Origin of the sequence: Ruegeria profundi (assembly GCF_020171505.1) — a bacterium.
Classification (GTDB): domain Bacteria; phylum Pseudomonadota; class Alphaproteobacteria; order Rhodobacterales; family Rhodobacteraceae; genus Ruegeria; species Ruegeria profundi.
Map to the genome: position 1 here is coordinate 1 of NZ_JAIUZS010000009.1, position 56,439 is coordinate 56,439.

At 55.4% G+C, this 56,439-nt stretch carries 53 protein-coding genes and 5 pseudogenes (1 of these 58 only partly in view); 14 read left to right on the top strand and 44 right to left on the bottom strand.

Translation table 11 applies throughout. The features are described from left to right. Positions 1-261 precede the first annotated feature (261 nt). The 10 genes and pseudogenes from LCM21_RS17995 to LCM21_RS18040 all read right to left on the bottom strand — a co-directional run bounded on the left by LCM21_RS17995 (position 262) and on the right by LCM21_RS18040 (position 8,987). Positions 262-948 carry a c-type cytochrome gene (locus tag LCM21_RS17995; RefSeq protein WP_224891835.1) on the bottom strand — a complete coding sequence of 229 codons (687 nt, stop codon included), beginning with the start codon at positions 946-948 and terminating at the stop codon, positions 262-264. A 401-nt stretch (positions 949-1,349) separates the two neighbouring features. Then, positions 1,350-2,186, bottom strand: a complete 837-nt coding sequence (locus LCM21_RS18000; RefSeq protein WP_224891836.1) for a glutathione S-transferase family protein — start codon at positions 2,184-2,186, stop codon at positions 1,350-1,352. Positions 2,187-2,360: 174 nt separating this feature from the next. Next, a pseudogene (locus tag LCM21_RS18005) lies at positions 2,361-2,866 on the bottom strand (transposase); the annotation flags it as partial. Between the two features lie 162 nt (positions 2,867-3,028). Beyond that, positions 3,029-3,583 (bottom strand): TadE/TadG family type IV pilus assembly protein, encoded by a 555-nt coding sequence (locus LCM21_RS18010; protein ID WP_082677592.1) that lies wholly within the window; start codon positions 3,581-3,583, stop codon positions 3,029-3,031. A 4-nt stretch (positions 3,584-3,587) separates the two neighbouring features. After that, a complete protein-coding gene (locus LCM21_RS18015; RefSeq protein ID WP_224891837.1) occupies positions 3,588-4,121 on the bottom strand; it encodes a TadE/TadG family type IV pilus assembly protein in 534 nt (177 codons plus the stop codon). After that, positions 4,118-5,719, bottom strand: coding sequence for a TadE/TadG family type IV pilus assembly protein (locus tag LCM21_RS18020; RefSeq protein WP_224891838.1), 1,602 nt, complete (start codon positions 5,717-5,719; stop codon positions 4,118-4,120). The genes LCM21_RS18015 and LCM21_RS18020 overlap by 4 nt, the downstream gene beginning before the upstream one ends. Before the next feature lie 291 nt (positions 5,720-6,010). Beyond that, positions 6,011-6,325: pseudogene (locus LCM21_RS18025) on the bottom strand (DDE-type integrase/transposase/recombinase); the annotation flags it as partial. Positions 6,326-6,355: 30 nt separating this feature from the next. Then, entirely contained in the window at positions 6,356-7,684 is a 1,329-nt protein-coding gene (locus LCM21_RS18030) for a sensor histidine kinase (protein WP_224891839.1), read from the bottom strand. Further along, a complete protein-coding gene (locus LCM21_RS18035; RefSeq protein ID WP_224891840.1) occupies positions 7,684-8,343 on the bottom strand; it encodes a response regulator transcription factor in 660 nt (219 codons plus the stop codon). The genes LCM21_RS18030 and LCM21_RS18035 overlap by 1 nt, the downstream gene beginning before the upstream one ends. A 38-nt stretch (positions 8,344-8,381) precedes the next feature. Beyond that, positions 8,382-8,987, bottom strand: a complete 606-nt coding sequence (locus tag LCM21_RS18040) for a PepSY domain-containing protein (protein WP_224891841.1) — start codon at positions 8,985-8,987, stop codon at positions 8,382-8,384. Positions 8,988-9,187: 200 nt separating this feature from the next. On the opposite strand from LCM21_RS18040, the gene LCM21_RS18045 reads away from it, so the two are divergent. Further along, positions 9,188-10,204, top strand: coding sequence for a hypothetical protein (locus tag LCM21_RS18045; RefSeq protein WP_224891842.1), 1,017 nt, complete (start codon positions 9,188-9,190; stop codon positions 10,202-10,204). Between the two features lie 685 nt (positions 10,205-10,889). Here the strand turns inward: LCM21_RS18045 and LCM21_RS18050 are convergent. The 9 genes from LCM21_RS18050 to LCM21_RS18090 all read right to left on the bottom strand — a co-directional run bounded on the left by LCM21_RS18050 (position 10,890) and on the right by LCM21_RS18090 (position 19,490). Then, the gene (locus tag LCM21_RS18050; protein WP_224891843.1) at positions 10,890-11,876 is read right to left on the bottom strand and encodes a type II secretion system F family protein; all 987 of its coding nucleotides are present in this window, start codon (positions 11,874-11,876) and stop codon (positions 10,890-10,892) included. A gap of 14 nt (positions 11,877-11,890) precedes the next feature. After that, the gene (locus LCM21_RS18055) at positions 11,891-12,859 is read right to left on the bottom strand and encodes a type II secretion system F family protein (RefSeq protein ID WP_224891844.1); all 969 of its coding nucleotides are present in this window, start codon (positions 12,857-12,859) and stop codon (positions 11,891-11,893) included. Continuing rightward, positions 12,856-14,247, bottom strand: a complete 1,392-nt coding sequence (locus LCM21_RS18060) for a TadA family conjugal transfer-associated ATPase (protein ID WP_224891845.1) — start codon at positions 14,245-14,247, stop codon at positions 12,856-12,858. The genes LCM21_RS18055 and LCM21_RS18060 overlap by 4 nt, the downstream gene beginning before the upstream one ends. A gap of 13 nt (positions 14,248-14,260) precedes the next feature. Beyond that, positions 14,261-15,490 (bottom strand): CpaE/TadZ family protein, encoded by a 1,230-nt coding sequence (locus tag LCM21_RS18065; protein ID WP_224891846.1) that lies wholly within the window; start codon positions 15,488-15,490, stop codon positions 14,261-14,263. Beyond that, positions 15,487-16,131: a TadE/TadG family type IV pilus assembly protein gene (locus LCM21_RS18070; protein ID WP_082677585.1), complete on the bottom strand. Its 645-nt coding sequence runs from the start codon at positions 16,129-16,131 to the stop codon at positions 15,487-15,489. Before LCM21_RS18070 ends, LCM21_RS18065 begins: the two co-directional genes overlap by 4 nt. Continuing rightward, positions 16,128-16,625 (bottom strand): TadE/TadG family type IV pilus assembly protein, encoded by a 498-nt coding sequence (locus tag LCM21_RS18075; RefSeq protein WP_224891847.1) that lies wholly within the window; start codon positions 16,623-16,625, stop codon positions 16,128-16,130. Before LCM21_RS18075 ends, LCM21_RS18070 begins: the two co-directional genes overlap by 4 nt. 14 nt (positions 16,626-16,639) lie before the next feature. Continuing rightward, positions 16,640-18,181, bottom strand: a complete 1,542-nt coding sequence (locus LCM21_RS18080; RefSeq protein WP_224891848.1) for a pilus assembly protein TadG-related protein — start codon at positions 18,179-18,181, stop codon at positions 16,640-16,642. Between the two features lie 9 nt (positions 18,182-18,190). Then, positions 18,191-19,165, bottom strand: coding sequence for a Flp pilus assembly protein CpaB (gene cpaB, locus LCM21_RS18085; RefSeq protein ID WP_224891849.1), 975 nt, complete (start codon positions 19,163-19,165; stop codon positions 18,191-18,193). A 145-nt stretch (positions 19,166-19,310) separates the two neighbouring features. Then, positions 19,311-19,490: a Flp family type IVb pilin gene (locus LCM21_RS18090; RefSeq protein WP_157770050.1), complete on the bottom strand. Its 180-nt coding sequence runs from the start codon at positions 19,488-19,490 to the stop codon at positions 19,311-19,313. Between the two features lie 589 nt (positions 19,491-20,079). Here LCM21_RS18090 and LCM21_RS18095 point away from each other — a divergent pair. Then, positions 20,080-20,871: a helix-turn-helix domain-containing protein gene (locus LCM21_RS18095; RefSeq protein WP_224891850.1), complete on the top strand. Its 792-nt coding sequence runs from the start codon at positions 20,080-20,082 to the stop codon at positions 20,869-20,871. A 317-nt stretch (positions 20,872-21,188) separates the two neighbouring features. Here LCM21_RS18095 and LCM21_RS20930 read toward each other — a convergent pair. After that, positions 21,189-21,466: pseudogene (locus LCM21_RS20930) on the bottom strand (transposase); the annotation flags it as partial. On the opposite strand from LCM21_RS20930, the pseudogene LCM21_RS18105 reads away from it, so the two are divergent. Beyond that, a pseudogene (locus tag LCM21_RS18105) lies at positions 21,467-21,682 on the top strand (IS5/IS1182 family transposase); the annotation flags it as partial. A 157-nt stretch (positions 21,683-21,839) separates the two neighbouring features. On the opposite strand, the gene LCM21_RS18110 reads toward LCM21_RS18105, so the two are convergent. From LCM21_RS18110 to LCM21_RS18120, 3 genes and pseudogenes are all read right to left on the bottom strand, one after another. Continuing rightward, on the bottom strand, positions 21,840-22,124 hold the full coding sequence (locus LCM21_RS18110) for a hypothetical protein (protein ID WP_224891852.1): 285 nt from the start codon (positions 22,122-22,124) through the stop codon (positions 21,840-21,842). Beyond that, positions 22,117-22,314 (bottom strand): annotated as a pseudogene (locus tag LCM21_RS18115) (DUF5681 domain-containing protein); the annotation flags it as partial. The gene LCM21_RS18110 and the pseudogene LCM21_RS18115, both read right to left, overlap by 8 nt. Positions 22,315-22,700: 386 nt before the next feature. Next, a complete protein-coding gene (locus LCM21_RS18120) occupies positions 22,701-24,167 on the bottom strand; it encodes a uracil-xanthine permease family protein (protein WP_224891853.1) in 1,467 nt (488 codons plus the stop codon). Positions 24,168-24,894: 727 nt separating this feature from the next. Here LCM21_RS18120 and LCM21_RS18125 point away from each other — a divergent pair. Further along, positions 24,895-25,179, top strand: coding sequence for a hypothetical protein (locus tag LCM21_RS18125; protein ID WP_224891854.1), 285 nt, complete (start codon positions 24,895-24,897; stop codon positions 25,177-25,179). Between the two features lie 122 nt (positions 25,180-25,301). On the opposite strand, the gene LCM21_RS18130 is transcribed toward LCM21_RS18125, so the two are convergent. The 18 genes from LCM21_RS18130 to LCM21_RS18215 form a co-directional block, all read right to left on the bottom strand. Next, positions 25,302-25,697 (bottom strand): RidA family protein, encoded by a 396-nt coding sequence (locus LCM21_RS18130; protein ID WP_224891855.1) that lies wholly within the window; start codon positions 25,695-25,697, stop codon positions 25,302-25,304. Next, entirely contained in the window at positions 25,694-26,101 is a 408-nt protein-coding gene (locus LCM21_RS18135; RefSeq protein ID WP_224891856.1) for an acyl-CoA thioesterase, read from the bottom strand. The genes LCM21_RS18130 and LCM21_RS18135 overlap by 4 nt, the downstream gene beginning before the upstream one ends. Beyond that, positions 26,101-26,787, bottom strand: coding sequence for an ABC transporter ATP-binding protein (locus tag LCM21_RS18140; RefSeq protein WP_224891857.1), 687 nt, complete (start codon positions 26,785-26,787; stop codon positions 26,101-26,103). Before LCM21_RS18140 ends, LCM21_RS18135 begins: the two co-directional genes overlap by 1 nt. Next, a complete protein-coding gene (locus LCM21_RS18145; protein WP_224891858.1) occupies positions 26,784-27,533 on the bottom strand; it encodes an ABC transporter ATP-binding protein in 750 nt (249 codons plus the stop codon). The genes LCM21_RS18140 and LCM21_RS18145 overlap by 4 nt, the downstream gene beginning before the upstream one ends. Beyond that, positions 27,526-28,512, bottom strand: a complete 987-nt coding sequence (locus LCM21_RS18150) for a branched-chain amino acid ABC transporter permease (protein ID WP_224891859.1) — start codon at positions 28,510-28,512, stop codon at positions 27,526-27,528. Before LCM21_RS18150 ends, LCM21_RS18145 begins: the two co-directional genes overlap by 8 nt. Then, positions 28,509-29,429, bottom strand: coding sequence for a branched-chain amino acid ABC transporter permease (locus LCM21_RS18155; protein ID WP_068340590.1), 921 nt, complete (start codon positions 29,427-29,429; stop codon positions 28,509-28,511). The genes LCM21_RS18150 and LCM21_RS18155 overlap by 4 nt, the downstream gene beginning before the upstream one ends. A 52-nt stretch (positions 29,430-29,481) precedes the next feature. After that, the gene (locus LCM21_RS18160) at positions 29,482-30,612 is read right to left on the bottom strand and encodes an ABC transporter substrate-binding protein (protein WP_224891860.1); all 1,131 of its coding nucleotides are present in this window, start codon (positions 30,610-30,612) and stop codon (positions 29,482-29,484) included. A 109-nt stretch (positions 30,613-30,721) separates the two neighbouring features. Continuing rightward, complete coding sequence (locus LCM21_RS18165; RefSeq protein ID WP_224891861.1) at positions 30,722-32,353, bottom strand: AMP-binding protein; 1,632 nt, start codon at positions 32,351-32,353, stop codon at positions 30,722-30,724. Beyond that, positions 32,353-33,504, bottom strand: coding sequence for an acyl-CoA dehydrogenase family protein (locus tag LCM21_RS18170; protein ID WP_224891862.1), 1,152 nt, complete (start codon positions 33,502-33,504; stop codon positions 32,353-32,355). The genes LCM21_RS18165 and LCM21_RS18170 overlap by 1 nt, the downstream gene beginning before the upstream one ends. After that, positions 33,504-34,304, bottom strand: a complete 801-nt coding sequence (locus LCM21_RS18175) for an enoyl-CoA hydratase family protein (RefSeq protein ID WP_224891863.1) — start codon at positions 34,302-34,304, stop codon at positions 33,504-33,506. The genes LCM21_RS18170 and LCM21_RS18175 overlap by 1 nt, the downstream gene beginning before the upstream one ends. Further along, complete coding sequence (locus LCM21_RS18180; protein ID WP_224891864.1) at positions 34,294-34,761, bottom strand: MarR family winged helix-turn-helix transcriptional regulator; 468 nt, start codon at positions 34,759-34,761, stop codon at positions 34,294-34,296. Before LCM21_RS18180 ends, LCM21_RS18175 begins: the two co-directional genes overlap by 11 nt. Beyond that, a complete protein-coding gene (locus tag LCM21_RS18185) occupies positions 34,758-35,489 on the bottom strand; it encodes an SDR family NAD(P)-dependent oxidoreductase (RefSeq protein ID WP_224891865.1) in 732 nt (243 codons plus the stop codon). The genes LCM21_RS18180 and LCM21_RS18185 overlap by 4 nt, the downstream gene beginning before the upstream one ends. After that, a complete protein-coding gene (locus tag LCM21_RS18190; protein ID WP_224891866.1) occupies positions 35,486-37,780 on the bottom strand; it encodes a bifunctional salicylyl-CoA 5-hydroxylase/oxidoreductase in 2,295 nt (764 codons plus the stop codon). Before LCM21_RS18190 ends, LCM21_RS18185 begins: the two co-directional genes overlap by 4 nt. Positions 37,781-38,458: 678 nt before the next feature. Beyond that, entirely contained in the window at positions 38,459-39,013 is a 555-nt protein-coding gene (comE, locus tag LCM21_RS18195) for a sulfopyruvate decarboxylase subunit beta (protein ID WP_224891867.1), read from the bottom strand. Further along, entirely contained in the window at positions 39,010-39,516 is a 507-nt protein-coding gene (comD, locus tag LCM21_RS18200; protein WP_224891868.1) for a sulfopyruvate decarboxylase subunit alpha, read from the bottom strand. The genes comE and comD overlap by 4 nt, the downstream gene beginning before the upstream one ends. A 48-nt stretch (positions 39,517-39,564) precedes the next feature. After that, positions 39,565-39,975 carry a universal stress protein gene (locus LCM21_RS18205; protein WP_224891869.1) on the bottom strand — a complete coding sequence of 137 codons (411 nt, stop codon included), beginning with the start codon at positions 39,973-39,975 and terminating at the stop codon, positions 39,565-39,567. Between the two features lie 406 nt (positions 39,976-40,381). Continuing rightward, positions 40,382-41,119 (bottom strand): dimethylsulfonioproprionate lyase family protein, encoded by a 738-nt coding sequence (locus tag LCM21_RS18210; protein WP_224891870.1) that lies wholly within the window; start codon positions 41,117-41,119, stop codon positions 40,382-40,384. Positions 41,120-41,396: 277 nt separating this feature from the next. Further along, positions 41,397-42,368 (bottom strand): NAD(P)H-dependent flavin oxidoreductase, encoded by a 972-nt coding sequence (locus LCM21_RS18215; RefSeq protein WP_224891871.1) that lies wholly within the window; start codon positions 42,366-42,368, stop codon positions 41,397-41,399. A 99-nt stretch (positions 42,369-42,467) separates the two neighbouring features. Here LCM21_RS18215 and LCM21_RS18220 point away from each other — a divergent pair, with 99 nt between their 5' ends. Beyond that, the gene (locus LCM21_RS18220; protein ID WP_224891872.1) at positions 42,468-43,310 is read left to right on the top strand and encodes a LysR family transcriptional regulator; all 843 of its coding nucleotides are present in this window, start codon (positions 42,468-42,470) and stop codon (positions 43,308-43,310) included. A gap of 63 nt (positions 43,311-43,373) precedes the next feature. Here the strand turns inward: LCM21_RS18220 and LCM21_RS18225 are convergent, their stop codons facing one another. Beyond that, positions 43,374-43,880: a hypothetical protein gene (locus LCM21_RS18225; protein ID WP_224891873.1), complete on the bottom strand. Its 507-nt coding sequence runs from the start codon at positions 43,878-43,880 to the stop codon at positions 43,374-43,376. Between the two features lie 408 nt (positions 43,881-44,288). Further along, positions 44,289-45,239, bottom strand: coding sequence for a GlxA family transcriptional regulator (locus LCM21_RS18230; RefSeq protein ID WP_224891874.1), 951 nt, complete (start codon positions 45,237-45,239; stop codon positions 44,289-44,291). A gap of 132 nt (positions 45,240-45,371) precedes the next feature. On the opposite strand from LCM21_RS18230, the gene LCM21_RS18235 reads away from it, so the two are divergent. From LCM21_RS18235 to LCM21_RS18250, 4 genes are read left to right on the top strand one after another with little or no spacing between them, the layout of a single operon-like run. Continuing rightward, positions 45,372-46,082, top strand: coding sequence for a GntR family transcriptional regulator (locus LCM21_RS18235; RefSeq protein WP_224891875.1), 711 nt, complete (start codon positions 45,372-45,374; stop codon positions 46,080-46,082). Between the two features lie 7 nt (positions 46,083-46,089). Beyond that, the gene (locus LCM21_RS18240; protein WP_224891876.1) at positions 46,090-47,007 is read left to right on the top strand and encodes a dihydrodipicolinate synthase family protein; all 918 of its coding nucleotides are present in this window, start codon (positions 46,090-46,092) and stop codon (positions 47,005-47,007) included. Between the two features lie 3 nt (positions 47,008-47,010). Then, a complete protein-coding gene (locus tag LCM21_RS18245; RefSeq protein WP_224891877.1) occupies positions 47,011-48,507 on the top strand; it encodes an aldehyde dehydrogenase in 1,497 nt (498 codons plus the stop codon). Then, positions 48,504-49,844, top strand: a complete 1,341-nt coding sequence (locus LCM21_RS18250) for an NAD(P)/FAD-dependent oxidoreductase (RefSeq protein WP_224891878.1) — start codon at positions 48,504-48,506, stop codon at positions 49,842-49,844. Before LCM21_RS18245 ends, LCM21_RS18250 begins: the two co-directional genes overlap by 4 nt. Positions 49,845-49,930: 86 nt before the next feature. Here the strand turns inward: LCM21_RS18250 and LCM21_RS18255 are convergent, their stop codons facing one another. Further along, a complete protein-coding gene (locus LCM21_RS18255; protein WP_224891879.1) occupies positions 49,931-51,478 on the bottom strand; it encodes a trimethylamine methyltransferase family protein in 1,548 nt (515 codons plus the stop codon). Between the two features lie 213 nt (positions 51,479-51,691). Here LCM21_RS18255 and LCM21_RS18260 point away from each other — a divergent pair, with 213 nt between their 5' ends. The 5 genes from LCM21_RS18260 to LCM21_RS18280 form a co-directional block, all read left to right on the top strand. After that, on the top strand, positions 51,692-52,597 hold the full coding sequence (locus LCM21_RS18260) for a LysR substrate-binding domain-containing protein (protein WP_224891880.1): 906 nt from the start codon (positions 51,692-51,694) through the stop codon (positions 52,595-52,597). 99 nt (positions 52,598-52,696) lie between these two features. After that, on the top strand, positions 52,697-53,857 hold the full coding sequence (locus tag LCM21_RS18265; protein ID WP_224891881.1) for an aromatic ring-hydroxylating oxygenase subunit alpha: 1,161 nt from the start codon (positions 52,697-52,699) through the stop codon (positions 53,855-53,857). Between the two features lie 27 nt (positions 53,858-53,884). Then, complete coding sequence (locus LCM21_RS18270) at positions 53,885-54,124, top strand: hypothetical protein (protein ID WP_224891882.1); 240 nt, start codon at positions 53,885-53,887, stop codon at positions 54,122-54,124. Positions 54,125-54,363: 239 nt separating this feature from the next. After that, entirely contained in the window at positions 54,364-55,836 is a 1,473-nt protein-coding gene (locus LCM21_RS18275; protein WP_224891883.1) for a flavin-containing monooxygenase, read from the top strand. 1 nt (position 55,837) lies between these two features. Then, a protein-coding gene (locus LCM21_RS18280; protein WP_224891884.1) for an alpha/beta fold hydrolase crosses the window boundary here: on the top strand, positions 55,838-56,439 show its 5' portion. 373 nt of this gene lie beyond the right edge of the window; the window shows 602 of its 975 coding nt (coding positions 1-602); it begins with the start codon at positions 55,838-55,840; the stop codon falls past the right edge of the window.

A 56,439-nucleotide genomic window follows, 5' to 3' on the forward strand; every position in this document is an offset into this window, starting at 1 on the left:
GGAGAGCCCGGAAGCCCGGGCGGAGAAGGCGGCACGCGGCGACAGGTGCGTCGCTACACAGACAGTACCGCTCCGTTTGGGCCACAAGTCCAGTGGAATAATGGCCGCTTAACGCAGACAAGCCGTCATCTGATAAAAAGACTCGGATGACCGAGTCGAGCCCAAAGCGGACAGCAAGGTGTATTCCGTTCAGCGGCCTAGCAAGCCGAATGCAAAGCTGAGTTCGGGTGTGCTAGTCCTAGCGATTTTCCATAAGAAAAATTAAGGATTAGGTAGAGGAGGAATGGTGCGTAGATACATCACGATAGCCTCAAGGTCTTCGGGCGACATTGTTGCATAGTAGGCGTAACCCATCGGCGGTTGCATTTGTGTCCCGTCTGGGCGTTCACCCGAAACGATCATGGTTTTCAGCTCTTCATCCGTATATGCGACCAACCCATCTTCATGGCTCGTGATATTGGGAGCGACGGATACCCCCCACGGTCCATGGAACTCGAACCCTCCTGCACCAAGATGAGTTTCAAACATGGGACCTTTGGGTCCAAATGTTGTATGGCATTCCGTACAATGCGCGACTGGTCCGGCGAGGTATTCACCGTATTCGACAGTTGCGCCTGGCGGTGGTGCCGAAACGGTATCAATCGGTGGGCCGTAGTCAGGAGGAAGCGGAAAGCCATACGTTGAAACCGGCGTCTCATTTCCACTTTCAGGTATTGTTCTTAGAAACATAACCATAGACATGAGATCGTCATCACTCAGTCCGCGATACAAGCCGATTGGCATAGGCGGTCCGATGACTGTGCCATCCGGGCGGATACCTTCGCGTATCGCACGGGCGAGGTCCTCATCGCTCCAATCCACAATGCGACTACCCGGCGTTATATTGGCCGCCCAGGCTTCCATCATGTCGTTTTTTTCAACCATCATGCCGCCCAACTCGTTGGACATATCAGGTCCGTTTGGTCCTTGTGGTGTATGACAATTTCCACACGCCGCGGGTCCTCGGACGAGATATTCACCTCGTTCCAAACTTGGTTCGGCCATGACGGCAAACGGAAAAGAAATGGCAGAAATAGCTACAAGTAGTTTTTGCATGTTTTGTCCCCCCAAAAGTTGGGAGCGAACCGATCAACAAAGAAATAGTCCGTCTAGCGTCCCAACAATATCAAATCATACATTACTTTGAGCAAATCCAAAAACTCCGCCGTTCCACTGCGGTTTTGTTAGCGGCCCATCCCTTTGATCCGCAGGCAGAAAAGCGAACAGGAGAGCTTGCACTAAACTCCCAAAACGACTTGCGCAGGTCGGGTCTCCAACAATGACGAGTGTCAGTAGGGCTTTGGGCTTACTTAAATCTGGTTTATGTTGGATTGACCATGGCCCGCATTCGTAATCACCAAGCCAAGCTCCTCGTCTGAAGCCGATGCAGAATACTTGTCTCGCGGAGGCATGGGTCTGGTTTTCCAATGAGGTTCAAACGTGAAGCTAGAAACATTTCTACCCTCCGCTAGTGCGCCATTCCCAGCACCTAACGCGTAATCATAGTAAAGTTTTATAATCTCTTCTTCCGACACTTGATCGGTCGCCTCGTGGGCCATGCAAGCAGCCCTCCAATTATGGACCCGGGCGTACTCGTCGCTAATCGGAAGTTCGAAACCCTCATAGTAGTCAAGAAACCAGAACCGTTTGAAAACCGGCGTGAAAACCGCCTCGGCCAATCCAAAATCATCAAACAGGAATACACCATCCGGATTGTGTGTAAGCAAGAAGTCGTTGAGATCGCGGTATAGAGCAAGCAGCTTTTCTTTATGCGCGGCTATCTGCCCTTGGTCTTGGTTCATGACAAAGACATAGCCTGCCATTGTGAATGGGCCCTCCTTGGCGATCAACATCGACTCCACCGCGTGTTCGCCGGGGTCAGAGCGCCGTAGTTTCGGCCCCTGAAGCACTTCGTCAAGGTATCGTAGAATAACCAGGCTTTCCTTAATGATCTGACCTTCTGAAGTTTCAAGAACTGGGAGAGCGGTTGTTCCTCTTGTTTTTCTTAGGAGCTCCGGATCGCGGGGTTTCGTGATGTCAACAACGCGGAATTCGACAGCATCTTGCAGACCTCGCAGCGCCAACAGGATCTCAAGGCGCTGAGAGAAGGGACAAACAGGGATATGATAGACGATATGCTTTGTCATTTTGCTTAATCCAGTGGGTAGCCGATGAAGGTCATTTCGGGTTGCTGCCAGAATAGGCTAAGGATTGTTGGACACAAAGAAAAACACAGAAATGTCCGCTTTGCAGACATTCACCCGGACCAAACGTCCCGCAGTATTGCGAGTGGCAGCTAAGTCCGCATCTCGGACATCCGCCCCGGTTTTCCAGCTTTGACAGCCTTTGGTCTTGACGGTGTGGTGGCGGACGGCGGCAAAGGTGCTCTCGATTGGGATGATCGTTCTGATTTGCTTCGAGTGTTCGGCGGTAAAACCGTAGTAGGCGAGCAGGACGTCTCGGTCGTCGACCAGCTTGGCCGCTACCTTATCGTGTTTCGCCCCACAGGGCTCGACGAAGAAAAATCGAAGGCCGCGTCCGCCTTCGTCCCGGCTTGCCAGATGTCGTGCATGTGGCCCTTGACTTTAGACTGCGCCGATTTTGGCATCTCTGTAAGCAGGGTCCCGGTTTTGTGGACCCAACAGCGTTGTTCACGCGCGCTGCCTAAAAATTCCCGAAAGGGCGCCCATGATCCCAAGGCGCCATAGCAAATGGCAAGATCGGGCGCATGGGCCTTGCTGCGCCACGTGAGGTCGAGCAGCAACTCACGCCAGAATTGGGTGCTCTCCCGAAAGCCGTAAGTAATTTTTGAAAGCTGGTGATGGCCCTGAGGGGCGACATATCATGGCGTTGTTCACGCGCCGCAATTCTCTGCTGAGAAAAGGATATGCCACATGTCAGAGCCTACCATCACCCAGCTTTAACTCTGTGGGAGCCTCGTGACAGCCTCTTTTGGCAGAGCGACGCCTTTCACCAACGGCAAACCGCCTTAGACGTTACCTTTAATGTTATTTGCAAAGCGCGGTCGGGCGACAACGAAGTTTTTCAGTTCGATGTTGCCCAAGCCAACTTTAAAGGGTGGGACAAACGTATTGGACGTCTCAACCAGGATCAGAGTATTCTGATCTGACATCAGGGGCAGAGCATCCCGATATTGCAAAATATTGGCGTTCGTCAATTTCTCGGTATACCCACCGCGTATTGCTGACCAATTCACCGTGTGGCTGTCGGACGCCTCATCGTATAAAACCAACGATACTCGGAATTTCAGATCAGACTGATTGGTCACGATCAAACTGAACATTTCTTCCATAGTGTCAATGTAAACGCTGTTGATTTCCCTAGTTTCGCGGGAAATTATGTCGCCAATCGTATGGGTCGCTTTTATGTTCAAAGAACTCTGCCTGTAGGCTTCGAAAAACGTATACCCTGCAAGAATAGTCCAAAAAAGCATTGGGGTAATGAGGACTGCCTCGAGAGAAATTGAGCCCTCTTCTTTTGCTTGGAAACGTTTTAGGCCATTGGTCAGAATTCGCTTAATCATGATACTAACTCGGCTCTTGTACAAAGACAGTTGTAGCGGTCAGGGCGTACTGGCCTTCCTCGTTGACCAGAGCCTTGCCCATTGCGGATGTTGGGAAAACGGGGTTGATCTTGGCGCAGGCTCGAAGAACCATCAACTCGTTCTCTAGGCCGTTTTGGAAAGTCCGCACCGGGCGAGCCACTTCGGAGAGGTCAGTGCAATCAGGATTGGTGGGCACTGTCATAGCGGCAAAAGGATCCTGTCGGATCATCTCCAGCCGCATGTTGGCTTCGCAATTGCTGATAAAACCGGCGCGGCTGCAAATAAGAGCCTTGATGTCGTCGTGTTGTGGATTAGCACCGGTGTTCAGGCGAATGTCGCGCACGGTCAGGTCAACGGCGCGCTCAAGCTGCGCGTGTTTCAATGTTACCAAGCCAAGCTCTAGCCCCGAAAGAACCAACAACATGATCGCTGGGAAGACGATAGCAAACTCAACGGTCGGGTTTCCGTCCTCTTGGCGGCGGAACCTGTTCAAAGCGGAAATCAACCTACGCATCATTGTGTCAACCTCAGCATACGGACGGAGGACGCGATCGAAGTAAAGGCGTTTTTGAGCTCAGGGGCCGATGCTTCATAGTAATGGCTTGCGGAGCTTGCGCAGTTTTGCAGTACCTTTTGGCCATTCACCGGGGCATCGACGCTGACACCAAAAACAATCACCCCTTGATCCTTGGCGGCCTTGCATACGTGTTTGGTGCGCTGATCCTTGGCGACCGCATTTTTCTTGCTGAATGCCTTGCCTTCCCACTGACCATAGGCGCTTGGCGAATGGGTGAAGATGTTGTTTTCGATGTGTTCCAAAGACACCATGTTCAGCAGTTCAACGTAGGACAATTGTACTGCTTTGCCGGGTTCGTCTTCTGTCACGCACGTACTCTCGCTTTTACCCGTGCAACGCGTGTCTCCATTTCCGTAAGGGTGGTCCTGCCAGCTATTGTCGTGCGGCCACCAGTAGTTGGGGTTGCCGTTCGACTGGTAGACCGAGAAACGATCAGTTTCCGCGTTGTACCAGATATCTGACATAGTGGTGCGCATCGACGGGTTAAGCATGTGCTGGTCAGTATTGTCCCCATCGGAAACAAGGATCAGAACCTTCAGGACGTCGCCATTATAAGCCACGGGGCGGTCCCTGAATGTATCCGGCACGATATTGTCGATGGTGGCGAGGGCATTGATGACCGGACGTGTGCCCGGGTCCAGCAGGACAAGGCCCCAATTCGCGCCATTGTCCAGGCCCGAGTCCTCATCCGCCACTGGATTGCTGAGCTTGGTGAGGCCGTCTACGTAGTTATGAAGCACCGTTTTATCGTTTTGAAACGGCAGGATCGCCGATCCGGGGCGGATTGGGCAGACGGGATGTTCAATCGGCTCTTTTGTCTCGGTGTAAGGGTCAAAATGAGCCGTTTGTTCCAGCACTCTCGTCAGTGAAAGTTCAGGCTGGCTGAATTCGTTATCAATAAAGTTGACACAGTGCGAGTGGTTATGGAAACGGTCCAGATTATAGTATTTCAGCAGATCCGCGCCAGCGTTGACCTGGCTGGAATACGGGATCAGTGAAAATGAAATCTCGTTGCTCCAAGTCCCGTTTTTCGTTCCAATCTGCGTGATGATGCTTTTCGTAGCCTCTTTCAATGCTGGCAGATCAATCGAGGTCGAGACGTCCGTGACTATTGAGATTTCGGCCAAACCAACGCTTTCCTCAGCCGTGCTAGCCGCGGGTGCGGTCATTGTATCGACGCCAGAAAGGTGCATGAATTGGGTCGGCAACTCGGAAATGGCAGTTGCCGACACCTCGCGATAACCTGCGCTGTTGACCACATTGATGCTGGTCACATTTTCCAAAAGGCCCTTCTTTTCCAGATATGAACGAACGACGGATTTTGGCTCGGCTTTTTGATCAAGGTCCGCAGCGGCCAGAACAGCCCGGTCCAGTGTGTACTGCAAGTTTGTGCGTTCGTTCTCAAAACGCATGTAATCCACGCCAATACCCACAGTGGCGACCATGATCAAAAACATGAAGAGGGCAAAAATGGTAAGTGAACCGCTCTCGTCACGACCAAACTGCGGTGTACCTTTCGGGGGCAAAAAATCTAGCATGGCGCTCTCCGGCTAGCATCCAAGTTTCGAAGACACCTTAGGAAAGAATTTCGTTATTTTTTGGGAAATGATTGGGCGACAAAATTACTGAAAATGAACCAAATGTTAACGCAAGATGAACAATCTTGAGTTCGCTAAGCGCAATTGCCAAGTTGTCTTCTACAACCACTGAAATATTGGCACAGACTGGTTCATACTGCCACCCCGGCAGCGTAGTTGGCCCAGAGGTTAAACGCATAGTTGCGGACGTGGTGGTTGGTGAGTTGATAACGGCGGGGGCGGCAGAAAGATATAGCTGCGTAATTCATCTGTGATGACGACCCTTGGTTCGCCAAACTGTGAAACCAGTCTTTGGTGCAACCGCTTTGCCGCTTTTGTATTCCTGCGCGTTTGCAAGGGAATATCGAGAACGTCTCCATTTACGTCGATCGCCCGCCACAGCCAGTGTTTCTTGTAAGGAATCACTACTTCATCCAGGCACCACCTGTCGATCGGTCGCGGCCGATCCCGGCACAGGCAGTCCGAGAAATGATGTCCAAATCGATTGACCAGCAGCCGGATTGCTTTCCGAATGACCATCACACCCTGCGCTGCCAAAAGGTCTCGCAAGCTCTGAAAAGCTAATTTCGCGCTTCTTCAGGTCGAGATTTCAACCCGGCATTCCAACCCGCCCAGCGACGCGGATGTTCGTAGATCCAAGCGGGCGCCATAGGCAGCAAGCAGATCGACTGCAATTGCCAATCCCAAACCGCTGCCTGTGACAGAGGTGTCTAACCGCCCCCCGGATCGAAGGGCCTCGCGGTGAGCGTGTAGCGGTATTCCGGGGCCGTCATCCTCGATACGGATTTGGATGTGATCTTGTCTACGGTTGGCTTTCAGGCGTACTGACCGTCTGCTCCACTTGACTGCGTTATCGAGCAAGTTGCCAAGAACTTCTTCGATGTCCTGTGCGTCCATGCGCACCCAGAGATCGGGGTCTCGGTTGATTTCCAGCGTCTTTCCTTCGCGATCCGCTATCGTAGTAAACAAGCGAGCCAATCGATCGATGGAATTTGACAGATCGGTTCGGGAATGAGTCAGGTCCGCGGTGTGCAGCGCCCGCAGCCTGGCCAGTGACCGGCTCAGCTGAGCGTCAATCCGATCCAGTGCTTCCTGTGCGATATCGGTCGCAGCTCCGGCCTCGGACAGGGTAACCAGTTCGTTACGCAAAATGGCGGCGGGGGTTTTGAGTGCATGTGCCAGATCCGCCGCCTGTCGGCGCGACCCCGCCACTATGTCGCGGTTTCGACGCAAAAGCTTGTTCAAGTCATCAACTAAGGGAGAAACCTCTTCAGGATAGTCACCCGGTTCGAGGTCGTCGTCCCGATCCCAGCGATGCGCCACATCGCTGCGAAGCCTCTGCAGCGGACCGAGGATGAACGACATCAGGAGCAGCGATCCGGCCACTCCAATCAGACCAACAAGGGCAAACACAGGCAACAGGCTTTTCTGCGCAGCACGACGCTCGGCCACAAGCTGCGCCCGACTTTCGGCGACGCTGACACCCCAGACCGTACCGTCTTCGTAGGTGATCTTTTGAAAGGCGCTGCGCAGGGTTTCATTTTCCGGCCCTTGTGTGTTCCAGAGCGTCTGTACATCCGGGCTGCCGTGTGGTTCGGCGATGATCCCGTCAAACAGCGACGCCGAAGTATAAATCTCTCCGTCGTCACTGCTGACCTGCCAATACCGCCCTGAATAGGGCGTGCCGTAGGCCGGGTCGAACATTAGATCGCGCAGTGCATCGGGGTTCTGAGTGGTGACGCTCAGTCCCACCACCAGCTGCGTATGGCGGTCGCGCAAAGCGGTGTCGAACCGGTCCGAGACCCGGTCATTGATATAGGAGAACACTGCAAGTGTGCCCAGAGTCACAGACACGGCACCGGATGCGATCCCTCCCAGCAGTGCCCGTTGACGCAGTGACAACATCAGGCTGAATCAATCATATATCCACGGCCCCGAACCGTTTTGATCAGGTCGGAGCCCAGCTTTTTGCGCAGGCGGTTTATGAAGACGGCAATAGTGTTTGAATCCCGGTCGCCATCGTATTCGTAGATATGTTCGGACAGCTCGGTTCTCGAGATCAGGCGCCCAGTATTGTGGACCAGGTAGGTCAACACGGCAATTTCCTGCGCTGTTAGGTCGACCGGCACGCCATCGACCGTAACCCGCCCGTTGCGGGTGTCCAGAGTGACGCGTCCCATTTCGATTACCGGATTCATCTGCCCGCTTTGCCGCCGCAGAATGGCGCGAACGCGCGCAGCCAACTCGGACATGTGGAACGGTTTGGTCATATAATCATCAGCTCCGGCATCCAGACCATCAACCCTTTCGCTCCAACCATCGCGAGCCGTAAGGATCAAGACCGGAGTCTGGACCCCGGAGTCGCGCCATTCACGCAGAACCGATACACCATCGCGCTCAGGCAGGCCGATATCCAGAATGATCATGTCGTAGGGTTCGGTCGCACCCAGATGCAGAGCTTCGAGCCCGTTATGGACAACATCCACCACCCTGCCTTCGGCGTTCAGAAGCTTTTTGATCTGATCGCAGAGGTGTGGTTCATCTTCTGCCAGTAGAATTCTCATACTCTGGAGTTATAAGCGCGTGGATGGTTGTTTAACCATCACTTTTTGCCACCGCCCTTACCGCCGGAATTGCCACCGCCGTTGCCGCCGGAATTGCCACCGCCGTTGCCGCCGGAGTTGCCACCGCCGTTGCCGCCGGAATTGCCACCGCCATTGCCGCCAGAGTTGCCACCGCCATTGCCGCCAGAGTTGCCACCGCCATTGCCGCCAGAGTTGCCACCGCCGTTGCCGCCGGAATTTCCTTTGTTTCCGCTGTTGCCCTGATTTGCGGATTTCCCCCGCGAATTGGCATTGACAGAGTTATCAGAAGCGGATCGCGCTGCTTCGGAAATTTGCCGCCCGACGCTGGACCGGTTCGAAACGACCACACCGGTCTGGGCGTTGACGATAACACTGATGATTTTACCGTTCGGTTTCTTGACCAGAATGCGATAATACAACTTGTCAGCCTGAAAGGCGCGCGCGTCTACCGGCGTTCCGCCAAAGACCTTTTCAACACCTTTTATGACTTTGTTTAACCGGATGGCGCTACCGGAGGTTGTCGCCTTGCGTAGTTCGGACTGCTTCAACTCACGCGCGGCGGCTTGCCCCTCACCTGGTTGGAGAAAGGCAAAAAGGAACGCAAGGACAATGAGCTTTTTCATCCCGATCAGTCTTTACTACATAAATGCCTGTCTAATCTACCAATTTGAATGTGAACCTGTGATGAACAGCCAGTTACGTGTGCGTTCAATGATGATGGGTTTAGATCGGTGCGTTGGATTCTGTTTCCGACGCCGGGTTTCCGTGTCAGCTGATTTTACATCGCGGCGACAGAAGAACTTGCAAGCGATCGAGGACCATTATGAAAACCAAATCGACTGGACTGTTGAAAGCGACCGCCATTGCCATTGCCCTGTTGGGTTCCACCGCGATTGTCGGCACGATCGCATTTCCAGATGCCGCATACGCGAAGGAAGGCAAGGGAAACGGTGGCGGGAAGGGTAATGGTGGTGGAAACGGCAAAGGCGGAGGCAACGACGGTGCCGGGAAAGGTAAAGGCAAAGGCGGCGAACCCGGCGCGTCCAAGAACGACGGCAAGAAAGCAGCCGGAAAATTGGGCCGCAAATCTTCCACCGCAGGTGGTACAAAGTCAAAGTCCTCTAAAGAAAAAACGTTTTCTTTGAAGAACCTGTTTGGCGGCAAGAAAACCAAGAAGAAGACCAAAACCGTGCGCGTGGCGCGCACGGCCCAGCCAAAGCCTGAGGTGACCAAAAAGACCCGCCCGGCCATGCGCCCAACAGGGAATAAAATGGCCTCTTTGTTGGGTGCCCACCCCTCAGAACTAGGGGCGCTGAATGCTGCCAACGCTAGCGAAAACGCCTTGAAGAATGCCGCGCCGAATTCCCGCGTTGGCCGCATCGCCGCCTATCGAGATGCGGTCTTAGCCGGGGATGAGTTGCGCATGGAGCTAGAAGAAAAGCAGGCCTTGCTTGATGGAATGACGCCGCCGGACCGGCCAGTTTCCGAAATTGAACAAGATCTCGAAGCGGCTCTGACAGATGTCCAGGAGAAGCAGGATCGCGTGACCGAACTGGAGGACGCTCTTGCCGATGCCGGAGGGACAGACCCCGATATTGAAGCAGAGCTTCAGACCGCCAATGACGAGTTGCAGGAAGCTGTCGATGCGGCAGATGATCTGAATGCAGAAAGACAAGCTGCGATTGATTACGACGATGCCGCAGCAGAAATCGACGAATTGGCCGAAGCTGTCGAAAACCAGCCGCAGATTGAGCGCGAAGCACTGGAAAACGCAGCTAACAAACCGGTGACCGATGAAGTCGAGGCCGCTGTAAAATCCATGCTGGGCCTCGATAGCTGATCGTCTTTGACAAATGAAACATTGAGGTAAACATGTTAGGCCAGTCATGTGATCCTGCACGAGAAGACGAAAGATATCCTGAAGTCTATCGGCAACATTGAAAGCTTTGCGCGAGAGGTTTTAAACCCTACTTTGCTTGGCTCGACGGGTATTCAGATCAACGAGTTGAAAGGAGAGGTTGCGAATCTGCTATCCCCCCTAGGCAGTGATCTCGTATTGCTACGTTTCAACGGATTGTTTCAAGAGATCCGGTTGACCGCTCTTCGAAGTCAGCCCGCCTTACGTTGCCAAGATAGGGGCGCTGATGCAGCCTCTGCTTCTATGATGAAGACACTGAGAGAAGCACCGGAAAGAAAGAGCTTACCATCCACAGCCTGAGCCACAGATTCAAAGATACCGCCCGCCAGCCCCGGAACCGTTCGCCCCGATGAACCCAAGGCGGGTCATTCACTATCAACTTAGAAGGACCACTCCGGTGGGGTTGATCACTCCCGTTTCCTGATCATTACGGTGGACCAATTCAGTCGGGCACGCTCAGAAACATGGTTTCTCGGCAAGACAAATGATCTCGGACAGGTTTAAAGTACTTGGTTGTCGATCGTTTAGTCACGAACATAGGCCACGAAAGCCTCCTGCCAGCCTCAACGCTACTTTTCTAACTGGTCCCGATAGTTTTCTTCGCACATCAACCATACATGTTGATCCAACGGATTAACATTGGCGCCAGACAAACCATTAGTAGAACAGGCATCATGCACAGAGCCATGACGCCGGACATTTGAACCGGAAGGCGGTTGGCCTTTTCCTGAGCTCGAAGCTCGCGGTCCTGGCGCATTTCGGTTGCAAAAGTGCGTAGCGATACCGAGACACTGGTCCCGTACTGATTGGACTGCAGGAGCGCGTTTGCGAAGGAGTGCACCTCTTCAATGCCTACGCGATCCGCCATATCCATGAACGCGGCTTGACGCTCCTTGCCTGCCTGAAGCTCTAGTTGAAGAATGGTGAACTCTTGCGAAATTTCCGGTGCTGCTCGGGCCATTTCATGCGACACACGCACCATGGCAGCGTCAAAGCCCAATCCCGCCTCGATCGCGACCTGCAACAAATCGAGCGCATTCGGAAGGCTGTGTTCGATCGCCCGACGCCGCTTTTTTATCCGGTACCGCAGCCAAATGGCAGGTCCATAAAAGCCGGCCACCATCAAAGCTGTGACAATCTGCAGCGCATTAACCCATGTGATGCCCTGCAGTAAATTGGCAATGCGTAACTGTACCTGCGTTTCAAGCGGTAGCGCGAGAGCGATTACAAAAGCGGCTGGCAGCAAGAAACCCAATACCACCCTAAACAAATAGAACGAGCGAATGGCAAATTTACCCTGAATTCCGGCTTGTTTTAGTTGCCTGCCAATTTTGGAGCGCTCACGCTTGGAAGCAGGGATGAATGCCTTAAGCAACCCATGCGGATCGCTGTTATCCCCCTGGATGAGGTCAAAATCCGCGCCATGCCCGCCGGCCACAGAACCGACACGCATCCGGCGAGCCGCAGTGTTGTCGCTTGCGGTCATCCCTGAGATGCCCATAACCACAAAGAATATGCTCACGGCGATACCGGCCAGCAATAGATACTGCTGAGGAAGATCTTGGTCGCCCAGAATGTCTTGAATGAATTCCATATCTCCGCTCCAGATTAGAACTTGAAACTAACGAGCCGTCTGAGAATGAGCCCTTGTATTACAGTCAGACCGATGATCGCGCCTGCAAAGTATGGGAACAACGGATCGCTTTGAATATCGCCGTAGAATGATGGCGTAGTCAGATGGATCGAAAGGAAGATGAATACCGGCAGAAACGTCAGAATAAGACTACTCAGCCGGCCCTCGGCAGAAATTGCCTTGATTTTCTTCTGCATGGTTTGCCGGTCTCTGATCACCTGAGACAGAATGTTCAGAATGCGGGCAAGATTGCCGCCGGTTCCATGCTGAATCCCGATGCTGACAGCCAGGTAATTGGCATCTTCGGTTCCAACGCGTTTCGCAAAGTCCCGAAACGCCGTTGCGACATCGTCGCCATAGTTGATCTGGTCTTGGATGACTCCAAACTCCGAGCCAATTGGATCCGGCAGATCGGTCGCCACATTTCCGACCGTAACAGCGACGGGATGACCTACTTTTAGGCCGCGGGCCATCAGATCTAAGGCATCTGGCAGCTGTTTGGTCAGCTTTTCGGCTCTGGCGTCTTTTATTGCCACTAACACAATTACTGGAAATGCAACGGCCACAGTGATGCTCAGAACCAACGCCAGTCCCGGTGAGATAAAGCGGGAAGCGGCAACAAAGATTACAGCTGCAAATAAGGCAATGGCAAACAGAACCGGCACTGGTCCGATCGTTAAGCCAGCCTGAGCCAGCAGGCGACGAAGCCGGGCGATCAGCCCGAGTCTTTCGCCAGAAACCATCATTGCTGGGTCACGCAACAATTGCAGAACCTCATCGGTAGAAGCGCCGCCCTGGATCATTTTCATGCGGCGGTTTCTGGCCTCGTTAGAGGATTCCCCGCGCAAAAGAAATTGCGCCACGCCCTCGTAAACCAATAGAATGCCTAGGAAAATCGAAATGTACAGCAGAATGTTCAGTGTATTTGGCTGTAGGTCTATCATGATGACGGTGCCTTATGAATAAACATGTTGGTATCCACATCGACCCCCGCGGCGATCAATTGGTCAAAGCACTTTGGTCGTATACCCGTTGGCATAAACTCTCCTAGGATTTTACCGTCCTCGGACTTGCCACGGCGCTTGAAGACGAAAATATCCTGCATGGTGATCGTTTCATCTTCCATGCCGGTGATTTCCGAAATGCTGACGACCCTGCGGGTGCCGTCGCTTAGGCGGGTGAGTTGGAGCACAACCTGTATGGCTGAAGCGATCTGAGAGCGGATAGTTCTCATAGGCAAGTCAGCGCCAAGCATTGTGACCATCTGTTCGACCCGGCTTAACGCATCACGCGCCGAGTTTGCGTGAACGGTCGTCATCGACCCATCATGGCCTGTATTCATGGCCTGAAGCATGTCAAAACATTCCGAACCACGAACCTCCCCGACGATGATGCGGTCAGGGCGCATCCTCAGTGCGTTGCGGACCAAGTCGCGTTGCGTGATAACACCTTGCCCTTCCGAATTCGGCGGGCGGGTTTCCAGGCGAACGACATGGCGTTGCTGAAGCTGTAGTTCGGCTGCATCCTCGATGGTCACAATACGCTGCTTGCCATCAATAAATGAAGACACTGCGTTCAGCATGGTTGTTTTACCGGAGCCGGTTCCACCAGAAATGAGAATGTTCAACCTTGCTTCAACGAGGGCTTCAAGGAGTCTTGCCGCCTGATCATTCATGCTTTCCTGTTCAACAAGCTTCTCAACTGTCAGTGGATTACGAGAAAACTTGCGAATTGACAGAGCTGGTCCATCGACGGAACAGGGCCGAATGATTGCATTGACACGGCTGCCGTCTTCCAAGCGTGCATCAACCCAAGGCTGAGACTCGTCAATGCGCCGGCCGACTTTACTGACGATCTTGTCGATAATTCGCAGAAGATGACGTTCGTCACGAAAACGGACAGTGGACTCCTCGAGAAGTCCAAAGCGTTCGACATAAACTTGGTCATACGAATTTACGAGAATATCGTTGATGGTTGGGTCTTCCAGCAAAGGCTCCAGTGGCCCTAGTCCCATAACTTCGTGGATGAGCTCATCTACCAGACCCGTGAAAGCTTCGGACCGCATATGCAGCTTTTCAGCCTCGATCAAACCAGTCACCAGAGAGGCAATTTGGCGTTTCAGTTCCGACCGCTCGACCTTGTCGATAACCGAAAGATTGAGCCGGTCCAGAAGTTCACCGTGTAAGCGGCTCTTGAGTTCCAGATGCGCCTGCAGATCAGTGTCTACAGGCTCGGCGACCTCTTTTGACTTGAGGGGCATTTCAATTGGCCGTTCCAGTGTCAGGACATTCGACTTGGAAGCGGTCTTACGTGATCTGAATTCGTTGAACACAACAATCTCCTTATTATGCTTTTTTCGTTGCCAATGACTGTGCATCCACCGACATGACAGCGGCCAGTTTTGCCAAGGCTTTTCCAAGATCCGATTGCGGTTTCATATCAACAACCGGCCTTCCAAAATCCACGGAATTGCGGGCGACTTTTGGATTGTCCGGCAACCAGTGTTTAAGGCTTGTCTCCAATACCTTTTCCGCTTCGCGCACATGCGAAGTTTTGATCAACGTATTCCGCTCTCGGTTGACGACGACTTCAACCGAAAGACCGACATTTACCTCGCGGTAGAAGTCGATCAACCGACGAGCCTGCCGCACGCACGGAACGGTGGTATCTGTGACTAATGCCAACTGGGAGGCTTGTTTGAAAATGGGTTCAACCCAGTCAACCACTGCACAGGGAAGATCAATGACAACATAGTCATAACGCCTTTGCAGCAGGTCCAGCATGCCCTTGATTACATCGGACCGCATCGATTGAAGAGGCACCATTGGAGCCGGTGCGCACAAGACATCCACGCCGAGCGCGTGCTCTTGCAAGATCGAAGATAGAAAGTGGTCGTCCGGAACTTCTGAGTTTTCAATAAGTTGCAGGAAGCCGCCGTTGTCCTCGATATCAAGAAATACGTTCGAGTTTCCGAACTGAATGTCAAAATCCAAAAGTGCGACACGGTTTTTTGCTGACTTCCTGAAGAAAGACCTCTTTCCGCCAACCAGTGAGCAAGCCAAGTTAACTGCAACGGTTGAAGCGCCGACACCACCACGCGATTTCGCCACCGGGATCACCTTGCCCAATGCCGCAACGCCACCCACGAAATTTGTCTGCGAAACCCTGCGTGCGCTGATTTTTTCACCAACGGCAGCTTTCAGGCCTTCGCCATCAATCGACAGCGGGAGGACTTCGTCGATTCCGATCTTGCGTAACTCACGGGCCTTGGAGATCGAGAGGTCATTCTGTGTCAGCGCCACGAACAACGTGTCGTCATCGCGATGTGCCAGCACGTCTTCAATGGCCTGTACTTCACCGGTGTCATCGGGGTCGATTTCGAAGATCACCACGTCATGTTTGAACGCAATTTGAAGGGCGGTTCCATTCAACGCCCGGAACGTGGTCGTGTTTTCAGTGACTTTGTTCTCGTATTCCGAAGGAAAGGCTTCCTCCACCATCCGAGTGACGGCTTCGTTTTCTGTAACAAGCATAATCGCTTGTGATTTTATCGCGGAAACGTTTTGATCCTTCATCCTGACTCTCCTATTGCAAGGTCTTCAGCAGGCAACGAAACACTGAAATTCGAGTATCCGACTGTCGAAGAAATTGTACTGTTTGTCGCGCCTGCAGCATTTGCCAGCGCGCCCAGTGGTGAGACGAACTGAAAATCATCCAAGTTCAATTCGACTGTGACAACGGGTGTGTAAGGGCCACCCAGGAAACCCAAGTTTGAATTGAAGTCATAGTGAAACTGCAGATTGTTAATTGTGGCGCTCGGCGGCAATAAAGGACTGATGCGCGTCCAGATTTCCGAGGCCGTAGGGTTGGACGCATCACCAGCGCATGGTGGTGTTTGCGGGTCGTCGCAAACACCGGCAGAGGCGCTGCAGGACGTGCCAAAACGTGGTGACGACGGAGATGTACCGCGCTGGTGCGTTGCAGGAACTCCGGGACAGGCAGGCGGTCGCACAATCGCGATACGCGTAGCAAGTTGCGAGGCTTTCTGGGCGTTCACAACGCTGTAAGAAAGCCGACCGAAGTCCAGCAATGACATAAAGAGGAAAAGAAACAGCGAAACGATCAGGGCGAACTCGACAAGAACACCACCGTCTTGCCTAACAAAGAAGTCCATCACGCGGCGCGAAAACGCGTTGATATGCAGCATAGTCTTCATTGTCCAAATATCCGCGATGTGTCCGAGACATCGGTCGTCACTGATGACAAACCGTCCCCAAAGAGCGACAGGATACTGCCCAAAGGAAATTGAACAGTGATATTGGCGCTGACCGTTCCAACTGGGGCTGGGTTCACTCGATAGGCTCCGGAAACGCAGGACAGGCTGGGTGTCACCGAATTGACGGTGATGCTAGCCGGAAACAGGATGCTGGCGTCTTTGTCATCCTCGACGATGTCCTTCAAAGTTGTGGCCAACCCTGCGACTGACCCGCCAGAAGTGCAAATATCTACGGGCGTAACTCTGGACAAATAGCGGTTTGCATCCCGAACGCCTGCGATGACTGACTGGTAGGACCACATCAGATGCGCGGCTTCTACCGTTGCGGCGAAGAGCAGCAGCATGAACGGCATGACGAGGCCAAATTCTACAATGACCGCTCCATCGTCATTTCTTGCGAAGCGTTTGAAAGGGGCTGTCAGACGGTTTTTCATGATCTTTGGCCCCCTCACCGATACAGCTGCACAACGTCGCGAAAGATACCGCCGAACCCGTTGCCACCGCTGCCGACGCCAGCGACGTCTGGAAAGCCAACAATTTCGCCATGGATATCAAAGCTGGGAGGGGACGCACCGTCGTCGCCTACCGGTTCGGTCAAGAAAAGCGAGACGAATTTCGTGACCGGCACACCCGTAGTCCTTCCAGAAACGGGGTTTTGGGTGCAATCTATACCGGCTGCGTTTACGATACGCCGCGCTGGATTGGTGGACATTTGGTTCGAACAGATTGGTCGACCGGTTTCCGCAAGCGTAGGGTCGAGGATCGAATTTGCGTTCGGCGCAGAATGCGGATTGGTATTGCCGTACGCGATTTCCCTAAGGTACATTCCGTACCGCGTACCTGCAAAGACCGTATCTGGTCCACTGAGGGCCGGCAGATGAGCGTCGCTGCCGATTCCATCCGCAACACCGTCAGCCAGGTCATGATTGCGATTTATATAGCCTGTGCGATCCCAAGTGCCGTCACCGAAACGGTTGTTACCACCGCAGGTGCCCGCGGCCATGCAGGTATCGCGGCCAAGGGCCGTAGTGTCAGGAGTAACCTCCTCGCTCCCTTGAATGCAGGAACCACCACCGCTCTTCCGTATTCCTTTGATGACATTCGGCGCCGGCGCGTACAATGGCTTGTTTTTTTCACCGTTAAGCGTGGAGCGATAAATATCAAACCGAACATTAAAAGCAGCGTTAGTGATACCAACTTTCTGCCCAGGTTCTGTATTCAGGCCATTGGTCAGAACGCATTGAGTAATGTTTTCCTGTGCAGCGATAAGGCAGGCCAATTTGTTGCCACCTTCATTCGCACAGGCACCACTTTGAAGATCTCCAAAGCTATCAAGATCAATAAACCCGAAATTACCCGCACCCCATGCGGTATTGTTACCACCGCTGCGGAGCAGAATTTGGTCGCCCACAGTCAGAGTCGTCTCCCAATCGGGCGGTAGGCAAAACATCAAGGGCGAGATATCACAGGCAGCTTTTGTGTATCCGGCTACAGCCTCGGCTGAAATACTGACGGGTGTAATTCCGCCTCCACCCAGAATTTTATCCAGAGCTGACGCCAGACTCACGGTGACAGACTTCGGTGTCAACACGACCTGCGCAAACTTTGCTTCGCGTGGGTTCGTCGTGATATCTGCACCCAACGGCGTCAAATCCGAAGCGGGAAGAGCCGAGTGAAAGGTAAGGGTGTAATCCGCAGATCCTGACAGCGTATTGGATCCGTTGGCGAAGGTTTGACTGTCGCTGATCAGGTTGGCCGCGGCACCCGTTGCGCGAGTGATAGCATCCGGCTGCCCGTCCAACTCACCAGCCGCGGCAAGAGCCACACTATCTGCGAACGATTGAAGCTCGGAATGGGTTGCGCTCAACCGGCCCACATCCAGTGTGATCGCAAAGAAGCCAAGAAACGCTACCAACGCGGTGCCCCAGAGGATCGCAACCGTTCCACGCTCGTCCTTACGAAAGATTGATATGTTGGCTTTCAGATGCATGGCTACGGCTTACTGTGCAGAGTTCTGACTAACTTCGATGGGACGGGCCTTGGGACGGGCCTTTGGCTTCGCGTCAGGGTTGACAACAGCCGGGGACTGCTGAGCATCCGTCTGATTGCTAGGGTCCACCTCAGACACCGGTTCACCGCTTGTCGCTTCCGGGGCCTCACGGGGCGTTCTCTGGATTTTGACGACCTCAGATTCGGTTCCACGGTTCACTCTGACCGTGGGTTGTACATCGACCTTTTCAACCGGCCCCTCTTCTTGCAGAAGATCGCGCAGACGAACCATCTCCATAGGTTCGTCCTCAACACTGTCCAACGTTCTCAGCGTAAGGCTCAGGGTTCCGGCCTTTTGTGCCAGTGCCAGGCGCTGACCTTGCTGAGGTGTTACTTCCACTGTGATTGTGCGGGCAACCTCAGGCTGATCAGTAAGTTCTTCGGATTGTTGATCCACGCCGATCACACGGATATTTTGCAGAATAGTTACGGCGCGCAAGTCCATTTTCGCCCCTTGGGTCAAAACAATGTCCACCGTATCACCAGGGGTAACAAACCCGCCAACGGCAGTCCCAGCGTCCACCTCGATCGCCATGGCGCGGGTATTTTCACCCAACTTTTGAACCAGCGTCACTTTTTCGCCAAAATTAGAAACCTTGGAAAGCAACATGACTTCGCCAGGATAAAAACGCCCTTTGGCACGACGCAGCTGACGGCGGTTTTCCGGGACAAGCGCGTCAATATCCGTGAACACTCCTGCTGGCAGAGCTTCGCGGGGCCACGAATGAGTTGTGACATGGTGCGCTTCGATTGTCTGACCGAAAGCGATTTCCGATCGCGCGACGTAGATCTCTACCAAATCGGCGTTTGATGTCGTCGATCCAGACGCGCTTGGATTAATCTGAATGTAGTCTTTCGCCAGGAAAACGGATCCAGACGCAATCGCGATTCCGAATAGCGTGGTAATAACTGGTCTGATACGCATCTCTTTCTCCAAAAGTTACGCTCAAAAGATTCGAAATTTTTGTAATCAAGTGTTTTCGAAAATCCCGGCGATGGATTCTGCGCCGTTTTACTGATGCGACGGCGCAGAATTCTGTTGTTTTTTCAAATTTTGGATCGTCGCTGGATTAGCAGTTATTGGTTGCGTTCAGAGCATCGCAGGCGCCAGCAACATTATTAGCAGTCTCGGTGCCCAGGAAGCTGAATGCGCCAACCGCAATCGAGCCAACAACCAAAAGCGCGAGGCCATACTCAACAATTGCCGCACCGCTTTCTTCTTTCACGAACTTCTTCATAAATTTAGTCATGTTTCCCCCGAAAGGTTAAGTTAAAAATACGCCGCTATCTATGTAGAGCAACGGAAGCAGGCGCTTTGCCTAAGCTCAGGAATCAAATTAGCCCGGGGTTAGGTTTCAAACTTCAGTCAAAGATGCAAAGTTTTCTATCTTTGGTTGTTTCTTCATATCAGCCATATTTCTAGAGGAGATTTACTTTAATGCGACATGAATAAAGCATTAATGTTCGACGAATCGCATACTCGCCGCGAATCACAGACCTTGGAAACATTGCTACAAAATTAGAGGTGATTGATGCGCTTTAAAGAACAATGTTCCGCCGTTGATTTCGGAGGCAGGACTTGGGAACGCATGAAAGATTCCAGAAAATTTTTAATTTTTTTTGTTTATTTACAATATTTTACAAGATTCCCATTATTCTACACTTTCTAAGCTCCTTGGTTTCCCAGACGCCATATCGCTTGCCGCCTGCAAAGATCGCGGCGCAAGTTGTTGAAAGCGGTGGGGGCCGCAACAAGGAGCCCGACTGATTGTTCCGGTTGGGTTGGTAAACAAAGTAATGAGTGTAAATTTCTCCAAGACCGCTCGTGCGGATGATAGCTTGAAGACAGTTATGGAATGGACGCTTGCATTAAGTGGCAATGCGCCCATACGGATTGTCCTAAACCAGATAATGCAACTTGCTAATGCAGATGCTGCATTAATTGTTCGCACATCAAAAAAAGAATTAAAATTTAAGCATCTTGCAAGACGCTATATCCATGAAGGAAAAATTTGGCCTTCGCAACCTCAGACTAAGATCGAAATGATAATAGGCGACAGCATTTTATCCGCAAAGGCAGGTTCAATTTGGCGTTTGTCGGAAATGTTGCCGTCTGTCAGCGAATCCGTTTCTCAAAGTCGAGAAATTGCCCTAAAAGAATTCAATGAGATAGTTGTGATCCCGCTTGAGTCTAGTAAAAGCCAGCTTGATCATCTGGAATTACAGTATAGGCATGCACCATCGCGTGAAGATCTGGATTTTCTTTCTTTATTAGCTTCAACACTGGCATTTGGATGGAGCAAGCGCACCCCCGGAGTTGTTTCCTCTCAATCTGACCAGACGCGAAGCCACCAGCGTAGAAAAATTCGTGAAATAGGCATAGTCCCGATCTTGGATGCTCGAAATCCAGCAGCTTTAAGCAGAAGCGAATTCCGTATCTGTGCGATGATGAAGGAAGGAATGACTGTCAGAACAATATCTGAAACTTTGTCTGTTTGCCCAACAACCGTTCGGTCACACTTGAGTTCGATATTTTCTAAGACCGGCGCTTCTAGTCAGATCGAGCTTTTGCATCTGTTAAATCGACCTGCAAACTCTGGAAAACAGTCTTTAGACCGTCAGATCGTCTAGGCTCAGGACTTCGGTGGCGGGGGTGTCTGAGTCAAGCTATTTTGCGCAGCATGATTGATCCGCGATGGCAATGCCGCTGTATCAATTCGTGCCCGCCCTGCTTTCTGTCGCGGCCTTCGATTGGGGTCCTTCGGGTCCATGCTTAGGTTCGTGCTCAGCGCCTTGCCTGCCGACATGATTTAGTTCCGATCTGCCCATCTCATTGGCGTGCTGGATTGGTTTCAGCGACGGTCCAGACCACGGCACCATCGGACCCACGTCCCCGCGGGACTTCGAAGGCCTGCGATCAGGCAGGCAACGGGTGGATCAACAGGCGATCAGGCCATGTTCGGTGCCGCGTGGGGCTGCAATACGGTGCCAGCGACCCAAATCCGATGAAGGATGACAGCAATGCGGCAAGCGAGGGTGACCATCGCTATTTTCCGACCTCGGCGTCGGGCAAGCTGGGCACCCATGTTCGCAACCATGTCGAGCGTCCCCGGTTCATCATGACAGTCGCAGCCCGGCACAGCGCCCGCCTCAGATTGACATCCCCTGCCTTGGTAATGCCACCGGGCACATCACGCTCACCGGATTGGGTGCGCGAGGGCGATAGGTCGCCCGAAATATCGCTAAGACCCGCCAATACGAAATCTCAATGAGGTTGAGGAAGAAGGTCGAGATGCTGTTTGAACACCTTAAAGGCATCGTTGGCCCCCGATTACGTGGCCCATGCGGCGTAAGTGGCAAATTCCTCTTCGCCGCCACCGCCCAATACCTCCGTAAACTGGCGAAGACCTTTCCTGCACTGCAGAAACCGAAAACAACCTAACAATAAAAGGCGCTCTCACCTTCAATCAGCACCCACATTTTCCAATCGCAACACGATGATTTTCAACAGAATCAGCTCGACGCAGTCATCTGTTACCGCACCCCTTATGACCGCTTTGCGTTGCTGTGCCGACTTCAAAGGCACCGTCAGTTGCAAATCACCTGGGCGGAGATTTATCCACGACATCCAAAGCGGTGCTGACCCGATCATAAAGCTCTTCACCTGTCCGGATGTGGCATTCGAGCTCTGCGATCTCATCTGGGTCAGTTTCGTGGACCATCGCTTCACGCAGATCGTCGATGTTGGCAGGGAGGTCAGGGAGTTTTCTACGCTGGTCGTCCAATTTCTCTTTCTCTTCTTTGGTCATTGGTCCGACAATGCGCACCTTACCAGTTCGCAAGTCGATCTTGATGTGATCCGGATGCGGAATGGGCTCAACCATGGTTTCTATCCCGGCTTCCGCACGCCTGCGCCATGGGAACGGTCACGCTGCGGTGCCCTTCTCGGATCGTGATGTCGCGGTATGCCTCATCGAGAATGATATCTTTCATCCGCTCCTCATGCATGCCCTGACGTTTGTTCTTTGATCCCCTGGGCCACCCCTTTGGATTACCAGACTTGCCCAGTTTGAAGCGAGTGTCTTTCGGCGATTTCCCTGTTCCCTAAAGAACATGGAATTGCCCCGGACTGGATGGCCGCAGACTGCAAGCACAGCCATCTTCCATGACAATGCGAATTTATCATAACCGTGCGAATTCCACGCGGTTCGTGCAAATCGATGCCAACAAGTTTGCCTGCTCACAATGATTCGGACACCAATCAACGTCAGTGCGTTTTTGTCGGAAGCGTTGACCTTTAATGCTCCTCGGTCTTCGTCGGCGGACTTTGTGGATCGAAACGCGGATTATTTTTGCAAACGCCCTTTCCAGGGTCAGTAAATTGCAACCCTGAGCTTTCAACCCAACGTTTCGGCTGAATTCCTTTCCAAAGCGAAGGGGCGTTTGCCGCTTATGCAGTATCAGACGTGATCATCTTTCATCATTTCACTACGACCGTGTCCTGCCATTCCCCCGGATACTTCTTCGGTTGCTTCATCTGCGAGCGTCTCTGGCAGAATGAGGTTAAGAACAATGGCGATGAGAGCCGCAGGTAAAATGCCTGAAGCACCCAATATCCTCAGTGTGTCAGGAAGGTGTTGCAGGGCGTTTGCCGAGCCAGGCGCGACGTTCATTACCTCTAGTTGCAGACCCAGACCTATCGAAAGAGAGACCGCAAAAATAACCATGTTGCGACGGTTCCAAGCCACATCCGACAGCATTGAAACACCTGCGGCGACAACCATTCCGAACATGACAATTACACCACCACCGAGCACCTCGATTGGGACAGTTCGAATGATACCGCCTACCTTGGGTATCAGTCCGCATATGATCAAGAATATGGCGCCGATGGTAACGACATGCCGGCTCATTACCCCGGTCATAGCAATCAGGCCGACGTTTTGGCTGAAGGAAGTATTTGGGAACCCTCCAAAAATTCCTGCAAGAGCAGTACCGAAGCCATCAGCGTATGTCGCACCTTGGATTTCTCTGTCCGTTGCTTCGCGGTTAGCACCACCCTTCGTTATCCCGGACACGTCCCCGACGGTTTCAACAGCCGAAACAAAAGCCATGAGGCAAAAGCCGATCACGGCGGCCAATGAGAATTCAAAACCGTATTTGAAGGGTTGTGGCAGTGCGAAAGCAGCGGACCGTTCCCAGGATCCCGAAATTGCCTCTATTGGGAGTTTTCCAACGAATATGCAGTACACGTAACCAACAAGTATCCCGATCAGAACCGCCGACACAGACAGCATACCGCGAGCAAAGAACTTAAGGCCAAGGGTAACAAATACAACGATCAGAGCTGGTGCCCAACTCGAGAGAGATCCGTAGCTTTCTGCCCCTGAGGCTTTTGCGGGTACACCACCGGCGGCGTACTCAATGCCGACTTTCACCAATGCGAGCCCGATCATGGTGACAACAAGACCGGTGACCAAAGGCGGCAGCGCAAAGCGTATTCTACCTATCACGGTGCCAAGTAGAGCGTGAAAAAGACCGCCAATTACCACGCCACCAAAAAGTGCTGCTAGACCGTCAACACCCTTCCCCGCAACCAGAGGTATCATAATTGGAATAAATGCAAACGAGGTGCCTTGCACGATGGGCAGGGCTGCACCAACAGGACCAATAGTAACGGTTTGCATTAACGTTGCGACGCCTGCAAACAGCATCGACATTTGGATAAGGTACAGTAATTCAGGAAAATCCAGGCTATTTGACCCAAAACCAAAGCCGGCAGCGCCCGCAACAATAATTGCAGGGGTTACATTTGAAACGAACATTGCCAGAACATGCTGAACACCCAATGGAACGGCTCGGTAAATAGCTGGAAAGTAGTTCGGATCACGGAGTTGCTCCGGGGTTCCTATATTCGAAGCAGTCATGGAGTTCCTCCCGTCAATCAACCGGTGCAGACCTTGACTATACGTTGGCATTCCTGCACCTGAGATGGCGTCATAAAGCTCGATTCTGTTTCCAGATTTTGTTTCCAGCTACGCACCTACACATTCAAAGTTGACTATTGATAGTGCAGGCTAGTGACAAGAATTATCAAAAATATCAAAAAGGTGCTGTGGATACCTGGTGATCAGTGACTGAGCTTCGCAATGTGCGCCCGTCAGTCTTGTATTGCTAAATACAACAGTTCATCCAGCTTCCAATTTTGTAACCTACTTCTCAATTTTTGCAGGGGTTTTGGCGTGAATTAAGCTACTCTCTTCTCCTGCGGATTGGTCGGGATTTCTTCTTTTCTCAGCCAATAGAGCAGGACTGGGGCACCCTGAAGTCGGGCAAGTGACCCGTCAGCTTCAACAACTCTGATCTGCTCTTCATCGAAGAACAGCAGGCAGCAAACCAAACCTCAAATCAGTGTCCGAATTTCAGGGGGTTCACTGGTTCTGGTTGCCCGTATTGCGCCGAGTACCAAGCGTGCAACACTCCAAAGGTTAGGGGGCTTAGTATCCAGTAAACAAACGTCCGCAACTCGGGAAACACATGGCAGAGAAGGAATGCCTCCAATGCAAAGGGAAAATCTCAACCTCATCGCATTGGCTTTGTTCGGAACCACGGCAACGGTCCGACTGGTCCTAAGAGGCCAAGATTTATCTATCCATGCCCGAGACCGAAACCCGCATTGAAACCCCCTTAGGTACGCTGAGCTTTCTCGACGCGTGGAAAAACCTGGATTTCGCCTTCATGGGTGCGCGGTCCGAAACAAAGAGACAATCGAGAGTGCTGGCGGTCTCCAATTCCACAAACCTGACTATTGGTAGCGCAGGTCCTGCGGGTGGTTTCAGATGGAGCAGCACCGCATATGCTGATTACTGCGGTTTCCGCAGCGGCAGTCAGGCGTGGTCGGTTCTGCTGAGCGCCGATCATACTTTTGGCGACAGGTGAGGGCTGCATGGCGAATAGCGGTATACTTCATTTGATCGCGGCAATAATGGCAACGATTGCAGCTTTGATCAGTCCAGACCGCTATTTGGTGCCACCTATCGGTTCTAGGCAGGCTTCGCGACTTAGGACAAGTGCGCCGTGGCTTCGATTTCCACAAGCGCTTCGTCTTCGACCAGACCGGCCACGATGATCATCGACATGGCTGGAAAGTGCTTGCCGAACACCTCGCGATAGGCGGCACCAACCTCGGCCTGTTTGGCAAGGTATTCGCTTTTATCGGTGACAAACCACGTCAGGCGGGTCACATCCGATACCTGACCGCCCGCGGCTTCGACGATATCCACGATGTTTTGAAGCGCCTGTTTCATCTGGCCGATGAAGCCACCGCTGACGAAAGTCTTGTTTGCGCCCCAGCCGATCTGCCCGCCGATATGAAGTGTCCCATCCTTGGTCAGAACGCCATTTGCATAGCCTTTTGCCGGAAGCCATCCGTCAGGCTGGATGATTTTGTGGGTCATGTAGCGCCCCCCTTGAATTCGGTTAGCTTGCTGCGGATCACATCTGGCCAAGCCTCGGGGCGGCCATTTGCGGTGACGTTGACCAAGGTTGCCGAAGTGGTCAGGCGCACCTCATCCCCGCAACATGCGGTCATCTTATAATCTGCCGAACTGCGGCCGACCTGTGTGATCTCGAGTTGAAAAACCAATTCATCGCCATGGCGGCTTGGAGCCGGAAACTGAGTCTGGATTTGAACGGTCGGCACCGCCCCATTGCGATGCAGATCATGAAACGGGGCGCTTAACCCCTGATCAAAAAAAGCCTCGACACAATCATTGATCATCTCGAAGTAGCGAGGAAAAAATACGATCCCGGCAGGGTCGCAATGTTTGAAAAGCACTTTTTGATGAAATTCGAACGCCATCAAACCCCCACGTATTTCTCTGAAATGTCCGAGGTCAGTTCGTCCATCTTACCCGACCAGACGGTGCGCCCACGTTCCAGTATGACCGCCCTGTCGGACACAGACGCCAGTTCCTTTATCGACTTGTCGATGAGCAGGATCGCGACGTTGGTCTCTTGCCGCAGACGGTGCAACGCCGTCCAGATTTCCTGTCGGACGATTGGCGCAAGACCCTCTGTCGCTTCGTCAAGGATCAATAGCCGAGGGTTCGTCATCAAAGCGCGACCAATCGCCAGCATCTGCTGCTCTCCGCCCGACAATGAAACCGCCCGTTGGGTCTGCCGCTCGGCCAATCGGGGAAACAGGTCAGTCACGCGGCCCAAGGACCAGTATCCCGGGCGCGCGGCGGCGATCAGGTTCTCACGCACGGTCAGATCGGCAAAACAACGGCGACCTTCCGGCACCAGACCCACGCCTTGGCGGGCGACCTTGTGGCTGGGCAATGCGTGCAGATCCTTCCCGTCCAACTTCAACGTGCCCTCAGACCGGATCATCCGGCAAATGGCCTTTACCGTGGTGGTCTTGCCCATCCCGTTGCGCCCCATCAGGGCCGTGACCCGCCCTTCCGACATCTCAAGATCAACGCCGAACAGCGCCTGGCTGACGCCATAGGTCGCGGTGAGGTTTTCAATCCGCAAAAGCGTCATGCCTCATCTCCCAGATACGCGTCGCGCACTTCGCGGCTTGAGCGGATTTCATCCGCTGTACCGGTGGCGATGACCTTGCCGTAGACCAATACGCTGATCCGATCAGCCAAGGCAAAAACTGCGTCCATGTCATGCTCGACCAGAAGAATGGGGGCTTCTTGCCGAAGACCATCAAGAAACCCGGTCAGCCGTTTGGAACCCTCGGCGCCCAAACCCGCCATCGGCTCATCCATGACAAAGGCCTTTGGCGACAAGGTCAGCGCCACCGCAACTTCCAACTGCCGCCGCTGGCCGTGGCTGAGATTAGCGCAGCGCGTATCGCGGTTTTCCGTCAGACCAACCCGCTCCAAAGCGGCCTCGGCCCGCTCGCGCAGGGCTGAGCGTTTCAAGGCTGGCCGCCAGAACCGCCAGGCCATATGTTCGGCCCCCATTGCGCCCAGCACCGCGTTTTCAAGAACGGTGTCCTCCATGCAAAGCTGCGAAATCTGGAACGTGCGCCCCAGCCCGGCCCGCGCACGCGCTTGGGTGCTAAACCCCGAGACGTCCTGGCCCTTCAGCATAACCCGCCCCGAGTCGGGCCGTAGCCCCCCGCAAATCTGTTGGATCAACGTCGACTTACCCGCGCCATTGGGGCCGATAATGGCGTGGATTTCCCCTTGCTTCAGATCAATGGACACATCATCCGTGGCTTTGAGCGCCCCAAAGCTTTTGTTCAGGTTCAGCGTGGCAAGAACGGGATCAGACATGCGCGCCCTCTTTCCCGGTCAGCAATCCAGTTAGGCCGCCGCGCCCGAACAACACGATACACAGCAAGACCAGACCCAGATAGACGTGCCAAAAGTCGGTCAATTCGCCAAGGAAATGTTCAAGCGCAACAAAGACGCAGGCGCCGATGACCGGCCCCATGAGCCGCCCAACCCCGCCAATGATGATCAGAACGATCAACTCACCCGACAACTGCCAACTGAACATCGTAGGGGACACAAAGCGATTCAGGTCCGCAAACAACGCACCCGCCAGCCCGGTGATCGCGCCTGAAATCACAAAGGCAAGCAGCTTTAGCCGCATCGGGTTCAGGCCCACGGTCTCAACCCGCACCGATGTCTGGCGCGCCGCGTTCAGGGCCAGACCAAAGGGCGATGCCTGAAGGCGTGCGAACAGAAACAGCACTATGCATAGAAGCGTGAAACAGATGGCATAAAACTGGATCGGTGCCAGTGTGTTCAGGCCGGGAAAATCGTTGCGAACGTAGATCGACAACCCATCCTCCCCTCCATACTGCGCCCAAGAGATCGCGAAGTAGAAGAACATCTGCCCGAATGCCAGCGTGATCATGATGAAGTAAACACCAGAGGTTCTCAGCGACAACAACCCGATAAATACCGCCACTATGGCCGACAGGATCATAGCCACAAGCCAGATCACCGGCATGGACTTCGTTCCGTCCATCGAGAAAAGCCCAAGGTCAAGCGCCGTGTAGGTCTGCGCGTGATAGGCAAGGATGCCCATCGCGTACCCTCCGATCCCGAAGAACACGGCGTGGCCAAAGCTGACCATCCCGCCAATCCCCAGGATGATGTTTAGTCCCACCGCGGCCAAGGCAAGGATCACCGCTCGCGTCACTAAGGTGATTGTAAACGGCTGATCCGCAACAACCGCCCAAAGCGGCAGCGCCAGCAGGCCCACGATCATAACGGCGTTGAGATATCTTTCATTCAACCTCATGCGCGTGCTCCGAACAGGCCGGTGGGTCGCCAGATCAGAACCAGCCCCATCAGCACGTAAATGCCCATGGACGCCAGCGCCGAGCCTGATTTCTGCGCGGCCCCCGTCTCCATGAACAGCTTGAAGAGTTCGGGCAGGAACACACCACCCAGCGTGTCGGTCAATCCGACCAGCAAGGCACCGACAAAGGCACCGCGTACCGAGCCGATGCCACCGATGACGATGACAACGAAGGCAAGGATCAAAACAGGCTCGCCCATGCCCACCTGAACCGACTGGATCGCGCCAACCAAAGCTCCGGCCAGACCCGCCAGCGCGGCACCCAGCGCGAAAACCAGCGTGTAGAGTTTTGAGATATCGACGCCCAGCGCCGCAATCATCTCGCGATCATTCTCTCCGGCGCGAATCTGAATGCCCAGCCGAGTACGTTCTATTAGTGCCCAAAGACCAACGGCCACGGCCAGCCCGATGCCGATCAGGGTCAGACGATACAGCGGGTATTCGATCCCGCCGGGCAGCGTAACAGGCCCCGATAGGGCATCGGGGATGTCCAGAAACAGCGGGAAAGACCCAAAAACCCAACGCGTACCTTCGGAAAAGATAAGGATCAGCGCAAAGGTGGCCAGCACCTGATCCAGATGCGGCGCGTTGTACAGCCGTCGGATCACCGCCATTTCGACAATCGCGCCAGCCAGCGCCGCAGCAGCCAAAGCCGCAACCAGCGCCAACAGGAAAGACCCGGTTGCCCCGGCCACGGCAGCGGCGGCAAACGCGCCAACCATGTAGAGTGAGCCATGGGCCAGGTTTATCAGACCCATGACGCCAAAAATCAGCGTCAGGCCAGCCGCCATCAAGAACAGCATGACGCCGAATTGCAGCCCGTTGAGGATCTGCTCGATAATCAGGATCGAGGACATGGAAACTCCGGTGGTCTGCCCGCCCCGCGAACGGGGGCAGGCAGCAGGTCAGTTACATTTTGCACTCAGCCGCGTAAGCGTCAGAGTGGTTTTCCAGCGCAACGCCGATGATTTTGTTGGTGAACACGTCACCTTCCTTGATCACTTCGCGCGCATAGATGGTCTGAATCGGGTGGTGGTTCGGACCAAAGCTGAAATCACCACGGGTGCTGTCGAACTCGGCCGCACGCAGCGCTTCGCGGAAGGCATCGGCATCCGACGGGTCGGCTTTCTCAAGCGCGGACAGCAACAGGTTTGCCGTGTCGAACCCCTGGCTTGCATAGAGCGAGGGCAGACGTCCATATTCAGCCTGGAAGCTTTCGACAAACGCCGCATTGGTCGGGTTGTCGATATCCTTGTTCCATTGCGAAGTGTTCACCACGCCCAGCGCTGCATCGCCAACCGCTTGTAAGATACCCTGATCAAAGCTGAAGGCCGGGCCTACCACGGGTAACTCGATACCGCTGTCAGCATATTGCTTGAGGAACGAAATCCCCATGCCACCGGGCAAGAAAAAGAAAACGCTGTCCGCATCGCTGGCCCGGATTTGGGCAATCTCGGCGGCGTAGTCTGTCTGCCCCAGTTCGGTGTAAACCTCACCAGCCAGATTGCCCTCGAAGAACCGTTTGTAGCCTGTCAGCGCGTCCACGCCCGCCGGGTAATTCGGTGCCAGGATAAAACTGTTCGAGTAGCCCGCGCCATTGGCATAGGCTCCGGCGGCCTCGTGCAGGTTGTCATTTTGCCAGGCCACGTTGAAATAGTTCTGGTGACAGCCCTGCCCGGCCAAGGGCGACGGGCCCGCATTGGGCGACAGGTAGAACACGTTCTGGTTCACCGCCGCCGGCACAACCGCCATCGCAAGGTTGGACCAGATGATACCGGTCATCACGTCGACGCGTTCGGATTGGATCATTTTATCGGACAATTGCACGGCGATGTCCGGCTTTCGCTGGTCATCCTCGATCACGACCTCAATGTCGTCGCGGCCCGATTGCACGATCGCCAGCATGAATCCGTCGCGCACGTCGATACCCAACCCGGCACCACCGCCGGACAGTGTCGTGATCATCCCGACCTTGACCTCAGCCAGCGCACCGGTGGCGCATAGCGCCGAAACCGCAGCGGCTGCTAAAAACTTTTTCATCTTCATCTCCCTTTGTTGGTCTTTTGAACGCACCTTGTGTCGTTGTTCTGCGCGTTCACCTATGCCCCTGTCAGAGTGTTCTTTTTTGTTGTTTTGCTATTCACACCGATCATACCCCCTTCGTCGAGAGGGTTTTCAGCTTGAACCGCTGAATTTTTCCTGTTGCCGTCTTTGGCAAGGACTCACAAAACCGGATAGAGCGTGGATATTTATACGGCGCAATGACTGATTTCACGTGATTTTGCAGCGCCTCGCGCAGGGCATCATCGGCTGTTACGCCTTGGGCAAGGACAATATGCGCCTGAACGATTTCCCCGCGATCGGGATCTGGTGCACCCACCACCGCACATTCCGCAACGGCCTCATGCGCAAGCAGCGCGGCCTCAACCTCGGGGCCTGCGATGTTGTACCCGGCGGACAGGATCATATCGTCGTTTCTGGCCGCGAAATGGAAGTATCCGCCGTCATCCTTGTAGAAACTGTCGCCCGTGATGTTCCACCCATCCAAGACGTATTTTTTCTGCCGCGCATCGTCCAGATACCGGCAGCCGGTCGGGCCGCGCACAGCCAACCGGCCAACCTCACCAATCGCCGCCTCTGACCCATCGCGGTTCAAAACCTTCGCCTCGTACCCTTTGACTGGACGCCCGGTACACGCGGGCCGGTGATCGTCAAACCGGTTCGAGATGAAGATATGCAGCATTTCCGTCGCGCCGATCCCGTCGAGCATCGGCTTACCCGTCCGTGCCATCCATTCATCGTAGACGGGCTTCGGCAACGTTTCCCCCGCGGACACCGCCGCGCGCAGGCTGGACAGGTCAGCCCCGTCCTCCATCGCCCGTAGCATCACACGATATGCGGTGGGCGCGGTAAAACAAACGGTGGCTTTGTACGTCTCTATGATCTCGATCATTCCCGAGGGCGAGGCTTGTTCCAGCAAGGTCGCCGTGGCCCCGAACCGCAGCGGAAACACCGCCAGACCACCCAGCCCAAAGGTGAAGGCCAGCGGGGGTGAGCCGACAAATACGTCTTCGGGCTGTACATCCAGAACCTCTTGCGCATAGCCATCGGCGATAATCATCAGGTCACGGTGGAAATGCATCGTGGCCTTTGGTTCCCCCGTCGAGCCGGACGTAAAGCCCAACAACGCCACATCATCGCGTCCGGTTTTGACACAGTCGAATTTTACTGGTTTTTGAAGCGCCAGACGATCCAGCTCAGCATCATGGTTCGATGTCCCGTCAAAGCCCACAACCCGCTTCAAGAACCGACTGTCACGGGCGCAGACCTCCATTTCCTCCATCAAACGCGTGTCGCAGAGGGCAAGCTGAATCTCTGCCTTGTCGACATGTTTCGTCAACTCCCCAGCGCGGAGCATGGGCATAGTGTTGACGACCACCGCACCAGCCTTGGTTGCAGCCAGCCAGCAGGCCACCATCGCCGGGTTGTTTGCCGACCGTATCAAGACGCGGTTACCGGGCTGCACACCCAAATCCTCGACCAACACATGCGCCAACCGGTTGGTCCAGTCGGTAAGCTCTTTATAGGTCCGCTGGCGTCCATTGCCGATCAGCGCAATGTTGTCGCCAAAACCTTTTTCGACCATCGCATCTGTCAGCTCATACCCCGCGTTCAGGTAGTCTGGGTAGTCGAATCCGTCCAACAGAAAGTCCGGCCACTGATCCTCGGGCGGCAGGTTGTCTCGGGTAAACGTATCGGTATGCGCGGACGGTCCCAACATTACTTTCCCTCACTCTGCGCGGCCATTGTCTGGCGGGCAATCACCACCTTTTGCACGTCCGAGGCACCTTCGTAGATGCGCAATGCCCGGATTTCGCGATAAAGCGTCTCGACCGGCATGCCCGAACGCACGCCGTCACCGCCAAACAGTTGCACCGCCTTATCGATGACCTGCTGGGCATGGTCCGTCGCGAACAGCTTGGCCATCGCCGCCTCACGCGTGACACGCGGCGCGCCGCTGTCCTTGACCCATGCGGCGCGATAGATCAGCAAAGCCGCCGCATCGACATCCAACGCCATGTCTGCAACGTGACCCTGCACCATCTGCAAATCGAACAGCGGTGCGCCCTGTACATGGCGCGCGCCGACCCTCTGCAGTGCCTCATCCAGCGCGCGGCGCGCAAATCCCAAAGCTGCTGCTGCCACGGTCGAGCGGAACACATCCAACACGGACATTGCGATCTGAAACCCTGACCCACCTGTCCCGATCATGGACTGCGCCGGCACGCGGACATCGGTGAACCGCAGCGTGGCCAGCGGATGCGGCGCGATGGTGCTCAGACGCTCAACAACCTCAAAACCCGGCAGATCGGGCGTGACGACGAAGGCAGACAGCCCCTTGGCGCCCGGTGCTTCGCCGGTGCGGGCGAACAGAGTGTACACATCCGCGATCCCGCCGTTCGAAATCCACGTCTTTTCGCCGTTCAATACGTAGTCATCCCCATCTAGCGTCGCGGTCATGGTCGAATTTGCAACGTCCGAACCCGATTGCGGCTCGGTCAATGCAAAGGCCGAAATCGCCTGTCCGCTGCGGGTCTTCGGCAACCATGCGGCTTTTTGTTCGGGCGTTCCGAAAAGCGAAATCGCGCCGGTCCCCAACCCTTGCATCGCAAAGGAAAAGTCGGCCAATCCGTCATGGCGGGCAAGGATTTCACGCGTCAGGCACAGCGTCCGAACATCCAGCTGACCGCCTTCATCCGCCGTAGGGTGCAGCAGGCCAGCCGCCCCCAAATCTCGCACAAGCCTGCGACAGGCGGCATCCGTGTCCGTGTGGTCGATCTCAAGCCCTTGTGCGACCTGTTCCACCCGCGCGGCCCAGTCCCGGTGACGCGGTTCGAAAAACGGCCATGTCAAAAAGCTGCGATCTGGCATCAATCCCCCATAAAGTCCGGTTTTTCCTTGGCCACGAAGGCGGTGTAGGCGCGTTCAAAATCTCCGGTCTGCATGCAGATGGCCTGCGCCTGCGCTTCGGCTTCGATCGCCTGTTCGATGGACATTGACCATTCCTGCGCAAGCATCGTTTTGGTCATCATATGCGCGAAATTCGGGCCTGCCGCGATCCGGCGGGCCATATCTTGCGCCGCACCGTCCAACTGATCGGCCTCAACCAGTTTGTTGTAGAAGCCCCAGGCAAACCCTTCGTCCGCATTCATGGACCGCCCGGTATAGAGCAGTTCCGCAGCCCGGCCCTGCCCGATGATCCGAGGCAGGATCGCACATGCACCCATGTCGCAGCCCGCAAGGCCAACGCGTGTAAACAGAAAGGCGCATTTGGCCTGTGGGGTGGCGATGCGCAGATCGGACGCCATAGCGATGATCGCCCCCGCGCCAACGCACACTCCGTCAATCGCTGCGATAACCGGCTTACCGCAATTCACCATCGCCTTGACCAGATCACCAGTCATGCGGGTGAAGGCGAGCAATTGTTTCATGTTCATGCGGGTCAGCGGGCCAATGATGTCATGCACATCCCCGCCTGAACTGAAGTTGCCTCCGTTCGACGCAAACACCACCGCGTCAACATCATCCACATAGACCAGATCGCGAAACCAGTCCCGCAGTTCGGCATAGCTGTCGAAGGTCAGCGGATTTTTCCGATCAGGCCTGTCCAGAGCGATTGTTGCAACCCGGTTCTGAACTTCACACCGAAAATGTTTGACGTTACAGGTCATTGGCTTCCTCTGGCAGATTGAATTCCGTGGTCAGTGTCCGGGCATCTTCGGCCGAAAACTGGCCCAGCATGTCGGCAATCCAAGCCTCATGCGCAGCGGCCTGCCGGGCGAACTCCTCGCGCCCTTTCCGCGTCATACAGACACGATGGGCCCGTCGGTCGCCGGGCACCGGAACACGCACCAGCAACCCGTCGTCAGCCAACCGATCAACAATACCGGTCACGTTTCCGTTGGAGACGCGCAAAACACCGGATATTTCGCTCATCTTCAGGCCATCTTCATAGCGTGACAGGGCAGCCATGACGTCGAACCGGGGCAAGGTCGTATCGAACTCGGCCCGGAAATTTTCGCGCAGTTTTGCCTCAATCCCACGTGTGGTTTTCAGCAATCGCAACCAAAGGCGCAGTCGCTCTTTCGAGGCTTCCTCAAGCGGGGGGTGCGCAAGCGTTGGCGTCATACCTCCCCCCCGGACAGGCTGAGCGTGTGGCCGTTCACCGATTTTGCTGCATCCGAACACAACCACATGACAGCACTTGCGACCTCATCTGTTTCAATGAATCGACGTTGAGGGTTGCCCCGATGAAGCGAGGCAGCGGCGTCCTCTGCGCTCATCCCCGTCTTTTCGACGATGTTCGCGATTGAGCGGTCCAGCATTGGGGTGTCGACATAGCCGGGGCAAACGGCGTTCACGGTAATCCCAGTGGGGGCCAGTTCAACCGCCAGCGCTCGGGTCAGGCCGACAACGGCGTGTTTCGCGGCGCAATACCCCGCGACATAGGCAAAACCTTTCAACCCTGCGACCGACGCTATGGTGATCAGGCGTCCTGTGCCTGCGGCCTGCATGTCTGCCAGCCCGGCCTGCCACACATTGAAGACGCCAACAAGGTTCACCTCGGTCATGGCCCGAAGGTCATCTGCGGTCATCTTTGAAAACGGGGCGGACTGTGCCGCACCCGCATTAGCGATGACCGCGGTAACCGGACCTCGATCTGCGCGGGCGGACTTGAAAGCCGCTTGCACCTGCGCCGCATCGGTCACGTCACACACTTCGTAGGGCAGCCCTTGTTCCTGCAAGTTAGCTTCGGTCCGCCCCAATAGCGTGACCGCCGCGCCATCTTCTGCGAAATGTTTTGCAATCGCGGCGCCCACCCCGGTGCCGCCGCCGGATACAACAACGTGGCTCATACCTTACCTTCCATTTCCGCTTCACGATCAGCCAGTCGCCAGGCCTGATCCCGTCCTGCCTCATAGGGCTTGGGCCAAACCTCTTGCCGGTCGCCCAGCGCGGTGGCTGCGTGCAGGGTCCAGTAAGGATCGTTCAAATGCGGCCGTGCCAAGCAGACCAGATCGGCACGCCCCGCCATCAAGATCGAATTGACGTGGTCCGCCTCATAGATGTTTCCAACCGCCATGGTCTTAATGCCGCGCTCATTTCGGATGCGGTCCGAGAACGGGGTTTGGAACATCCGCCCGTAAACCGGCTGCGCCTGTGTCGAGGTTTGACCGGCAGAGACATCCACGATATCCGCGCCTGCCGCATCGAACATGGTGGCGATCTCGACGGCCTCTTCCGGGGTGATGCCGTTTTCGCCAACCCAGTCGCTCGCTGAGATGCGCACCGCCATCGGCTTTGCCTCGGGCCAAACCGCGCGCATGGCCGTGAAGACTTCCAGCGGATAGCGCATGCGGTTTTCCAGACTGCCACCGTATTCGTCATCACGCGTGTTGGACAGCGGCGAAATGAAGGACGAGATCAGGTAACCATGAGCCGCATGCAGTTCGATCATGTCGAACCCGGCGCGATCAGCCATACGCGCGGCCTCAACAAACTGCGCGGTCACGCGATCCATATCCGCGCGATCCATCGCTTTGGGCACTGCGTTTTCGTCTGACCACGGAATGGCAGAGGCCGATATCAGCGGCCAGTTTCCATCCTCCAGCGGTTGATCCATACCCTCCCACCCGATGCGGGTCGATCCCTTGCGTCCGGCATGTCCGATTTGGCAGCAGATTTTGGCTTCAGTCTCGGCGTGTACAAAATCGGTCAGTCGGCGCCATGCTGTTTCATGCGCGGGCGCGTATAGCCCCGGACAGCCCGGCGAGATGCGGCCATCTGCACTGACACAGGTCATCTCTGTATAGACCAGCCCCGCCCCACCCTTGGCACGCTCGCCATAGTGGATCAGGTGCCAATCGGTCGGGCAGCCCTCCACCGCTTTGTACTGCGCCATGGGCGAAACCACGATCCGGTTCTTCAACGCCATCTCACGCAATCGAAACGGTGCAAACATCGGCGCGCGGGCGGGCGCGTTGGATTCGGCCCCGGCCTGCTGCATGAACCAGGCTTCTGCACGGCCCAGCCACTGTGCATCGCGTTCGCGCAGGTTTTCATGGCTGATCCGCTGCGACCGTGTCAGCATGGAATAGTTCAGCTGCACTGAATCCAGATCGAGGTATCGTTCCACATCTTCGAACCATTCGACCGAGTTCCGCGCAGCCGATTGCAGGCGGAGAACCTCTAATCGGCGTTCGTCTTCATAGCGGGCAAATGCCGCCTCAAGCGTGTTTTCAGTGTGGATATACTCGGCCAGCGCAAACGCGCTTTCCAGCGCAAGCTTTGTGCCCGACCCGATCGAGAAATGCGCTGTGGCGGCCGCATCCCCCAGCAGGACGACGTTCTTGTGACTCCATTTTTCGCACAGGACACGCGGGAACCGCAGCCAGGCCGAACCGCGAATGTGGTTGGCATTGGTCATCAGGGCATGGCCGTCCAGATGATCCTTGAAAATCTCTTCGCAGACTGCAATCGACTCCTGTTGGCTCATGCCGGCAAAACCGTAAGCGTCGAAGGTCTCTTGCGTGCATTCGACGATGAATGTCGCGGTGTCCGGGTCGAACTGGTAGGCATGCGCCCAGACCCAGCCCTTTTCGGTCTTCTCGAAAATGAAGGTGAAAGCATCATCGAATTTCTGATGCGTTCCCAGCCAGATGAACTGACACAGCCGCTGGTCGATGTCCGGTTTGAACACGTCTGCAAACTCGGTTCTGGTTTTCGAGTTCAACCCATCCGAAGCGATAACGATATCGTAGTCATTCATATAGTCCGAGGCTGACGCGATCTCGGTTTCAAACCGCATTTCAACACCCAACTCGCGGGCGCGTTCTTGCAAAAGCAGCAAAAGCTGCTTGCGTCCGATCCCGCAAAAGCCGTGCCCGCCAGAAACTGTACGCTGGCCATTGTGAACAAGTGCAACGTCATCCCAATATGCAAAGTGGTCGCGGATTTTGGCGGCACTGACGGGATCATTAGCCGCCAGGTTGTCCAGCGTCTCATCCGACAGGACAACGCCCCAGCCAAAGGTGTCATCGGGTCGATTGCGTTCGATCACCTCAACCTCTGCCCCCGGATTTCGAAGCTTCATCGAAATCCCGAAATAAAGGCCCGCAGGTCCACCGCCAAGGCAAGCAATGCGCATCGCCACCCTTCCCCTCATCCCTTTGAATACCTGAAACGCTAGACCGAGTCGCCCATCGCTTCAAGTTAAAATATTTTATGCTTAAAGTTTATATGTGTGAATTTGTGCTGTGCTGAATCAACAAAGCCGCGCGTCGTTGGATGGTGATGCATGTTGCAACGATCGGCGATCTTTCAATCATCACAACCAACAACCTGCTGGTGAACGCGGTCAGTCGAGCAGAAACCTATACCAAAGGCAGGCATGACAGAGCCGCAGCTTATATTGCGCGAATGTCGACATACACACTGGCGGCACTTGATGCGCCCGCCAGTAAACCGCTGATGTCATTGTCGCAAAATGAAAGCCCGCGACGGCGCAGGTGATGGACAATGACGGGCAAGGTGTGTTCGACCCGGACGCGGTTGGCAGACCGGTGATAAGCTCAAATCAGGCAATGCTGTTTCAAGCCCTGCACCTGCTGGGTATAACAGCGCCCGTTTGAAGCTATGGTCAACCGCTGGAACGAAAAAGGTGACAAACCGGCCACGTTTTGTTTCGGCACCAGAGACCACTCAAATCAAAGCCATTGCGACATGAGTGTTCCGTACCATTGATTGCGATTGCCCCAGTGCTTTTGAAGCGGACGTAGAGCGGTTAAGCGCGCGTCTTCGACCCTATGGCGGACGTTGACCGCAATCAGGCCTGAACGGCCTTCATAAAGCGGTCGCGGATCACCACCGGGTCCATTGTGATCGGCGGCATCTTGGCATTGCCGCTTTCACATTTGCTGACGATGATGGTCATCTGCCGGGCATCCAGCGCCTCTTGCAGTACACGGCCGGTCTGCTCGGCATGGCATTCGATGACGCGGTCGCAGCCCGCAGCTTCAGCCATTTTCGCCAGCGAGGTTTTCCGCCCAGCATAGGTCGGCTGATCCCCTGTAGACCCATAGGACCCATTGTCGATGATCAGCAAGATGTAGTTGTCGGCCACATTGTTGGCGATTGTTGGCAGCGTGCCAAGATTGGTCAAAACCGAGCCATCGCCATCAATCACGATTACCGGTTTGGGCTGCGAAAGCGCCAGCCCAAGGCCAATGGACGAGGCCAACCCCATCGTACCCAGCATATAGAAATTGCTCGGTTGGTCGTCGATGGCATGAAGTTCCTGACTTGGGATACCGATATTGCAGACAACAAGTTGGTCCCGCAGGATCGGGGCGATTTCCTTTAGAATTTCAGAGCGTATCATTGGTCGCCATAGCCTCCCCAAAAATTGGCGTCGGTCAGAATGGCGACCGGTTTGTTGCACATGAAGGTGTATTTCAGGATCGCGTCCAGCTCAGCCACATCCGCCTGATGGTGGAAGTGATAGGTCGGGATGTGCATCTGCGCCAGCAGTGCCTTGGTATGCACGGCCATTTCCACCTGACAGGCGATGGGTTCGCGCAGTTCCCCCCGGTATGAGATCAGCATGGGCAGCGGCATCCGATAATACTGGATCAGCGTCGCCAGAGTATTGATCGTCACGCCAATAGCGGTGTTCTGCATAATGATCGCAGGGCGTTTGCCCCCCATCCAAGCACCGGCGCACAGCCCCATTCCTTCATCCTCTTTGTTGGCCGGGATATGATAGATGCCGTCGCGCTTGTCGATTTCATCGATCACCCCGGCCAATTGCTTGCACGGCACGGTGGTCACAAATGAGATATCGTTGTCGATGAGATCATCAGCGATCTTTTCATCAATGTTCATTTAGGGTCTGTCAGTCCTGTTTGGGGCGCGGTCGGCGCGATTGAAAGGTCAGATGCTGCGATGCACATGCACGGCACATCCGGCATGGCGGACAACGCGTGACGCGGTAGAGCCGAGGAAGTAATCGCTGAGGCCGGGCTTGTGCGAGCCGATGACGATACAGTCGAAATCCCTGCCATTGGCATAGTCGATTATGGTCCGGGCGGTGTGTCCCTTGACAATATCGGACGTAACACCTTCGATATCGTCGATTTTCTCCCGCAACATGATGCTGGCCGCGCGAAACCCACGCGCGACCAATTCCTTGTCCAGATAAGCGCTGACCGAACCCTGAGGCATTTCATATACATGTAAGGCAACGATCTCGCCGCCGTCCGCTGAAAGGGCGCGGGCCACCTCAAGCGTGTGGTGTGAAATGCCGTGATCCAGCGCCATTGGAACAAGAACTTTATTATACATGACCCCCTCCGTTTTGCCGGGCCTAAACCCACGGCACGAGGATGGTTTCAGGGCAACAACGACCCCATGCGCAAATCGCTGTGCGTCAAGCCCTTTGCTCAAAGCCCATCCCACGGTTCAGTCAAGCGCACCTTGTCGACCGCAAAAATGCGTTTCGGGTGTGCCGGAGATCCTCGGCCGTATCTTTATAGGTGCCGGTAAACGTGATGTCTTGCAAGGCCATGCAAGGATATCCGCGCAGTAAGCATCTTCACCCAGCCCGCAACGCTGCGCGTAAATCAATATCTGGCCCGCTTCGCTGCCCATACACTTTCACCTGCCTGTCCGGCAGGCCGCTGGATCATGAGCGTATCGGCAAGGCCGAACTGGGTTTGGTCGCCATCCTGCGGGACAGGAACTCCAGAAACTAGGCTGGATGTTGCACAGCGGCTGCGGCATCAACTATGCCTTTTTTGAGTTCCGGATATTTTTTTGGTTCAGAAAAATCGTTCATGTCGTCTCGATACCAGCTGGGTTCGTTGATGGCACCGACCTGACCGTGGACGGCGAACACAGGGGTGTCGAAGGTTTGGATTGCATGCGCTTCGTTGCTTCTGAATATCATGAAGTCACCCTGAATTTTCCGAATAGGACTTGCTCCGTTGCTCCCGTGGAAAAAGACATCCCCTGACAGGACGACGTAGAACTCTTCCGCGGGATGGGCGTGCGGCGGATAGTAGGAATTGGGACCAAGCAAAAACAGACCAAGTATAAGGTCTTGGCTTTTCAGAACGCCGTTCGGACCAACACCTTCCCCGTTTGCAAATTCCGACAGGAACGGGCGGCTCCAGTTATTCTCGACATAGAATTCGGCCCAATTAACATAGCCAAACGCCGAAAGGGCGGCTTGTTGCAACGGGGCCAAAGACGGGGGAGCACTGGCCCCGAAAACCTTTGGCGCGTGACGCAGGGCCCGAACCTCTGTCCAGTCAGGCGGCTTCACAGGCCCGGCAGCAGTATCAAGACTGTCTAACGCGGAGGACATGATGCGCGTCAGCTCTTTTTTATCCTCTGAAAGGTCATCCCCGATATTTAAAATGAGATGCTCGGACGTTCGGCGAGCCAGTCTTTGCAACGCGCCGATAGCAGTATGTTTGATGTTCATTGATACTTGGGCTTCTACTCTTCGTGTTTTCCGGCCCTGAAATCGCCCGAAAGGTCGACTAAGCCATTAACACCACAGCAGAAAATACGGAGTTTTCGTTTTGACGGAAGGGGGATGTCAATATCAACACAGTCTGTTGATCACCCCGGAGCGGATCATCCGTCCCTTTGAATGACCCGGCTCGGCGATTTCAGCTTGTTGCAGGAACACTCTGATCTGGCCGCTGCATCATTCAGGGCACATACACTTTGCCAAGCGCGGCACGATGCAAAAGCCTCTATCGCGCCAGGAAATTCGCACCGTTTTTCAGCAGCGCGGCGGCCTGGGATACGGTTTTATCAACAATCTGCTCGGCACTTTCGATTGCATCTATCAAATCCAGCGCCTCACCGGCAATCAGAACCCGGGTCGCATAGTCTTGTGGATCGGATGCCTCATACACTTCGCGCTGCGCATCGGCGTTTTCTTGCAACGCTTCGATATTGTTATGCCATTTCCTAGCGAATTTGTTCGCAACCACGCGGCCGCTAAAGTGCCACGGCCAGTCCAGCCCTCGGACCACGTCGAACACTTTTGATCTGATTGTGTCATCGCCCTTGGAGTCCACTAACTGTCGCTTTGCCGCGTCCGGTCCGACTGCTTCTTCGCTGGCCCAAAAGCGCGTTCCCATCATGACGCCGTCCGCACCCAGCATAAGGGCGGCAGCAAGACCCCTTCCATCCGCGATGCCACCCGCTGCAACAATAACCTGATCTGGACCCGCCAAGTCTCTGACGGCTGGCAACAGTGCGGTCAGCCCACGATCCATGCCGTGGCCGCCACCTTCTTGGCCTTGAACGACAACTATGTCTACACCTGCCTTGAGGGCCATGTCTGCTTGTTCAAGTCGCTGAATTTGCCACAGGGTTTTCACCCCCGCAGCCCGCGCCTTTTGCACCGCTTCGGTGCCATCGCCGAAGGACAGCATCAGTACCTTGGGGCGCAGTTCCAAGGTTTTGTCCAGCAATCCCGGCTGTTTCAACATGCTCCACGTGATGAACCCGACGCCAACAGCCTGGTTTCCAGCCTCCTCAAATTCCTTGGTGATCCAGTCAAAGTCGCCATACCCCCCGCCGATCAGGCCCAAACCACCCGCAGATGTAACGGCACCCGCCAGCTTACCACCAGAGACAAGGTCCATGGGCGCCAGCAGGATGGGGTGTTCAATGCCGAGCATCTCGGTCAGGCGCGTATGAAGTATCTGTTCCACGTTTTTCTTTTCCCAAGCCGTTGTTTCCCACAATGTAGCATTTTTCTTTTTCCTGAAAAAATGATTGAATAAGGAATTTTCCATCAATAATTTTAGAACATGGATTTTGCTTTGCTTCGAACGTTCCTCGCCGTGGTTGAAAAAGGCGGCTTTGCGGCTGCTGCTCTGAAACTTGGAACCGTGCAATCCAACGTGACGCACCGGATTGTCCGTTTGGAAGAGGAGTTCGGGCAGAAGCTGTTCACGCGCGGTCGGGGCGGTGCCCAACTGACGCCGTTTGGTGAAATTGCTCATTCCAAATTGGATCGGCTGTCAAAGGAAATCAGATACGTCGAAAGTAATCTGAAGGATATTTCAAACGGGTCTGGCCACTTGCGACTGGGGGCGATGGAGACCACGGCCTCAGCTCGGCTCCCGGCGTTGCTGAAGACCCTGCGCGAGGTTTGCCCGGATGCACAGCTGTCTTTGACAACCGGCCCAACAGCTCAGCTGACACAGGCTGTTTGGAAACGTGAGCTTGACGCAGCATTCATTGCGGGCCCCGTGGATGAAAACAGGTTCAAAGCGATACCGGCCTTTGAAGAAGAACTCGTGGTCGTTTCAGCCAAGAACCTGAAAGACAATGCTCCGATTCTGGTGTTTGGCTTTGGATGCCATTACAGGGCGACGACCGAAACGTGGTTGAGATCTATCGGAAAATCGGACTCCGACCTTCTGGAAATGGGGACGTTCGACGGGATCATGGGGTGCGTGGCGGCTGAAATGGGACGTGCGGTTGCACCCAGAAACGCCGTTGCAAAGTCACTGGTCGGTCAGAACCTTGATATCACCCCCCTGCCCGAGCCATTCGGTACTTCTCCGACTTCGCTGATCATGCGCCACGACTACGCGCCGGTTCGCGCAGCAGTCGCGTTGCAGAACCTTCTTGCCCGTGATCAATAACGGCAGGCGGCGCAAACGATTGCGCGGTGAGAACCGGACGGAAACAACATCTTTTCAGCGCGATCAATTGATCCGTGTCGACGCAGCCAACGCACCGGCCAGCGCGGTCCGAAGCTCTTGCGGGAAATCCCGGCCCTTTTCGTAAAGCCCGGCAGCTACCCAGCCGACGGCATGGCCCCGGCTTCCGATATCGTTAACCCGGGCAACGGTTGGAGAGGTGCGCTCGGTACTCACCAAAGCCATCGAGCGCTCGATCTCACTTTCAATCAGCACCATTTTCACCGCACTGAAGATATCAACGGAAACCTGCAATGTCTGATGTTCAAGCCGGTGTTTTGCATCCGTCAGCAAGCGGGTGCAAAAGGCTGAAAGGAAATACCAGCGGAAGATTGTGAAAACGCGGTCCTGCACTTCGCCCCGTACGGTTTCACTGCGCATCGCGTCCTGAGACACTTGTTGGAACGCGGCCTCGGCGGCTTTGGATGCCTGGCAGATTTGCTGTTCGCGCTTGGCAATCGAAATCACGCGTGGTGCGTACTGCACAGCGGCTTCGTGAGATTCCAAATTCATGTATGTCCTCCAGTCATAACTTCTGACGAGGACATGGAAACTCTGAAACAAATTCGAATACGAGTTAACGCCATTTTTTGCTGAAATCGTTCCTTTGTTGGCTAAATAAAACTGACACAAACGACGGTTTAACGCAAACATCAGCAGCCAAAAAACCTCAAAATCCGTTTGAGCGAGGCGGCGCTACACACCTCGAAATGCGGCACGCGATGCGTTTTCGACCCAAAGATTCTTATATCTGACACGTTGTTGTAATAGTTGTGCCTTTTTCACTGACTACAAGGGATCAATCCTGCTGATCAGTTTACGAGTTTCAAATTAACGAGGGGGTACGAGCGGGACGAGGGGGGTGAGCGCCTGGCCAGCCAGACTTGCCTACGGACAGAGCAGCTCCCCCGCCGCCTTTCATCAGTCTATTTTGCTTTTCTGCCCATGTGGCGTGACGCCAAAGCTGGACCTGTAAACGCGCGAGAAATGGCCGGGGCTTTCAAAGCCGCAGGCCATGGCAACTTCGGTCACCGACGCCTCGGTCTGCAAAAGCAGATTCTGGGCGCGCTCAAGGCGCAGTTCCATGAAGTATTTTTTGGGCGAGGCGTTGAGGTATTTGCCGAACAGCCGTTCCAGTTGCCGCGTCGATATTCCAAGGTCCTCGGCAATCTGCGACGGCGAAACGGGCGTTGCTATACAGTCCCGCATGATGTGAATCGCCTCGGCCAAGTGGGCATTTCTCATACCGTTTCGCGATTGCAGCGACACCCGCTGCTTGGCAGTGGCATTGCGCACCGCATTGTAGACCATCTGGTCGGCAACCGCGACGGCCAGTTCCTCATCATGATCCTGCCCGATCAGGTGCAGCATGAGATCCGCAGTCGCGGTGCCGCCCGAAGCCGTGATATGTTTTTCATCAGCAACAAAAACACTACGGACCAAATTCACCTCGGGGAAGGCCTCCATAAAAGCGTCGTGATATTCCCAATGGATTGCAGCCTGCATCCCGTCCAGAAAACCGGCCTCAGCCAGTATCCAGGCACCGGAACACAATGCGCCTATGGGCGTTCCCCGTGCGCGCTCCCACCGCAGCGCAGCCAGCAATGGGCGCGTGACATGGCTGCGCATGTGGATACCTGACAGCACGAATACCTGATCGGTTTTGGGTACATCCCCCAATCCGCCATGAACCAGGGTGACTGACCCGTTCGAACACACCGCCTGCTCGCCATGTTCCGATAAGAAAGTCCAGCCATACAGATCCTTACCGCTGACGAGATTGGCGATCCGCAGCGGCTCAACCGCGCAGGAAAAGGCGAGATGCGAGAACTCCTCGATCAGGATGAAAGTGATGTGGCGCGGTTTGCGCATGGAATGTCCCATTCAGCTTGGCGTAGTCGACAGCTTATGCTGCACGATTCTTTTTTGTATACATATTGTATTTTTTTAGAATACAACAAACTGCGATGAGTGCGACTCGAATTTGTGGAAAAGGGATAGAGGATGAAAGATGACGCAAAATCCCGCAAAGATGCGCTTCGGGATCACCTGCGAGAGTCGATCCTGACCTTGCGTCTGCAACCCGGCGCAGATCTGGATGAGGTCTATCTTTCGGATGCATTCGGGCTGTCACGAACTCCATTACGCGAAGTGTTCCGCCAAATGGCGGGCGAAGGCTATCTGGACTTGCGCACCAATCGCAGCGCGCGGGTGTCGGAGATGTCCTACACAACGCTGCGCGATTTCTTTCTGGCCGCGCCAATGATCTATGGCGCAATTCTGCGGCTGGCGGCGCAGAACGCCACGCGTGCGCAGATCGACGACCTGAAAGATGCGCAACAGGTATTCAAACACGCGTTACGCTCGGGGTCGGGTGAGGATCGGGCACTGGCCAACAACAGATTCCACGATGTGACCGGCGAGATGTCGGGCAATGTCTACCTTCTGCCCTCATTCAACCGGCTACTGATCGATCACGCGCGGATCGGGATGACCTTTTACCGGCCCCAAACGGCGAAGATGCCCGATAACCTGTCCGAAGCCAGTCGCCAGCACGACGCCATCATCGCCGCCATCGAGGCGGGCGATGAGGCGGCTGCTGCGCAGCTGGCCGAGGATCACTGGAACCTGTCGCGCGACCAAATCGAAATGTTCGTGATGCCGGCTGCGCTGGACGTCCCGTTGGGCGCCGCACCTAATTTGAAACCTGCATGAGGATCGCATGAACCCGATTTTCAGATTTGAGGGGATATACACCCCGGTCGTCACACCCTATCACGCAGATGGCAGCGTGAATTGGGACGCTCTGGCGCAGGTGATCGAATACCTGGTCGAAAGCGGCGTGCACGGCCTGATCTCGGGCGGCTCTACCGGCGAGAACTATGCTCAGACCGTTGCAGAACGGCTAGAACTCGCGCGGTTTACGTTCACGCAACTGAAACACCGGTTGCCGCTGGTCGTGGGCACCGGAGCTATGCTGACGCAGGACTCGATGACGCTGGCCTCTGGCGCGCGCGAAATTGGAGCGGATGCGATTTTGCTGGCCAGCCCACCTTATTCAGTACCAACAGATCGGGAAAATGCCCTGAACGCGCTGGCGATCGACAAGGCTGCCGACCTGCCGGTCATGCTGTATAATTATCCACACCGCACAGGCACGATGATGGGCACTGAATTTCTGGACCGCGTGGGCCGCAGCCGGAACTTCTGCGGCATCAAGGAAAGTTCGGGGGATATCAACCGGGTGCATCTGCTGGCGCGGGATTATCCACATATCCAGCTGGGCTGCGGCATGGATGACCAGGCGCTTGAGTTCTTTGCCTGGGGCGCGCCGTTCTGGGTCTGTGGCGGGTCGAACTTCCTGCCTGCCGAACACGTGGCGCTGTATCATGCTTGCGTTGTCGAAGGCGATTTCGCCAAGGGTCGGCGGATCATGAGCGCTATGATGCCGCTGATGAGGGTGCTGGAACAGGGTGGCAAGTTCATTCAGACCATCAAGCATGGCGTCACCATGAACGGGATCGACGCGGGGGCAATGCGACCTCCGCTGAAAGGTCTGAACAAGGATGACAAGCGCGCGCTGGAACAGGTGACCCGCGTACTGAAGAAGACAATCGCTGACATTGTGGCGGAGGAGTAAGGTATGGAATTGCTCACACGGGACGAATACAAATCCATCGCCGCGGGCCTGACCTTGCCGACAGGGGCTTTTATAGACGGGGCGTTCCGCCCGGCGATCTCAGGTGAGACGTTTGAAACGGTAAACCCTGCGACAGGTGCCAAGCTGGCTGATATCGCGGCCTGCGACGCGACCGATGTGGATTTTGCTGTCGAAAAGGCGCGTGAAGCTTTTGAGGACGGCCGCTGGAGCAAGATGCATCCCTCAGACCGTAAAGACGTATTGATCCGGCTATGCAAACTGATGACCCGCAACGCGCGCGAACTGGCAGTGATTGAGAGCATCGACAGTGGCAAGACCATCTATGACTGTGAAACCGTGGATGTGCCCGAGGCGATCCACTGCCTAAAATGGCATGCCGAGGCGATCGACAAGATCTACGATCAGGTGTCGCCTGCCAGCGACGATCACATCGCCATGGTAGTGCGTGAGCCGATTGGTGTTGTCGGGCTGGTGCTGCCTTGGAACTTCCCCTTGTTGATGCTGGCGTGGAAGATCGGGCCCGCGCTGGCCGCTGGCTGTTCAGTGATCGTGAAGCCCGCGGCTGAAACTACGCTGACGGCCCTGCGACTGGCCGAGCTGGCGATGGAGGCCGGGTTGCCGCGCGGAGTACTGAACATCGTTCCCGGCGGCGGGACCGAAGTGGGGGAACCCATCGGGCGGCATATGGATATCGACATGGTGTCCTTCACCGGCTCGACCATCACCGGCAAGCGGTTCCTGACCTATTCTGCCGAAAGCAACGCGAAGGAAGTGGTGCTTGAAATGGGGGGCAAGAACCCCGCCATTGTCATGGATGACGCCGAAAACCTGGATCGCGTGGCAGCGCATGTGGTTAACGGTGCATTCTGGAACATGGGCGAGAACTGTTCAGCCTCATCCCGATTAATTGTTCATAAGGATGTGAAAAACGCGCTGCTGAAACGCATCGCGCATCACGCGAAACAATGGAACACCGGCGACCCCCTTGATCCAGCTACGCGTATGGGCGCGCTGGTCAGCGAGGGGCATTTCAACAAGGTCTGCGGCTATCTGGATCAAGCCGAGAACGTGGTTTTTGGCGGCAAGGCAGAGAACGGCTTTGTCGAGGCCACTGTGGTCGAAGTCTCGGGCAACGATGCCACGTTGGCGCGGGACGAGATATTCGGACCTGTGCTGTCAGTGATCGAGGTCTCGAGCTTTGATGAGGCCATTAAGATAGCCAACGACACCGAATATGGCCTATGTGCGTCGATCTTCACCGCCAATGTCAAACGCGCCATTCGGGGCGCGCGGTCGATCGGGGCGGGCACCGTGACGGTGAACAGCTTTGGCGAAGGGGACATCACCACGCCCTTCGGCGGCTATAAACAGTCCGGCTTTGGCGGGCGGGATAATTCCGTTCACGCCCATGACCAATACACGCAACTGAAGACCATCTGGATTGATCTGGCCGATGACGCCGATGAGGCCGTCGATTGAGACAACACAAGGCCAGACGTCTGCCTCGGCAGACAGGCCCGGCGGGATGGAACGCAATCCTGCCGCCGCAGATCGCTTTGCCCGAACTGACCGAGGATCACTCCGCTGATGTCACGATCATCGGCGGCGGGTTTGCAGGTCTGTCTGCCGCCAGACGGTTGGCGCAATTGGATGCCGGCCTGAAAATTACGCTGTTAGAGGCCGGACGGTTCGCCGAAGGATCGGCAGGACGCAATTCGGGCTTCATGATCGACCTGCCCCATGATCTGTCATCGGACAATTACGCGGGAACGGGGTTGGATGCGGACCGCGCCGCGATTGCGCTGAACCGACAGGCTATTGCGTTTGCCTCAGGCGTTGCGGCCGACTGCGAGCTGTCGCAAGAGATGTTCGACCCCTGCGGCAAGTTTAATGCAGCCGCAACCAAGGCAGGCGACCAACACAACCGCGATTTCGCGACACATCTTGAGCGGCTCGGCGAGCCTTTTTCACTTTACGACCAGCAACAGATGCATGAAATCACCGGCAGCCCGCATTATACTTCGGGGCTGTATGCGCCGGGCACTGTGATGCTGCAGCCCGCTGCGTATGTCCGGGCGCTGTCTGCACGGCTGGCAGAGGTTGCGGGCATTTATGAAAACTCGCCCGTCACCGGATTTGAGAAACAGGCCGGTGGCTGGATCGTTGAGACACCCAAAGCAAGGATAGCGACCGGACGCATCATTCTGGCCAATAACGGCCATCTTGAGAGTTTTGGGTTTTACCAGCACCGGCTGATCCACATCTGCCTGTACGCTTCAATCACCAAGCCGCTGACACCAAAGCAGATCAAGACGCTGGGCGGCCAGACCCGATGGGCGGTGACGCCTGCCAATCCGATGGGTACGTCGGTTCGACGGATCTCTGGCAGCTATGGGGACCGCATCCTGATCCGAACATGTTCAAGCTTTCACCCCTCTATCGAGACAAGCCAAACGCGCCTGCGCAAAGCGGGTTTGGTGCATGACCGCAAGTTTCGCGAACGCTTCCCGCATCTGCCGGACGTGCAGGCCCAGCATCGATGGGCAGGTATGTTGTGCCTCAGCCGCAATGGCTCTGCCGCGTTTGGGGAATTGGACACCGGCCTGTACGCCGCTTGCTGCCAGAATGGGCTGGGCATCGCGCGCGGCACTCTGCAGGGTATGGGGATTGCCGAACTGTTGACACAGGGCGGGTCACAGATTGCCGATCACTTCTTGGCGCAACCAATGCCACCTCGGCTTCCGCCCGAGCCTTTCGCGTCACTGGGCGCAAACGCCTATCTGGCCTGGAAAGGGTGGCGCTCGGGCAAAGAATAACTCTAGATTCGAACGACTATGTCGGCACCGTGGACAGGTTGGTTTGACCGATACGTTTTTGGAACCCAACGCGGTGGGAAATGCGTTCAGTAGCTCTGGTTCAGCTCATCAGCGGCCGGAATTTCCCGCTCTCGTCGGGCGATATAGTCAAGCAGCGCTTCATTCTTGGCTTCGTCCAGCTTGGGCTCTTCATACTCGGCCAACAGGGTCTTGGCGCGGTTCAAGGCGCGTTCGGTAATCTCGACCTCACCCTCAGCCGTCCATTGTTCGATCGAGTTGTTGTCGAACAGCTCAGGCATAAAAAATGCTTCCTGAAAATTATCCTGCGTATGCGGATGACCTAAATAGTGTCCGCCCGGACCAACATCGGATACCGCTGCAATTGCTTGGTCGAAGTCATGCCATTTCGGCCCCTCAGCCATGCGGTAAGCCATGGCGCATTGCTCGGCGTCGACAATGAACTTGGCAACTGAACAATGCATCCCGGCCTCGTTCCAACCCGCGCTGTGCCAGATATAATTGGCTCCGGCATGGATCACTGCCTGCAACGTCGTGGCAGATTCGTATCCAGCCTGCGCGTCAAAGGTCTTGGCCCCACCCAGCGTGTTCGAGGTACGCCATGGCACGTCATAGTACCGCGCCATCTGGCCGATCATAAAGTTCATCAGGCTGATTTCAGGCGTCCCGGCCATCGGTGCGCCTGATTTCATCGACACGGTCGAAAGATAGTGACCATAGATCGCCGGTGCGCCCTTGCGGATCACTTGCGTATAGGCCAGTGCGCTCAGCGCCTCGGCATTCAGCTGCGCCACGGTGGCTGGAACGGAGGCCGGTGTATTGGCCCCGCCCAGCACGAAGGGCGAGCACAGCACCGGCTGATTTCGGCGACAGAAGGCACGCATCGCGCCTAGCATGGTTTCATCCCAGACCAGCGGAGAGTTCCCGTTGCAGTTCCCCGTAGTGACAGGATGATCCTCAAGAAACTGCTCTCCGAACAAGATGGCGCACATATCCATCACGTCTTCGGCGTTCTTGGGGCTCGTTGTCATGCCCATGAACGTTTTGTCCGAGTGTTTCATGGAAGAGTAAGTAATACGCAGGTGCCGCTGGCTGATCGGGTGGTCATAGGGTTCCACGATGTGATGGGCACTGGAATGCAGCGCGGGCATCATGTGGCTGAGCTTGTGGAACATCGCCAGATCGTCCAGCGTCGGGTTCCGGCGTACATCGTCCAGATCGCGCAGGAAGGGCGCGCCGGTCATTGGCACAAAGATCGAATGCTTACCGCCCAGCCGGACGTTCTTGTTTGGATCGCGGGCGTGATAGGTGAAATCGGACGGGATCGTGGCAATCAAGTCTCGCACAAGATCACGATCAAGATAGACAAGCTCGCCTAAAACTTTTGCGCCCGCTCTTTTCCAGTCTTGCAGCGCGATGGGATCGCGGAACTGTACGCCTACGTTTTCGAGAATGTGCATTGACGCAGCGTCGATGCGTTCCACTTGCGCGCCGTCCATCACCTCACACAGGGGGATACCTCTGGTCAGGCCTGGCAGCATGTTGAAGTTCGGCGCAGTTCTCATGGCCCTGCGGGCGGCGCGTCCACCCGCGCGGCTTGGGTTTCGGATGTTCATGGGGCAATTCTCCAATCCTGGTGCCGAGAATGGCGCATTCACGTCCGTTTCACCTGACGGATTGCGATCTCTGCTTGCAGAAAGCGACACGCAGGCAGAACCAAGGATGAAAAATGCACCTTTCACGCACGGGCTTCTGGCTTTTGCCCGCAAAACCTCTGATAATCAGGTGAAGACAACTCAACCGAAATTTGACAGCGAGTCTAGGCCACCATGTCCAGGCGCCACTATAATCTGCCGCCATTGACGACGTTGGCCGCGTTCGAAGCCGCCGCCCGGCACCTGAGCTTCAAGAACGCCGCCGATGAGCTTTCGGTCACGCCCGGAGCGGTCAGTCATCAGATCAAGGCGCTTGAGGGCGATCTGGACACCACGCTGTTTCAACGCAAGCACCGCGGTGTCGATCTGACCGATGATGGACAAGCCCTGTACGAGGCGCTGTCATCCTCATTCGGGCGCATCTCAATTGTGTTGGCCACGATCCGCAACAGAAAATCGGGGGGCAAGGTGACCGTCGGGTCGACTACGGCGGTGGCAGCGCTGTGGCTGTCCCCGGCCGTGATCCGGTTCTGGCGCGAGATGCCGGATGTAAACGTGGATCAGTTGTCACAGGACCGCCCGTTTCGCGATCGGCAGGACATGGATTTCTTTATTCGATATGGGCGTGATTCCGATCCAAACCTATCGCATACGCCCCTGTTTCGCGATCACCTGATCCCGGTCGCCAGCCCAGAGGTCGCAAAGCGGCTGGCAGGCGCCAGCCTTGCTGCGCTGGCGGCGGAACGTCTGATCCATCTGGATTCGGAAGACCGCACCTGGACCACATGGCCGGACTGGTTTCGCCAACTGGGCCATGAAGGTACGATTGCGACCGGACCCCGGGTGAACAGCTATTCTGTCGCCCTGCAACTTGCCCGCAAGGGGGCCGGTCTTGCGTTGGGGTGGCAAAGGCTGATTCAGCCGATGCTACAATCCGGCAAGCTGGTGTCGATCGCGCCGCATCAGCTGACCGCGCCCAACCAATTCTACCTGGTTGGTCGCCCGGATGAAGACCTTTCAGACAACGCCCGCGCCCTGAAAAACTGGATCCTCCAAGAGGTCGACGATGGCTCGGTTTAGCTCAACTCATCCGTCGATGAGGATTTCTGATATTGATCGAACACCATCCGATCCGCCAGTAGGAAAAGACTGCATCCAGCAACCGATCAGGAGAGCCCGATGAACAAGCACAGCGCGCTGTCATCCGTTCTGGCCGATGTGACCGTCGCGAACGGTCTTCCGAATGAGCATTACACTGACCCGGCAATCTTCGCCGAAGAAAGGCAATCCGTCCTTTTTGCCAACTGGTCCGGGATCGGCTTTGGTAAGGATGTGCCCGAGGAAGGCGACGCCAAGCCAGTCGATTTTCTTGGTATGCCCCTGTTGATCGTACGGGACCGGGATGGAGAAATCGGCGTCTTTCAGAATACCTGCCGTCACCGCGGCATGATCCTTGTGGATACACCCCGCAAAATCGGCGGCGCGATCCGCTGCCCCTATCATAGCTGGTGCTACAGCCTGAAAGGTGAGCTGCGCGCCACACCGCATGTCGGCGGCCCCGGTCAGAACAAGCATCCAGATGTGAAGCGCGACGATCTCGGCCTGGTGCGCGTACGCTCTCATGTCTGGCGCGACGTGATCTTTGTCAATGTGGACGGCACCGCACCCGCGTTCGAAGACGCCCATCGTGCACTGCTGGAGCGCTGGAAAGAATTCGAACAACCGGTGCATCACGGTGGTGAGACATCCTCATTCAAGCTGGAGGTAAAAACCAACTGGAAACTGGCGGTCGAGAATTACTGCGAAAGTTACCACTTGCCCTGGGTGCATCCCGGCCTGAACAGCTATTCCCGGCTTGAGGATCACTATAACATTGAGGCGCGCGGGCATTATTCCGGTCAGGGCACGCTGGTCTATCGTCAGCTGACCGATCAGGACGGCGCGACTTTTCCTGACTTTGAAGGGCTGAGCGACAAGTGGAACGAAGGTGCGGAATATGTGGCGCTTTACCCCAACGTCCTGCTGGGCGTGCAGCGCGACCACAGCTTTGCCATCGTGCTCGAGCCCGTGGACCAGGAAAACACAGTTGAACATATCGAGCTCTACTACGCCAAAAGTATCGCGGACACGCCCGAGCATGACGGGCTTCGTGCCTCGAACGCGCAACTTTGGAAAACGGTGTTCGAAGAGGATGTTTTTGTCGTCGAAGGCATGCAGAAAGGCCGCCACGGGTTGCTATTCGATGGCGGACGTTTTTCTCCGGCGATGGACGGGCCGACGCATAACTTTCATCACTGGGTTGCGACCCAGATTGAAAACGGTCGCACAGAAAAGGGCTAAGGCTGGCCTTTCCCGATGAAAGACTTGATGGACAAAGACGAACTGGATAGCCTGCTGATTGAGGCCCATGATCGCAAAGATAATGCGGCATTGATCCGATATTATACTCTGGCAGCGGATGAGTACGAAGCAGCGCAAGACATCGACGCGGCATGTTTCTATCTGACACATGCCTTTGTTTTCGCGTTGGAGTCCGGCGCCCCCGAGGCTGAGGCGCTGAACGCCCGGCTTGTTGCCTATGGCCGGGCGCATCATTTGGAGTTTTGAATGCGTCTTCGCGGCAATCCCGCCTTTAAGGCAGACGGGTATTGCGCACTCCCTGATACTGACACAAAGCGTAGGACATAACGCGATAAGCTAATGTTGCTACTGAACAAGGTCCGTTGGTGATCTTTTCCGTGACGCAGGTGCCAAACCGCGCCTGACCCTACGAGACGCTGTTCACGCGCCCGTTCGGCTTTATAGTCTGAGGCGGCACTTGGCGTCACTTTGGGAGGTGCGCGCGCATGGAACATAAAACGGAGATGCTGATCGTCGGCGCCGGGTTCTCAGGCCTGACAATGGCAATCGAGGCCCGCAAACGCGGCATCGGCGAAATCGCCATACTCGAGAAGGCCGGCGACATCGGCGGCACGTGGCGCGAAAATACCTATCCCGGCGTGGCCTGCGATATCCCATCTCATCTGTATTCGATGGCCACCCACCTGAACCCTGACTGGAGCCGCGCTTATGCCGGCGGGGCGGAAATTCAGGCCTATCTGCAAAAGGTCTGCCGGGACGAGGGGCTTTACGACCTCTGCCATTTTCACCAACAGCTCAAATCCGCCCGATGGGACGGCGACCGCTGGCAGGTGGAAACCGAGGACGGTCAACGCTGGTCAGCACGGTTTCTCGTTTCAGCCATTGGCGCGTTACACTTTCCAAGCATACCGGCGATCCCCGGCGCCGACAGCTTCCCCGGCCCCAAATTCCACTCGGCCGAATGGGATCACGAAACGAACCTTTCGGGCAAACGCGTCGCGGTCGTCGGCACTGGTGCTTCTGCTGTGCAGTTCGTACCCGAAATCGTGAAACGGGCGGCGCATGTCACTATATTCCAGCGCTCTGCGCCGTATGTTCTGCCGCGCCCGGATGGCCCGATTGCGCCTTGGGTGCGATCTTTTTACCGGCGTATCCCTACCCTGCCCCGCCTTCGACGCAAGCTGATCTACATGATCTTTGAATACCGTCACCGCGTGTTCCGCGGCGAGGAGCGATTGGTGAACTTCGCCATGAAAATGTGGCGCAAGGGTCTGGAGAGTGCGATTACCGACTCCGACGAACGCAAGCGCCTTACCCCTGATTACCGGATCGGCTGCAAACGTATCCTCAGTTCGAATGATTGGTACCCGGCCCTTGCGCGGGACAACGTGACAGTAATCCCGTACGGAGTAGCTTCGATCGAAGGCAATCAGATCATCGCGTCTGACGATAGCCGAACACAAGCGGATGTTTTGATCTGGGGTACTGGCTTTCACGTAACCGACGTGGTCGAGCGATTGAACATAACCGGATCCGATGGCCTGACCCTGCGCGATGCATGGGCTGACGGGATGCAAGCCAACCTGGGCACTGCCATCGCGGGATTTCCAAACTTTTTCATGCTGTTGGGGCCGCATACCGGGCTGGGTCATAACTCGGTCGTGCTGATGATCGAAGCACAGGTTCGACACATTGGTCGCGTGCTGGATCAGATGCAGCGCGATGGTTTGCAGGTCATCACACCCGACCCCATCAAACAGGCCGCCTTCACCCAAGAGATGCAGGACCGGCACGCTGACAGCGTTTGGCAGGCGGGTGGGTGCACGTCCTGGTATCAGGATGCCAAAGGCCGCAACACAACGCTTTGGCCAGGCACCGTATCCGAGTATGAAAAGCGTATGGCCAAGGCCGGGCTGGAGCACTATCACCCTGCCCCTTCCCAAGGTGGAGACCGCTGAGATGACCACTTTGCTGATTATCGTCCTGCTGATCGTTGCGTTCTTGGTTGGCATGAACCTATGGACCCGAAAGCTGACCGCCCAAGGGTACACGCGCGTACCGCAGCTTGGCGACATCACACCGGTAGCGGGCGGCAGCATCCATTACGTGGAACGCGGCCATCCGTCGAAACAGACCATCGTGATGATCCACGGGTTAGCCGGGCAGCTGCAACATTTCACCTACGCGCTGGTGGATATGCTAGCTGGTGACTATCACGTCATAGCACTCGACCGGCCGGGCTGTGGCTATTCGACCCGCGACAGGGCCGATCTGGGCCGTCTGCCTGAACAGGCGCGTATGATACAGGAGTTTCTGGATATCAAAGGCGTCAGCGACGCGGTTCTGGTGGGCCATTCCCTTGGTGGTGCAGTGTCTTTGGCCATGGCGCTGGATCACCCGGAAAAGACCAAGGCGCTGGCCCTTCTGGCCCCCCTGACACACAAGCTATCTGCCACCCCTCAGGTGTTCAAACCGATGGAGATGCGTTCCGAGTGGCTCAGAAAACTGATCGGTAACACACTGGCCGTGCCGCTTGCTGCCAAAACCGCGCATCATGCCCT

What these genes read in the sequence shown, in the direction of transcription:
- LCM21_RS18155 (WP_068340590.1), bottom strand. Translation starts at nt 29,429, where the DNA reads ATGTCCTCGATCCTGATTATCGAGCAGATCCTCAACGGGCTGCAATTC.
- LCM21_RS18145 (WP_224891858.1), bottom strand. Translation starts at nt 27,533, where the DNA reads ATGTCTGATCCCGTTCTTGCCACGCTGAACCTGAACAAAAGCTTTGGG.
- LCM21_RS18265 (WP_224891881.1), top strand. Translation starts at nt 52,697, where the DNA reads ATGAACAAGCACAGCGCGCTGTCATCCGTTCTGGCCGATGTGACCGTC.
- LCM21_RS18090 (WP_157770050.1), bottom strand. Translation starts at nt 19,490, where the DNA reads ATGACTAAATTTATGAAGAAGTTCGTGAAAGAAGAAAGCGGTGCGGCA.
- LCM21_RS18235 (WP_224891875.1), top strand. Translation starts at nt 45,372, where the DNA reads ATGAAAGATGACGCAAAATCCCGCAAAGATGCGCTTCGGGATCACCTG.
- LCM21_RS18010 (WP_082677592.1), bottom strand. Translation starts at nt 3,583, where the DNA reads ATGATTAAGCGAATTCTGACCAATGGCCTAAAACGTTTCCAAGCAAAA.
- LCM21_RS18205 (WP_224891869.1), bottom strand. Translation starts at nt 39,975, where the DNA reads ATGTATAATAAAGTTCTTGTTCCAATGGCGCTGGATCACGGCATTTCA.
- LCM21_RS18190 (WP_224891866.1), bottom strand. Translation starts at nt 37,780, where the DNA reads ATGCGCATTGCTTGCCTTGGCGGTGGACCTGCGGGCCTTTATTTCGGG.
- LCM21_RS18180 (WP_224891864.1), bottom strand. Translation starts at nt 34,761, where the DNA reads ATGACGCCAACGCTTGCGCACCCCCCGCTTGAGGAAGCCTCGAAAGAG.
- LCM21_RS18075 (WP_224891847.1), bottom strand. Translation starts at nt 16,625, where the DNA reads ATGAAAAACCGTCTGACAGCCCCTTTCAAACGCTTCGCAAGAAATGAC.
- LCM21_RS18110 (WP_224891852.1), bottom strand. Translation starts at nt 22,124, where the DNA reads ATGGTTGAGCCCATTCCGCATCCGGATCACATCAAGATCGACTTGCGA.
- LCM21_RS18210 (WP_224891870.1), bottom strand. Translation starts at nt 41,119, where the DNA reads ATGAACATCAAACATACTGCTATCGGCGCGTTGCAAAGACTGGCTCGC.
- LCM21_RS18170 (WP_224891862.1), bottom strand. Translation starts at nt 33,504, where the DNA reads ATGCCAGATCGCAGCTTTTTGACATGGCCGTTTTTCGAACCGCGTCAC.
- LCM21_RS18150 (WP_224891859.1), bottom strand. Translation starts at nt 28,512, where the DNA reads ATGAGGTTGAATGAAAGATATCTCAACGCCGTTATGATCGTGGGCCTG.
- LCM21_RS18240 (WP_224891876.1), top strand. Translation starts at nt 46,090, where the DNA reads ATGAACCCGATTTTCAGATTTGAGGGGATATACACCCCGGTCGTCACA.
- LCM21_RS18120 (WP_224891853.1), bottom strand. Translation starts at nt 24,167, where the DNA reads ATGACTGCTTCGAATATAGGAACCCCGGAGCAACTCCGTGATCCGAAC.
- comD (WP_224891868.1), bottom strand. Translation starts at nt 39,516, where the DNA reads ATGAACATTGATGAAAAGATCGCTGATGATCTCATCGACAACGATATC.
- LCM21_RS18135 (WP_224891856.1), bottom strand. Translation starts at nt 26,101, where the DNA reads ATGGCGTTCGAATTTCATCAAAAAGTGCTTTTCAAACATTGCGACCCT.
- LCM21_RS18230 (WP_224891874.1), bottom strand. Translation starts at nt 45,239, where the DNA reads ATGCGCAAACCGCGCCACATCACTTTCATCCTGATCGAGGAGTTCTCG.
- LCM21_RS18245 (WP_224891877.1), top strand. Translation starts at nt 47,011, where the DNA reads ATGGAATTGCTCACACGGGACGAATACAAATCCATCGCCGCGGGCCTG.
- LCM21_RS18020 (WP_224891838.1), bottom strand. Translation starts at nt 5,719, where the DNA reads ATGCTAGATTTTTTGCCCCCGAAAGGTACACCGCAGTTTGGTCGTGAC.
- LCM21_RS18275 (WP_224891883.1), top strand. Translation starts at nt 54,364, where the DNA reads ATGGAACATAAAACGGAGATGCTGATCGTCGGCGCCGGGTTCTCAGGC.
- LCM21_RS18220 (WP_224891872.1), top strand. Translation starts at nt 42,468, where the DNA reads ATGGATTTTGCTTTGCTTCGAACGTTCCTCGCCGTGGTTGAAAAAGGC.
- LCM21_RS18130 (WP_224891855.1), bottom strand. Translation starts at nt 25,697, where the DNA reads ATGACCCACAAAATCATCCAGCCTGACGGATGGCTTCCGGCAAAAGGC.
- LCM21_RS18000 (WP_224891836.1), bottom strand. Translation starts at nt 2,186, where the DNA reads ATGACAAAGCATATCGTCTATCATATCCCTGTTTGTCCCTTCTCTCAG.
- LCM21_RS18270 (WP_224891882.1), top strand. Translation starts at nt 53,885, where the DNA reads ATGGACAAAGACGAACTGGATAGCCTGCTGATTGAGGCCCATGATCGC.
- LCM21_RS18045 (WP_224891842.1), top strand. Translation starts at nt 9,188, where the DNA reads ATGAAAACCAAATCGACTGGACTGTTGAAAGCGACCGCCATTGCCATT.
- LCM21_RS18125 (WP_224891854.1), top strand. Translation starts at nt 24,895, where the DNA reads ATGCCCGAGACCGAAACCCGCATTGAAACCCCCTTAGGTACGCTGAGC.
- LCM21_RS18040 (WP_224891841.1), bottom strand. Translation starts at nt 8,987, where the DNA reads ATGAAAAAGCTCATTGTCCTTGCGTTCCTTTTTGCCTTTCTCCAACCA.
- cpaB (WP_224891849.1), bottom strand. Translation starts at nt 19,165, where the DNA reads ATGCGTATCAGACCAGTTATTACCACGCTATTCGGAATCGCGATTGCG.
- comE (WP_224891867.1), bottom strand. Translation starts at nt 39,013, where the DNA reads ATGATACGCTCTGAAATTCTAAAGGAAATCGCCCCGATCCTGCGGGAC.
- LCM21_RS18080 (WP_224891848.1), bottom strand. Translation starts at nt 18,181, where the DNA reads ATGCATCTGAAAGCCAACATATCAATCTTTCGTAAGGACGAGCGTGGA.
- LCM21_RS18165 (WP_224891861.1), bottom strand. Translation starts at nt 32,353, where the DNA reads ATGTTGGGACCGTCCGCGCATACCGATACGTTTACCCGAGACAACCTG.
- LCM21_RS18185 (WP_224891865.1), bottom strand. Translation starts at nt 35,489, where the DNA reads ATGAGCCACGTTGTTGTATCCGGCGGCGGCACCGGGGTGGGCGCCGCG.
- LCM21_RS18050 (WP_224891843.1), bottom strand. Translation starts at nt 11,876, where the DNA reads ATGGAATTCATTCAAGACATTCTGGGCGACCAAGATCTTCCTCAGCAG.
- LCM21_RS17995 (WP_224891835.1), bottom strand. Translation starts at nt 948, where the DNA reads ATGTCCAACGAGTTGGGCGGCATGATGGTTGAAAAAAACGACATGATG.
- LCM21_RS18055 (WP_224891844.1), bottom strand. Translation starts at nt 12,859, where the DNA reads ATGATAGACCTACAGCCAAATACACTGAACATTCTGCTGTACATTTCG.
- LCM21_RS18070 (WP_082677585.1), bottom strand. Translation starts at nt 16,131, where the DNA reads ATGAAGACTATGCTGCATATCAACGCGTTTTCGCGCCGCGTGATGGAC.
- LCM21_RS18175 (WP_224891863.1), bottom strand. Translation starts at nt 34,304, where the DNA reads ATGACCTGTAACGTCAAACATTTTCGGTGTGAAGTTCAGAACCGGGTT.
- LCM21_RS18225 (WP_224891873.1), bottom strand. Translation starts at nt 43,880, where the DNA reads ATGAATTTGGAATCTCACGAAGCCGCTGTGCAGTACGCACCACGCGTG.
- LCM21_RS18015 (WP_224891837.1), bottom strand. Translation starts at nt 4,121, where the DNA reads ATGATGCGTAGGTTGATTTCCGCTTTGAACAGGTTCCGCCGCCAAGAG.
- LCM21_RS18065 (WP_224891846.1), bottom strand. Translation starts at nt 15,490, where the DNA reads ATGAAGGATCAAAACGTTTCCGCGATAAAATCACAAGCGATTATGCTT.
- LCM21_RS18260 (WP_224891880.1), top strand. Translation starts at nt 51,692, where the DNA reads ATGTCCAGGCGCCACTATAATCTGCCGCCATTGACGACGTTGGCCGCG.
- LCM21_RS18035 (WP_224891840.1), bottom strand. Translation starts at nt 8,343, where the DNA reads ATGAGAATTCTACTGGCAGAAGATGAACCACACCTCTGCGATCAGATC.
- LCM21_RS18160 (WP_224891860.1), bottom strand. Translation starts at nt 30,612, where the DNA reads ATGAAAAAGTTTTTAGCAGCCGCTGCGGTTTCGGCGCTATGCGCCACC.
- LCM21_RS18030 (WP_224891839.1), bottom strand. Translation starts at nt 7,684, where the DNA reads ATGTTGTCACTGCGTCAACGGGCACTGCTGGGAGGGATCGCATCCGGT.
- LCM21_RS18140 (WP_224891857.1), bottom strand. Translation starts at nt 26,787, where the DNA reads ATGACGCTTTTGCGGATTGAAAACCTCACCGCGACCTATGGCGTCAGC.
- LCM21_RS18255 (WP_224891879.1), bottom strand. Translation starts at nt 51,478, where the DNA reads ATGAACATCCGAAACCCAAGCCGCGCGGGTGGACGCGCCGCCCGCAGG.